Annotated in this window: 50 protein-coding genes and 1 tRNA gene; 27 read left to right on the forward strand and 24 right to left on the reverse strand. The window is 65.3% G+C overall.

Features of this window, described 5'->3' with window-relative positions; all coding sequences use genetic code 11:
• The coding region (locus tag V6M87_RS06515; RefSeq protein ID WP_332875788.1) for a M4 family metallopeptidase at positions 1-2,286 on the reverse strand (2,286 nt) is incomplete at its 3' end.
• Between the two features lie 214 nt (positions 2,287-2,500).
• Here V6M87_RS06515 and V6M87_RS06520 point away from each other — a divergent pair.
• A complete protein-coding gene (locus V6M87_RS06520) occupies positions 2,501-2,746 on the forward strand; it encodes a hypothetical protein (protein WP_332875789.1) in 246 nt (81 codons plus the stop codon).
• Positions 2,747-2,782: 36 nt separating this feature from the next.
• Here V6M87_RS06520 and V6M87_RS06525 read toward each other — a convergent pair whose 3' ends face one another.
• The 7 genes from V6M87_RS06525 to V6M87_RS06555 form a co-directional block, all read right to left on the reverse strand.
• Positions 2,783-3,289, reverse strand: a complete 507-nt coding sequence (locus V6M87_RS06525; protein WP_332875790.1) for a hypothetical protein — start codon at positions 3,287-3,289, stop codon at positions 2,783-2,785.
• 47 nt (positions 3,290-3,336) lie between these two features.
• Positions 3,337-3,948, reverse strand: a complete 612-nt coding sequence (locus V6M87_RS06530; protein WP_332875791.1) for a hypothetical protein — start codon at positions 3,946-3,948, stop codon at positions 3,337-3,339.
• Between the two features lie 94 nt (positions 3,949-4,042).
• Complete coding sequence (locus V6M87_RS06535; RefSeq protein WP_332875792.1) at positions 4,043-4,777, reverse strand: AAA family ATPase; 735 nt, start codon at positions 4,775-4,777, stop codon at positions 4,043-4,045.
• 2 nt (positions 4,778-4,779) lie between these two features.
• Positions 4,780-6,327, reverse strand: coding sequence for an aspartyl protease family protein (locus V6M87_RS06540; protein ID WP_332875793.1), 1,548 nt, complete (start codon positions 6,325-6,327; stop codon positions 4,780-4,782).
• A 67-nt stretch (positions 6,328-6,394) separates the two neighbouring features.
• Complete coding sequence (locus tag V6M87_RS06545; RefSeq protein ID WP_332875794.1) at positions 6,395-7,405, reverse strand: S66 peptidase family protein; 1,011 nt, start codon at positions 7,403-7,405, stop codon at positions 6,395-6,397.
• A gap of 103 nt (positions 7,406-7,508) precedes the next feature.
• Positions 7,509-10,274, reverse strand: coding sequence for a TonB-dependent receptor (locus V6M87_RS06550; RefSeq protein ID WP_332875795.1), 2,766 nt, complete (start codon positions 10,272-10,274; stop codon positions 7,509-7,511).
• Between the two features lie 176 nt (positions 10,275-10,450).
• A complete protein-coding gene (locus V6M87_RS06555) occupies positions 10,451-12,232 on the reverse strand; it encodes an ABC transporter substrate-binding protein (protein ID WP_442920557.1) in 1,782 nt (593 codons plus the stop codon).
• Between the two features lie 194 nt (positions 12,233-12,426).
• Here V6M87_RS06555 and V6M87_RS06560 point away from each other — a divergent pair, with 194 nt between their 5' ends.
• Together V6M87_RS06560 and dacB are read left to right on the forward strand one after the other, a co-directional pair.
• Positions 12,427-13,665 (forward strand): nucleoside recognition domain-containing protein, encoded by a 1,239-nt coding sequence (locus V6M87_RS06560; RefSeq protein WP_332875796.1) that lies wholly within the window; start codon positions 12,427-12,429, stop codon positions 13,663-13,665.
• Between the two features lie 12 nt (positions 13,666-13,677).
• Positions 13,678-15,129, forward strand: coding sequence for a D-alanyl-D-alanine carboxypeptidase/D-alanyl-D-alanine endopeptidase (gene dacB / locus V6M87_RS06565; protein WP_332875797.1), 1,452 nt, complete (start codon positions 13,678-13,680; stop codon positions 15,127-15,129).
• Here the strand turns inward: dacB and V6M87_RS06570 are convergent.
• From V6M87_RS06570 to V6M87_RS06605, 8 genes are all read right to left on the reverse strand, one after another.
• Entirely contained in the window at positions 15,126-15,704 is a 579-nt protein-coding gene (locus V6M87_RS06570) for a M15 family metallopeptidase (protein WP_332875798.1), read from the reverse strand. The genes dacB and V6M87_RS06570 overlap by 4 nt on opposite strands.
• The gene (locus V6M87_RS06575; protein WP_332875799.1) at positions 15,701-16,606 is read right to left on the reverse strand and encodes a LysR family transcriptional regulator; all 906 of its coding nucleotides are present in this window, start codon (positions 16,604-16,606) and stop codon (positions 15,701-15,703) included. Before V6M87_RS06575 ends, V6M87_RS06570 begins: the two co-directional genes overlap by 4 nt.
• 9 nt (positions 16,607-16,615) lie before the next feature.
• A complete protein-coding gene (locus tag V6M87_RS06580) occupies positions 16,616-17,431 on the reverse strand; it encodes an N-acetylmuramoyl-L-alanine amidase (RefSeq protein WP_332875800.1) in 816 nt (271 codons plus the stop codon).
• A gap of 25 nt (positions 17,432-17,456) precedes the next feature.
• Entirely contained in the window at positions 17,457-18,359 is a 903-nt protein-coding gene (locus V6M87_RS06585) for an N-acetylglucosamine kinase (RefSeq protein ID WP_332875801.1), read from the reverse strand.
• 82 nt (positions 18,360-18,441) lie between these two features.
• Positions 18,442-20,043, reverse strand: a complete 1,602-nt coding sequence (locus V6M87_RS06590; RefSeq protein ID WP_332875802.1) for a glycoside hydrolase family 10 protein — start codon at positions 20,041-20,043, stop codon at positions 18,442-18,444.
• A gap of 60 nt (positions 20,044-20,103) precedes the next feature.
• Positions 20,104-21,375 (reverse strand): MFS transporter, encoded by a 1,272-nt coding sequence (locus V6M87_RS06595; RefSeq protein WP_332875803.1) that lies wholly within the window; start codon positions 21,373-21,375, stop codon positions 20,104-20,106.
• Between the two features lie 7 nt (positions 21,376-21,382).
• Positions 21,383-22,261: an N-acetylmuramic acid 6-phosphate etherase gene (locus V6M87_RS06600; RefSeq protein ID WP_332875804.1), complete on the reverse strand. Its 879-nt coding sequence runs from the start codon at positions 22,259-22,261 to the stop codon at positions 21,383-21,385.
• An 81-nt stretch (positions 22,262-22,342) separates the two neighbouring features.
• Positions 22,343-23,083 (reverse strand): GntR family transcriptional regulator, encoded by a 741-nt coding sequence (locus V6M87_RS06605; RefSeq protein WP_332875805.1) that lies wholly within the window; start codon positions 23,081-23,083, stop codon positions 22,343-22,345.
• A gap of 291 nt (positions 23,084-23,374) precedes the next feature.
• Between V6M87_RS06605 and V6M87_RS06610 the strand changes: the two genes are divergently transcribed.
• From V6M87_RS06610 to V6M87_RS06635, 6 genes are all read left to right on the forward strand, one after another.
• Positions 23,375-24,607, forward strand: coding sequence for a D-amino acid dehydrogenase (locus V6M87_RS06610; protein ID WP_332875806.1), 1,233 nt, complete (start codon positions 23,375-23,377; stop codon positions 24,605-24,607).
• A gap of 145 nt (positions 24,608-24,752) precedes the next feature.
• Positions 24,753-24,914 (forward strand): hypothetical protein, encoded by a 162-nt coding sequence (locus V6M87_RS06615; protein WP_332875807.1) that lies wholly within the window; start codon positions 24,753-24,755, stop codon positions 24,912-24,914.
• A gap of 9 nt (positions 24,915-24,923) precedes the next feature.
• Complete coding sequence (locus tag V6M87_RS06620; protein WP_332875808.1) at positions 24,924-25,292, forward strand: type II toxin-antitoxin system death-on-curing family toxin; 369 nt, start codon at positions 24,924-24,926, stop codon at positions 25,290-25,292.
• 17 nt (positions 25,293-25,309) lie between these two features.
• Positions 25,310-25,600 carry a cyclic-phosphate processing receiver domain-containing protein gene (locus V6M87_RS06625; protein WP_332875809.1) on the forward strand — a complete coding sequence of 97 codons (291 nt, stop codon included), beginning with the start codon at positions 25,310-25,312 and terminating at the stop codon, positions 25,598-25,600.
• A 223-nt stretch (positions 25,601-25,823) separates the two neighbouring features.
• Positions 25,824-26,288 carry a carboxymuconolactone decarboxylase family protein gene (locus tag V6M87_RS06630; RefSeq protein ID WP_442920561.1) on the forward strand — a complete coding sequence of 155 codons (465 nt, stop codon included), beginning with the start codon at positions 25,824-25,826 and terminating at the stop codon, positions 26,286-26,288.
• A complete protein-coding gene (locus V6M87_RS06635; RefSeq protein WP_332875811.1) occupies positions 26,285-26,674 on the forward strand; it encodes a MerR family transcriptional regulator in 390 nt (129 codons plus the stop codon). The genes V6M87_RS06630 and V6M87_RS06635 overlap by 4 nt, the downstream gene beginning before the upstream one ends.
• A gap of 8 nt (positions 26,675-26,682) precedes the next feature.
• On the opposite strand, the gene V6M87_RS06640 is transcribed toward V6M87_RS06635, so the two are convergent.
• The 3 genes from V6M87_RS06640 to soxC form a co-directional block, all read right to left on the reverse strand.
• Positions 26,683-28,008: a cytochrome P450 gene (locus tag V6M87_RS06640; RefSeq protein WP_442920558.1), complete on the reverse strand. Its 1,326-nt coding sequence runs from the start codon at positions 28,006-28,008 to the stop codon at positions 26,683-26,685.
• A 181-nt stretch (positions 28,009-28,189) separates the two neighbouring features.
• Positions 28,190-28,711 (reverse strand): c-type cytochrome, encoded by a 522-nt coding sequence (locus V6M87_RS06645; protein ID WP_332875813.1) that lies wholly within the window; start codon positions 28,709-28,711, stop codon positions 28,190-28,192.
• Positions 28,704-29,981 carry a sulfite dehydrogenase gene (gene soxC, locus V6M87_RS06650; protein WP_332875814.1) on the reverse strand — a complete coding sequence of 426 codons (1,278 nt, stop codon included), beginning with the start codon at positions 29,979-29,981 and terminating at the stop codon, positions 28,704-28,706. Before soxC ends, V6M87_RS06645 begins: the two co-directional genes overlap by 8 nt.
• A 182-nt stretch (positions 29,982-30,163) precedes the next feature.
• Between soxC and V6M87_RS06655 the strand changes: the two genes are divergently transcribed.
• Positions 30,164-30,400 carry a type II toxin-antitoxin system Phd/YefM family antitoxin gene (locus tag V6M87_RS06655; protein WP_332875815.1) on the forward strand — a complete coding sequence of 79 codons (237 nt, stop codon included), beginning with the start codon at positions 30,164-30,166 and terminating at the stop codon, positions 30,398-30,400.
• A complete protein-coding gene (locus V6M87_RS06660; protein WP_332875816.1) occupies positions 30,400-30,777 on the forward strand; it encodes a type II toxin-antitoxin system VapC family toxin in 378 nt (125 codons plus the stop codon). The genes V6M87_RS06655 and V6M87_RS06660 overlap by 1 nt, the downstream gene beginning before the upstream one ends.
• Here V6M87_RS06660 and V6M87_RS06665 read toward each other — a convergent pair.
• Genes V6M87_RS06665 through V6M87_RS06675 form a run of 3 tightly spaced genes read right to left on the reverse strand, consistent with a single transcriptional unit; the run spans position 30,774 to position 39,882 of the window.
• Positions 30,774-30,983, reverse strand: a complete 210-nt coding sequence (locus V6M87_RS06665) for an MbtH family protein (RefSeq protein WP_332875817.1) — start codon at positions 30,981-30,983, stop codon at positions 30,774-30,776. The two genes, V6M87_RS06660 and V6M87_RS06665, sit on opposite strands and share 4 nt — an antisense overlap.
• Entirely contained in the window at positions 30,980-32,353 is a 1,374-nt protein-coding gene (locus V6M87_RS06670; protein ID WP_332875818.1) for a glycosyltransferase, read from the reverse strand. Before V6M87_RS06670 ends, V6M87_RS06665 begins: the two co-directional genes overlap by 4 nt.
• Before the next feature lie 2 nt (positions 32,354-32,355).
• The gene (locus V6M87_RS06675) at positions 32,356-39,882 is read right to left on the reverse strand and encodes a non-ribosomal peptide synthetase (protein ID WP_332875819.1); all 7,527 of its coding nucleotides are present in this window, start codon (positions 39,880-39,882) and stop codon (positions 32,356-32,358) included.
• Positions 39,883-40,378: 496 nt separating this feature from the next.
• On the opposite strand from V6M87_RS06675, the gene V6M87_RS06680 reads away from it, so the two are divergent.
• The 10 genes from V6M87_RS06680 to V6M87_RS06725 all read left to right on the forward strand — a co-directional run bounded on the left by V6M87_RS06680 (position 40,379) and on the right by V6M87_RS06725 (position 51,549).
• Complete coding sequence (locus V6M87_RS06680; protein ID WP_332875820.1) at positions 40,379-40,831, forward strand: YchJ family protein; 453 nt, start codon at positions 40,379-40,381, stop codon at positions 40,829-40,831.
• A 14-nt stretch (positions 40,832-40,845) separates the two neighbouring features.
• Complete coding sequence (locus V6M87_RS06685) at positions 40,846-42,453, forward strand: carboxyl transferase domain-containing protein (RefSeq protein ID WP_332875821.1); 1,608 nt, start codon at positions 40,846-40,848, stop codon at positions 42,451-42,453.
• 11 nt (positions 42,454-42,464) lie between these two features.
• A complete protein-coding gene (locus V6M87_RS06690) occupies positions 42,465-43,250 on the forward strand; it encodes an enoyl-CoA hydratase/isomerase family protein (RefSeq protein WP_332875822.1) in 786 nt (261 codons plus the stop codon).
• Entirely contained in the window at positions 43,247-44,587 is a 1,341-nt protein-coding gene (gene bioA / locus V6M87_RS06695) for an adenosylmethionine--8-amino-7-oxononanoate transaminase (protein ID WP_332875823.1), read from the forward strand. The genes V6M87_RS06690 and bioA overlap by 4 nt, the downstream gene beginning before the upstream one ends.
• On the forward strand, positions 44,578-45,765 hold the full coding sequence (gene bioF / locus V6M87_RS06700; protein ID WP_332875824.1) for an 8-amino-7-oxononanoate synthase: 1,188 nt from the start codon (positions 44,578-44,580) through the stop codon (positions 45,763-45,765). Before bioA ends, bioF begins: the two co-directional genes overlap by 10 nt.
• Positions 45,766-45,827: 62 nt before the next feature.
• Positions 45,828-46,589: a dethiobiotin synthase gene (gene bioD, locus V6M87_RS06705; protein ID WP_332876067.1), complete on the forward strand. Its 762-nt coding sequence runs from the start codon at positions 45,828-45,830 to the stop codon at positions 46,587-46,589.
• Positions 46,590-46,614: 25 nt separating this feature from the next.
• Positions 46,615-47,643, forward strand: coding sequence for a biotin synthase BioB (gene bioB, locus V6M87_RS06710; protein ID WP_332875825.1), 1,029 nt, complete (start codon positions 46,615-46,617; stop codon positions 47,641-47,643).
• 39 nt (positions 47,644-47,682) lie between these two features.
• A complete protein-coding gene (locus V6M87_RS06715) occupies positions 47,683-49,695 on the forward strand; it encodes an acetyl/propionyl/methylcrotonyl-CoA carboxylase subunit alpha (protein WP_332875826.1) in 2,013 nt (670 codons plus the stop codon).
• Positions 49,695-50,609 (forward strand): 2-hydroxyacid dehydrogenase, encoded by a 915-nt coding sequence (locus V6M87_RS06720; RefSeq protein ID WP_332875827.1) that lies wholly within the window; start codon positions 49,695-49,697, stop codon positions 50,607-50,609. The genes V6M87_RS06715 and V6M87_RS06720 overlap by 1 nt, the downstream gene beginning before the upstream one ends.
• Position 50,610: 1 nt before the next feature.
• Positions 50,611-51,549 carry a hydroxymethylglutaryl-CoA lyase gene (locus V6M87_RS06725; RefSeq protein WP_332875828.1) on the forward strand — a complete coding sequence of 313 codons (939 nt, stop codon included), beginning with the start codon at positions 50,611-50,613 and terminating at the stop codon, positions 51,547-51,549.
• A gap of 46 nt (positions 51,550-51,595) precedes the next feature.
• Here the strand turns inward: V6M87_RS06725 and V6M87_RS06730 are convergent.
• Positions 51,596-51,672, reverse strand: a tRNA-Pro gene (locus V6M87_RS06730).
• Positions 51,673-51,761: 89 nt separating this feature from the next.
• Here V6M87_RS06730 and V6M87_RS06735 point away from each other — a divergent pair.
• Positions 51,762-52,352 carry a hypothetical protein gene (locus tag V6M87_RS06735; protein ID WP_332875829.1) on the forward strand — a complete coding sequence of 197 codons (591 nt, stop codon included), beginning with the start codon at positions 51,762-51,764 and terminating at the stop codon, positions 52,350-52,352.
• 128 nt (positions 52,353-52,480) lie between these two features.
• Here the strand turns inward: V6M87_RS06735 and rsmI are convergent, their stop codons facing one another.
• A complete protein-coding gene (rsmI, locus tag V6M87_RS06740; protein ID WP_332875830.1) occupies positions 52,481-53,404 on the reverse strand; it encodes a 16S rRNA (cytidine(1402)-2'-O)-methyltransferase in 924 nt (307 codons plus the stop codon).
• Between the two features lie 12 nt (positions 53,405-53,416).
• On the opposite strand from rsmI, the gene V6M87_RS06745 reads away from it, so the two are divergent.
• The 5 genes from V6M87_RS06745 (at position 53,417) to V6M87_RS06765 (ending at position 56,825) form a co-directional block, all read left to right on the forward strand.
• Positions 53,417-54,652 carry a penicillin-binding protein activator gene (locus V6M87_RS06745; RefSeq protein WP_332875831.1) on the forward strand — a complete coding sequence of 412 codons (1,236 nt, stop codon included), beginning with the start codon at positions 53,417-53,419 and terminating at the stop codon, positions 54,650-54,652.
• Between the two features lie 2 nt (positions 54,653-54,654).
• Positions 54,655-55,020: a YraN family protein gene (locus V6M87_RS06750; RefSeq protein ID WP_332875832.1), complete on the forward strand. Its 366-nt coding sequence runs from the start codon at positions 54,655-54,657 to the stop codon at positions 55,018-55,020.
• A gap of 63 nt (positions 55,021-55,083) precedes the next feature.
• Positions 55,084-55,680, forward strand: a complete 597-nt coding sequence (locus V6M87_RS06755; RefSeq protein ID WP_332875833.1) for a phosphoheptose isomerase — start codon at positions 55,084-55,086, stop codon at positions 55,678-55,680.
• A complete protein-coding gene (locus tag V6M87_RS06760; protein ID WP_332875834.1) occupies positions 55,673-56,308 on the forward strand; it encodes a BON domain-containing protein in 636 nt (211 codons plus the stop codon). The genes V6M87_RS06755 and V6M87_RS06760 overlap by 8 nt, the downstream gene beginning before the upstream one ends.
• Positions 56,309-56,315: 7 nt before the next feature.
• Positions 56,316-56,825, forward strand: coding sequence for a TlpA disulfide reductase family protein (locus V6M87_RS06765; RefSeq protein ID WP_332875835.1), 510 nt, complete (start codon positions 56,316-56,318; stop codon positions 56,823-56,825).
• The last annotated feature ends 45 nt before the right edge of the window (positions 56,826-56,870 follow it).

Genomic DNA, 56,870 nt, shown 5'->3' on the forward strand with positions numbered 1-56,870 from the left:
GGCGCTGGTGGGCGTGGCGGCCGAGTCGGTCACCTTGACGCTGAACACGGCGCCGGTATCGGCTGCCTTGGTGACCAAGCTGTAGCTGGCCGCGGTGGCGCTGGCAATGGCCGCGCCATTCCTCAACCATTGGTACTTGTAGGGCGCGGTGCCGCCGCTGGCGCTCACGGCAAACGAGGCAGTGGCGCCAGCGAGCACGCTCACGCTGGCCGGCTGCGACGCAATCGCCACGCTCGGCAGGGTGACCGTCAGGGTGGCGTTGGCGCTGGTGGCGCTGGCTGGCGTGGCGGCCGAGTCGGTAACCTTGACGCTGAATACGGCGCCGCTGTCAGCCGTCTTGGTGACCAGGCTGTAGCTGGCGGCCGTGGCGCCGGCGATGATGGCGCCATTCCTCAGCCACTGGTATTTGTAGGGTGCCGTACCGCCGCTTGCCGTGACCGCAAACGAGGCGGTCGCGCCGGCCAGCACGCTTACGCCGGCCGGGTTCGACGCGATGGCCAAGCCCGTGGCCTCGGCCACATCGGCACCGACGTTGATGGCGGCGTAGGCCCGCTGTACTGCCGTTGCCTCCTTCGAGCCGACGCCGTACAGTTCTTGCGCAGCCAGCAGCACCTTGGCGCGTGCGTCGGCGTAGTTGGTCGACGCGGTGAACTTGGTGGTCAGCGCGCGAAACCAGATGCGGTAGGCCTTGTCGCTGCCGATCCCGGTCATCGCTTTAGGAAGCTGGGTCAGGTAAGCGCTGTAGAAATTCGAGGTGGTAGTGGCGTTCGAGCCTTGCGCCAGAAAATAGAACATGCGGTTGTTCGGGCCGCTGCTGTAATGGACATCGAGGTTGCCCAGCGTGCTGCTCCAGGCATCCGGGCTGCCACCGTCGAGGCTGGGTTTGTACATGTAGCGCAGCGGCGATCCGGTTTTCGAGATGTCGGTGCCCATCACCCAGTCGTTGCCGGTGGCCGGGATCGTGCTGCCGGTGCCGCCCGCGCGCGCGTACGCTTCCACCATTTCGCCGTTGATGTCCGACGCCGATTCGTTCAGGCCGCCCGATTCGCCCCAGTAGGTCAGGTTCGAGGTGGCGGCGGTGATGCCGTGGCCCATTTCGTGGCCGATCACGTCGAGCGCGCCCAGGCTTTTGAAGTAGTTGCCATCGCCAATGTACATGCAGCGGCAAGCGTCGCTGTAATAGGCATTGTCATAGGCCGTGTTGACGTGGGCGGCAATGTAGGTGGCCGTATTGTTGCCGTCGAGCGACTGCCAGCCCAGCACGTTTTTCAGCATGTCGTAGGTGTTCGTCAATCCCCACATGGCGTTCACGGCCGCGGTCTGGCCGTTGGCATTGGTGGTGACGCCGCCCGCCACGTATTGCAAGCCGTCGCCCCAGGTATTCGTGGTGTTGGCGAAGATCGCGCCGGCGGTGGTGCCGTGGTTGGCGTTGGTGACCGCCATCCCGCCGTACGCGCCACCGACGCCGCGCGTCGTATCGAGCATGGTGTAGGTGGCGCCGGTCAGCGTCGTGTTTAGGGGCACCGTGCCGTTGTACTGGCTTTTGCCGGTGCCGGCCACGGTTTTCAAGGTGCGCCACTGGGCCAGGATGCGGCCGTCGTTGGCGCTGATGATGGTGTCGTGGAAAATCGGCTTGTTGCCGCTGGCCATGCGCGTCTGCACCAGATAGGCCAACTCGTAGCTGGTGACCTGGTCGACCAGGTCGAGCGCGTTGAGCTGGGCGTCGGTCTTGCCCGCGGCCGCGGCCGTGCGCACGCTGGTCACGACAGGATAGATGATCAGTTCCACAACCGGGCTCTGGACATGGCTGGCACCCGGCGCGGTGGCTTTTACCGCGAGGCTGATGGCGTCCTCGCCGGAGATGACGGGCGTGACGCTGAAATTGGCAAAGCGGCCGCGCGTGGCTGGGGCAGACGCCGCATTGTCCGCGCCACGGCCGAGGCCATCGCCGCGGTTGGAGCGCACTTCGCTCAGCAGCCTGCCAGTGCGACTGCTCACCACCAACGATTCCCCGTGAAAGATGCGCACGCCCTTGTAGGTATGCGCAGCGCGCGTAATCGCCGTGCCGGCCACGCCAGGGTGATGCGATTTCACCCGAAAACCGTGTTCCTGATCGATGCCGTTGTAGGCGCGCCGGTTATCCAGCTGGATCACGACGGCCTGCTCAGCTTGCTGGGTCCGGGCCACAGGTTCGCCCATCATTTGCGCGGCCGAGGCGCTGGCGCACAGCATCAACGGCAATGCAGCACCGATCGACGAGGCCAGCCAAATTTTATGTATGTCCATTTTTTGTCCACGAGGTTGTCATATCGCGCCCCCATGGCGTACGAGCACGGGCCGCATTCAGTCTGTCCAGATAGCGCAGCAAAGAATTGTTGTAAAAATAATCTGCTGTATGTACAGAATGTAACGTACCATTTCCGCACGGCAACTGCACGCGTTTTTTGCAGAATTCTATGAAAACGGCGTCGAAATGCGGGATGTATGACGTGGTTTGTCCATGACAAATTCTGGCAGCCTGCGCGAAGAATTTTGTGCAAAAACGAAACAGAGTGTGTCTTTTCCCGCAGTGACTTGTTCACCTTTTACAAAGCATCGGGGTCTACACGCGTTTCACGCCAGGCAGATATTGCCGCCACGGCGCCAGATCGTTCTTTGCGATCGTCAATTGGAAATGAGCATCCTGCTGGAGCAAGCGCAGACGGGTGCGGCGTTCGCGGCGCTGTCGCACATCGTCGGGCACTGAGGTTCGGACGCTGAAGTTCGGATGCTGAGGTCAGCGCTACTCGGCAGCGCGGTGCAGAAACACCTTGTCGACCAGCTTCCAGTTGCCGGTGCCGTCGAGGCGCAGGATGAACCGGACCGGCACCGAGGGCGTACTCTGCGGATCCTCCGGGCCATATTCCCGGCCTTCCAACACCAGATTTCTGGCGTTGTGGCTGATGATGCGGGTGACCACGCGTACCGGACTTTCGAACGCCACCACCGGAGACGACAGTTCCGGCTGCACCACGTACTGGCCGGTATTGAAGGTGGCAATTGCCAGCTGCGTCTGCTCGGTGCCAGAACCGCCGAAACAGCGCATGTCGCCCACCCACAGCACCGCATACCGGGCGGCAAATGCGCCCTCGTAGCCGGCCGAGAGCATCATGACGTCGGCCGGCATGACTTTCACGCCGCTGCACGCAATCGCATTGGCATAGCGCTGCACCGCACTGGCCACACCGGCCCTGGCCGCGTCAGGCACGACCGGCTCGGCGCACACGGTGACCGGGGTGGCAAGGCACACCAAAGCTGCAGCACAAATTTTCACGACGGGTTTCATCACAAAGGCGCTCACATCGGCGGCGCGACGCCGTCCTTCTCCACCACCACGCGCGACGACTTGTAGCTGGCGCTCGACCCGGTGGCGACCACGAACACTTTTTTGCCAACGATCAGGTCAGCCCGCATGGCGGGCGTCAACGTCACGACCGGCGTTGCTTCCGGCACGATGACTTCCTTGCTGCCACCTTGATAGGACAGCGTCAGCACGCGGCCCTGGACGCCGCTGGCGACCATGTCGACATTCGCATTCGTCATCATGCTGCCTGGCAGCAGGTCCCAGGCGTAATGGCCTTCGCCGGTGCCGCGCGCCGCTTCCGGGAATACCAGCACTTCCAGCGCAGTCAGCTTGCCGTCGGCGCCAGTCTCGGTGGCGGCGCCGATGAAGGCATCTTTTTTGATGTCGGCCAGCTTGACGTTCTTCACCGCACCCACGTTCACATCGGACGCCAGCGCGATCTTGACGATGTCGCCGCTGCCGCGCCGCTTGACGGTGAGCGTGGCGGCGTCGACCGACACGATGTCGCCACGGATGCGCGTCGGCGCTTCCTGGGCGAAGGCGGTCGCGCTGGCCAGCAGGGCGCTGCCTGCGATCAGGCGGAAGATGGTTTTAGCAAAGGTCATGGCGTTCCTGGAGTAGGTTGAACCGCGAGGTTTTTTACCAAGATAGCAGGTTTTGGATAGTGATGAGCGCCGTGCAGGCGCCCCTGAAGCTGGTTCAGTCATCGCTGAACAGCTGCTCCAGCCGGCGCGGGTAATGGTTCAAAAAATCGCGCGTGATGGCGTAATGTTCCGTGTCTTCATACGCCACTTCGGTAATCCCGCTGCCGTCGAATTGCAGGATTTTGGCGCCTGGATAGGCCAGTAAAATCGGCGAGTGGGTGGCGATGATGAACTGGGACGTATCGGCGACCAGTTCGCGGATCAGGCGCAGCGCGGACAGCTGGCGATTCGGCGACAGGGCCGCTTCCGGCTCGTCGAGCAGGTACAAACCCTTGCCGCGGAATTTATGGGTCAGCAGCGTCATGAACGCTTCCCCGTGCGAGCGCGCGTGCAGCGACTTGCCACCGTAGCCGTCGAGATAACCGGTCTGGTCCATGAACGTCGCGACATTGTAGAAACTCTCGGCACGCAAAAAATAGCCGTCCCGCGGCTGGCGAAAGCCGCGCACCAGCTTCAGCACTTCGTGCAGCGAGGACTCCGATTGCGCCGTCGACAGATTGAAGCCGCGCGTGCCACCCTCGCGGCTAAAGCCCAGCGCCAGCGCGATGGCTTCCAGCAGTGTCGATTTGCCGGCGCCATTTTCGCCGATCAGGAACGTCACATCCGGGTGGAATGCGATCGTGCCCAAATCGCGCACGGCGGGAATATTGTAGGGGTAGTGGGCCTCGTCGATGACCGCGTCCGGGCGTATTGACACGGTCTGCAAATACGGCTTGACCGCGAACTTCATGCTTATTGTGCCGCAGCGGCCAGGGCCAGCCGCGGCGCCAGCTTGCACTCCCCATGCGATGCCAGGACCGCGGTCGTCTCGGCCGCCTTGCCCTGCGCCGCGTACAGATCCGCCACCGCTGCTGCGCTGTCGCAGATGCGCCGTTTGGCCACGTCGGGCGCCTTGGCAGCGTCTTGGGCGGCCTGCGCGAACAGGGTGGCGGCGTCCTGCCGGCCAAGATAAAACTGCGCCACGGGCGCCGGCCAGCCCTTGCTGGTCTTGAAGGCGGCGTCGAGTTCCTGCTGGCCCAGCGCGGCCTGGTTGGCGCGCAGGCGCGCGATGTACAGCCACAGCGCAATCCGGCCATCGTCCGGCAGCTGGTCGAGCGCGGCGCGCAGGTGTGGCGCCGCTTCTGCATCGCGGCCAAGCGACATCAGCCTGCGGCCCACCGCCAGCTCGGCGCCCGGATGGCCGTGGCGCGCGGCCAGTTCGATCCAGTGGCTGGACTTGGCCAGGTCTTTCGGCACGACGGTGCCAATGCGGTATAAATTCGCCAGCTGGAATTCGGCATCCGGATTGCCTTCGTCGGCTTCACGCTGCAGCCACGGTTCGATCGACGAGGCGCGGCTGACAAACACGTCACCGGTGCCGGTATACGATATATACAGTTTCTTCTGGCTCTTCGCGAACAGCACCCGATGCTGGCGCAGGAAGTCGCGGCCCAGCAGGATGTCGACATCGCGCTCGCCCTGCGACTCCATCACGCTGATGCGCGCGTCGAGTATGTGTTCGTCGCCGATGGCCAGCCTGTCGAAGTGCGCGCTCCAGTGGGCGACCTTGCGTTCTCCGACGCCGGTGATATCGGCCAGCTTCCTGACGTCGGGTGCATCGAGCCGCAAGCCGGCACGCCGGGCGGCGGCCAGTTCGATGAAGGTGGCCGGGGCGCCGCTGTCGATCATGGCGTCGAGCGGGTGGCCGTTCAGCTCCACCGTGAAATGGGGATTCGGCCCTTTGGTCGTGCGCCAGTTGTAGGGAATCTCCGTCACCGGCACATCCTTCCAGTAGCCGAGGAAGGTGTCCTTGCAGTTTTGCGGGCGGAAGAACTTGATTTCCCGGTCGGCCAGGTTCATCTCCAGGTCGGCCTGCAGCAGGAACGGTGCGCCGACGATGACATCGAACGAAGGTTTGCTGCCCATGGCGCCGATCACGCGCATGGTGGACACGCCCGCGCGCGACGGCCCCACCGTCATTTCGTTGACGCGCACGCTGTACAGACGCGCTTCGCCCCCGATGCCAGATGCCCAGCGCCCGGTCCACTGCAGGTTCAGGTCGAGCTTTTCGGCATAGTCCTGGGTCAGGGCGCTGAGATCGGCGCCGGTGTCCATCAGCATGCGCGCCGGCTTGCCGTTCATGGTGCCGGGAATGGTCGGCTCCAGGCTGGCGCCCGCGTACTTGACGGGCAGCGTCGCCACTTCGACATACTGGCAACCGACCGGCTTGTCATCCGCCAAAGCAGGCGACGTGCACAGCAAGGCAACGAGGGGAAACGCGAGCAGAGGAAAGTTGAGCATGGGAGGTGATCGAATCGACAATCACTGTATCTTATGCGAACTTTGTGACCAGAAATAGGAATATTGCTTAGCTCACAGCCGTCTCATGCAAGGTGAATGTCTGGCGCAGCGTATCGAGCGTCGCCATGACACCGATCGGCAGCGTGCACTGATTGCGGATGTGGCCGATCGAGTAGCCGGTCACCGCCGGCACCGCGAGCCGGTCGAGGTGCAGCGCCAGCGTCTGGTCGAGCGTGAGCGATTGATCGCCGGCCTCCGGCCCGCAGTTTTCGCAGATGCCGATGACGACGGCGGCCGCGTTCTGCAAACCGCCGGCCAGGTCGAGCTGCGTCATCGACCGGTCGACACGGTAGGGCGCTTCGTTGACTTCTTCGAGGAATAACAGGGACCCGGCAATCCCGGCTGCATACGGCGTGCCGGCCAGCGCGCTGACCATGGAGAGATTGCCGCCCATCAGTACGCCGCTGGCGACGCCGGCGTGGACCGTGCGCACCGCATACAGCGGCTCGGTCAAGCCTTGAAACGCATTCGCCGACGACATCGGAATGGTGGTCATCGGCTGCGGGTCGCGCAGCACGGCCAGCAACTGCTCCGCCGCGTAGTCGGACAGGGTAGAGGAGGCTACCGGCCCGTGGAAGGTCACCAGAGCGGCTTGGCGGTGAATGGCCAGGTGCAGCGCCGTGATGTCGGAGTAGCCCAGCAGGATCTTGGGGTGGGAGCGAATCGAGGCGTAGTCCAGGCCGGCCAGCAGCGCGATGCAGCCGGAACCGCCGCGGATGGCCCAGATGGCGTTCACTTCCGGGTCGGCGAACATGGCGTGCAGGTCGTCCAGCCGTTGTTGCGCGGTGCCGCCGTAGTTGCCGAACACGGCGCGCAGGTTGGCGCCCTGCTTTGCGCGGCAGCCAAGGCTCTCGATATTGCGCACCGCTTTTGCAATCGCCGCTTCGGTGGTGTAGCCGCCCGGCGCGACCAGGCCGATCACGTCGCCGGTTTGCAAGCGCGGCGGCTTGATCAGTTTCAGCGCAGCCGGCTGCGCTGCCAGCGCCGGTGCCGCGACGCCGGCAGCCAGTGCGGCCATGAATCGTCTCCTGCCTGCCATGCGCGTTCCCATTCCATAAAAAAAACCCGCCGGGGCGGCAGGCGAACCTGCTGCGTCGACGGGCGGTTGGCTGTGCTGTTCGTCAGAAAGTGTACTTCGCCAGCAGCGAGTAGGCGCGTCCGCGTGGATCGGCCACCCGCGGGTCCCAGCCGGCGCCGACCACTTCGTCGACATTGTGGGCAGTGAACGGCGGGTTCTTGTCGAACAGGTTCAAGATACCGGCCGTCAGCGACAGGTGCGGGATGCCAGTGTACGTGACCGACAGGCCGAAGGTCAGGTAGTCGTCGACGATCGGGTTGAAGCCGGCCGGGTACAGCCTGCCGCCGTTCGGTACCTGGTCCTTGTAGCCGCTCGCGTAGCGCGCCGACAGCAAGCTGCCCCAATCGCCCTTGGTGACCGACAGGGATGCGTTCGACTTCCAGCGCAAGTACAGGTCGCGCGTATAGAAATTGCCGACATATTCCTTGTAGGCCTGGCCAGGAATCTCGGCAAATTTGAAGCTCTGGGTCCAGGTGCTTTCGATCTCGGCCGACCACTTGGTGCCGTCGAATACCATGCCCTGGGCGCGCAGGCCGATGTTGGCGCCGCGCGTCTTGCTACCGGCTGCATTGATCCAGCCGGCTTGCACGTACTGGATGGTGTCGTCAGCATTGCGGATGATGTTGTCCGCCAGTGCCACGGCATTGGCCAGCACGATTTGCGGCGTGCGGTTCAGGATGCGGTCCTTCGAGTTGATGGCGAAGTAATCGACCGACGCCGACCAGCCGCGCACCGGCTCGAACACCACGCCCAGGCTGCCCTGCTTCGAGGTTTCCGGCTTCAGGTTCGGGTTGCCGCCGGTTTTGTAATCGAGCCGCTCAATGGCGCAAAAGCGCGGGTCGCCCGGATGCGTCACGCAGCCCACCGGGTCGCTCACACCACTTGGCAACTCCTGGTCCAGCGACTGCGTGTACAGCTGGGTGAAGCTCGGCGCCAGGAAGCCCTTGTTGGCCGAGCCACGGAACAGCAGCGCCTCGAACGGCTGGTAGCGGAACGCGATTTTCGGGTTGGTGGTCGCGCCAATCAGGCTGTACTGGTCACGCCGCACGGCCAGTTGCACTTCCAGGTTTTTGAGGACCGGGACGATCAATTCGGCATACAACGCCTTGATGTCGCGCGATGCTTTGGGCAGGCCCGCATTGCCCGGCGCCAGCAGAATCTGGGTCGCATCGGCATCCTGCGCGTAGCTGTACTCTTCGCGGCGCAAATCGAAGCCCATTGCGCCGGCCACTGCGCCCGCAGGCAGGTTGAACAGCTCGCCGGACAGGTTGCCGTCGACCTGGTTCAGGCTGGTTTTTCCATGGTTCAGCTGGCCGCGAAACTTGGTCGATTCGACCAGCGCCATGGCGGCCGCAGTTTGCTCCTGGCCGGCGACGATGAACGGGTTGATGACGCCGCTGCCGAGGGCCGCGTTGAACTTGCTGGTGTAGGCGTAACCGTCGAGCAGCGAGACCTTGCTTTCGCTCTCGGCGTGCGAGGCGCCGAGGCGGTAATCGTACTTGCCGGCCAGCGTGCCTTCGATACCGGCCAGCACGCGCAGGTTGTCGGTGACTTGTTCCTGGGTGCGGTTGCCGAACGGCGTGGCGCGCCATTTGTAGATGATCGGCTTGGTCTTGTCATACGTGGAAATATACGGCGAGAGGTCCTGGTAATAGGCGCCGCCCACCGGATAGGCGTTGCCGGCCGCCAGCGTCGTCGAGATCTGGGCCGGCGTCAAAATGGCGGTGGCCTTGCTGCGCGAGGCCAGCACTTCGACGAAGCCGCTGTGGTCCGGGTTAAACTGGTAGGTTCCGCGCAACAGGCCGTTGGCGCGCTCGGCCGGGAGTTGAATGACATAGTCGCCGCCATAATCGTAGGCGCACGAATAGGTCGAGCGCAGCGGTGAGGTCACGTCTTTCCACAGTGCGGTGTTGTACTGCGACATGCCGGGAATTGTGTCGCACTTGCCTTGCAGGCTGAGCAGGCCAGCCTGCAGGTATTTATTGGCGTCGCCAGGCCGGGTGAAATTGGCGCCCAGCGCGGTGCCGGCGCCGGACAGCTGGTTGGCCGACGGCGTGCCGGTGGTGTCCGGCGACAGGCCGCGCGCTGGCTGGTAGCCATTCGCGAATCCACGCTGGCTGGAGTCGAGCCGTTCGTTCTTGTCGAGGGTCAGGCTACCCATGATGTTGAATTTGTCTTCGTCCAGGTTGCCCGTACCACCCAACAGGGACAGGCGATGGATGGCGCCGCCGCCCGCTTCGGTCTGGTTGGTCGACGCCGCTACTTCCAGCCCCGTGTAATTGGTCTTCAAAATGAAGTTGATCACGCCGCCGACCGCGTCGGTACCGTAAATGGCCGAGGCGCCATCCTTCAGGATTTCCACGCGCGCAATGGCGCCGAGCGGAATCGAATTCAGATCGACGGCCTTGCCGCTGCCGCCATGGGTGGCGACGCGGCGGCCGTTCAACAAGATCAGCGTGCTGTTCGGACCGAGGCCGCGCAGGGACGCAAACGACCCGCCGCCACTGGTACGGTCGGCGTCGGCGCCGAACACGTTGTTGCCGGACACCTGGTTGTCCGAGCCGGTGCCATTCGATGAAATTTGTTGCAGTAGTTGCTCGGCGTTGGTGATGCCCTTCTTTTCCATCTGGTCGAAGGTGATCACCTGGACCGGCAAGGCGCCTTCCTTGGCGATGCGCTTGATGCTCGAGCCGGTCACTTCGACGCGTGCCATGGGTGGGGTACCAGCGGGCGCCGCGACTTGCTGCGCAAGCGCAGGGCTGACTGCGCCGATCAGGGCGATCAGGTGTGTCAATTTCTTCAACTTCACGGGTTTCTCCTAGGGTGTGCTGGTCGCATTTCGCACCGTTGTCAGTGCGGAAGGGTTGGCGTAATGTCTTTGCATTACGTTATCTGTTATTTGAGATTAAGCGGCGAAGGCCAGCGCCAGCCAATGAAATTTCCGGCTAGCACTATAACTTTGTGGAATATGCCGACAGGATAAGACTAATGCGCCATGTTATTGACGCGCTTGCGCTCGGCAAGGTCAACGTCCAGATAACGCCAAGGCGTGAGCTCGACCGGGTGGCGCTTGTAGTTTTTAAGCCACGGCTGGCGTAAATCCGCCGAAATGACGTGGGTCAGCGGGACCCACGGGTTGTATGCCTGGATCAGCTGGTTCATTTCGATATACAACTTTTGCCGGGCGGGGCCGTCCGCTAGCACGCGTGCCTGCTCGTAGCGTTCGTTGTAGGCGGGCAAATTAAAACGGGCGTAGTTGGCGCGCCCGGCGTTCGGGCCGTACAGCAACTGGTAGAAATTGTCGCCGTCCGGGAAGTCGGCCACCCAGTTGGTTTCAAACATCTGCACCTTGCCCAGGCGCGAGGCCTTGATGATCTCGGTTTTTTTGTCGGAGCGAAAAACCACGCGCAGACCGACCGTGGTGAGGCATTTTCGCCACATCTCATCGCGCAGGCGTCCGCCGACCGTCGCTTCGCTGGACATTGCCAGCGTCAAGACGCTGCCGTCGGGCGCGCGCCGGAAACCGTCCGGGTCGCGCTTTTGGTAGCCAAAGCGGTCGAGCAGCGCATTGGCCAGCGCCGGATCGTAGGGCACGGGGCTGCGGTAGGCGGGGTCGTAGCCGAGCACATTCGGTGGCAGCGGCGACTCGGCCTTGATGGCCAGCCCCTTCTTCAGCAGCGCGATGTCTTCCAGGTTGTTGTAGCTGAGCGAGATGGCGCGGCGCAGGGCCACTTTCTCCTTGCTGTAGCCGCCCACCACCGGGTCTTCCATATTGATCCAGAGGTAATAGGTTTGCAGCACCGGGAAGCGGTACAGCTGCATGCCGCGCGCGGCCAGCGCCGGTTTTAGTTTGCCGTCCTGCAGCACCATGTCCGTCATCGCTTCCGGCACCTGCTCCAGGTAATCGTATTCGCCGCCCAGGAAGCCCAGCATGCGGCCCTGGAACTCTTCGGCGATCTTGATGTCGATGCGGTCGACCAGAGGCAGGCGCTGCCCTTCCAGTGCGGCGGCCAGCGCCTGGTCGGCCGGATCGACCTTGCCGCTGGCGTGGAATACGGCAGTGGAGTACGGGTTCTTTTCGAGCACGATGCGATCGCTTCTCTTCCACTCGGCCAGCATGAAGGGGCCGGTGCCGACCGGGTGGTTGCCGGCCTGGCCCGGATAGGCAGCAATCACTTCCCTGGCCACCACGCTGGCCGCCGGGGTGGCCAGATAAAACGGAAAATTGAAATCGGGGGCGGCAAGGCGAATGCGCAGCGTGTAGCGGTCGAGCGCCTGCAGGCCGGGAATCGGCGTGTCGTAGCTAAAGTGTTCCTTCAAGGCTGCGTCGCCCAAGATTTTGCCTTCGAAGAAAAATGCGAAAGGCGACTTGATCTGCGGGTCGTACAGCCGGGTCAGGCTGTAGACATAGTCGGCCGCCGTTACTTCGCGCTTTTTGCCGTTGAAGGCCGGGTCGGGGGTGAAATAAATGCCGGGGCGGATGTGGAAGGTGTAGGTTTTGCCGCCGTCGCTCACCTCAGGCATTGCTGTTGCCGTGTTGCCAATCAATTTTACGGGGCGGGCCAGGTAATCGTAGCGCAGCAGCGGGTCGAACAGGTTTTCCAGCAGGCTCAACGTCGCCAGGTCGGACGCCACGGCGGGGTCGAGGCCGGTTTCGCTGGTCGACAGGAACATGTGCAGGGTTTTCATGGGCGCGGACATGGCGGGGGTGGCGGCCATCACGGTGGCGATGAACAAAGCGGTGATGGTCTGGCGAAATGGCGTCATGGCGGGTCCGGGTGCAATTGCACGATGATAGGCGCTGGCACAGGCTGCGGGCAAGGGATGGACTCGTCCCGCGCCACCGCCATCCGGTCCCACCAATAAGCTTTTTGCATACGGCCACTATATTCTTTCATCAATGCATCAAGCGCACCGCCTATACTCTTGCTGCACAATCAAGCGCATCTGCGGACTCACTCATGGCATTAAATTACATCTGGTCGGGCTTTTTTATCGTTGGTTTTGTGGCGGCGCTGCTGCAATGGCTGTTCCTGGGCGATAACGAGATCTTCAAAAAAATCATCGACGGCACCTTTGAATCGGCCCGGGCCGGCGTGATGGACATCGCCCTGCCCCTGGCCGGCGTCATGACACTCTGGCTCGGCATCATGAACATCGGCGAAAAGGCCGGCGCGGTCGGCTGGCTGGCGCGCGTGATCGCGCCGTTTTTCTCGCGCATCTTCCCCGACGTGCCGAAAGACCACCCCGCCACCGGCCACATGGTGATGAATTTTTCCGCCAACCTGCTCGGCCTGGACAATGCCGCCACGCCGTTCGGCCTGAAAGCGATGGAGAGCCTGCAAACGCTCAATCCCCAGAAAGACACGGCCAGCAACGCGCAGATCATGTTCCTGGTGCTGCACACCTCCGGCCTGACCCTGATCCCGCTGGCCATCATGGCCCAGCGCGCCATCCTCGGCGCCGCCAACCCGGCCGACATTTTTATCCCGTGCATGATCGCGACCTATGTCGCCACGGTGACCGGCATCATCGCCGTGTCGCTGCGCCAGGGCATCAACCTGCTCAACCGCGTCGTGCTGGGCTGGCTCGGTGGCATCACGGCCGCAATTGTCGCGCTGGTCTGCTACTTCACGATCTTTTTGACCAAGCAGGAGATCGAGCTGGTCTCGAAAGTAGCGAGCAATCTGATCCTGTTTTCGATCATCATCATCTTCATCGTCGGCGCCATGCGCAAGGGCGAGAACGTCTACGAAGCCTTTATCGAGGGTGCAAAAGGCGGCATCACAACTTCATTGACCGTCATCCCGTATCTGGTCGGGATGCTGGTGGCGATCTCCGTCATCCGCAACTCGGGCGTGCTGGGGTTCATCGTGGCAGGTCTCGACTGGGTGTTCGTCCAACTCGGCATGCACACCGAATTCACGCCGGCGCTGCCGACCGCGCTGATGAAACCCTTGTCGGGCAGCGGCTCGAAGGCGATGATGATCGACGCCATGCAAACTTACGGCGTCGATTCCTTCGTCGGACGGCTGGCCTGCATCTTCCAGGGTTCGGCCGATACCACCTTCTATATCGTCGCCCTGTATTTCGGGTCGGTCGGCATCCGCAAAACGAGATACGCCATTTCGTGCGGGCTGATTGCCGATTTCGCCGGCATCGTCGCCGCCATCCTGGTCGCTTACATGTTCTTCGGATAAGGAGTTCACTGCATGATTCGCCATCTCGTCAGCCTAGCCTTGCTTGCCTGGATGCCTGCGGCGTATGCCCAGTCGACCTTGCCCGAACCGGTCGCGCGCCAGATGGCGGCGGGCCAGTTACCGGACGATTCACTCAGCGTGCTGGTGCTGCGCGGCGACACCGTCGTGTTGTCCCACCGCGCGGAACGGCCGATGCAGCCGGCATCGACGATGAAACTGGTGACGACGCTGGTGGCGCTCGAACAACTCGGCCCGGTGTTCCGCGGCCGCACCGAACTGCGTACCAATGCGCCGCTGGTGAACGGCGTCTTGAAAGGCGACCTGGTGCTGCGTGGCGGCGCCGACGTCGATCTCACCGACGCCGTGCTGGAAAACATGCTGCGCGCGCTGCGCAACCAGGGTATCCGGAAAATCGAGGGCCGCCTGGTGCTGGATCGCCAGCTGTTTGCGCCGGCCAGAGACGACCTTGCCAGGCAGCCGTTCGACGAAGCGCCGGAAGCGTATTACAACGTGATTCCCGATGCGCTGATGGTCAACCGGAACATGCTGCAGCTAGACCTGCGCGCGACCGATCAAGGACTGCAGGTGACCAGCCAGCCGGCGCTGGAGAACGTCAGCGTGGCGTCGAACATGACGCTGGTGACAGCCGCCTGCAAGCAGTGGGACGATGGCTGGAAGCCGCCCCAGGCCGAGCAGCGCGAGAACGGCACCATCCGCGTCACCCTGCACGGCACCTTCCCGAAAAATTGCGCGCGCACGTACAGCATCAACGTTGTCGATCGCCAGGATTACGTCGACCGCCTGTTCCGCCTGCTTTGGCGCCAATTGGGCGGCGCGCTGCGTGGCGCCACCGTCGAAGGCGCCATGCCGGCGGATGCGCGTCTGCTGGCTGAACACGCGGCGCGTGCGTTGCCAGAGGTGATCCGCGATACCAATAAACCGTCGGACAATGCGTTGGCGCGCATCTTGTTTTTATCGCTGGGCAGCCTGGAAGCCGATCCGGCGCTGGGCAGCCATGCCTTGCCGGCGTCTGGCGAGGCGACCAGCGTACGGGCTGATCGCGTGGTGCGCACGTGGCTGCGCAACCACGCCATCGACGACACCGGCGCTGTGTTCGAGAACGGTTCCGGTCTGTCGCGCATCGAGCGCTTCACGGCGCTGCAAATGGGCGGCTTGCTGCAGGCCGGGTTGAAAAGCCAGTGGGCGCCAGAGTTCCTGTCCAGCTTCCCGATTGCCGGCGTCGATGGCACCATGCGCCAGCGACTGCGTGACAGCCCGGCAGCGGGGCACGCGCGCCTGAAAACGGGTTCGCTGAAAAATGGCGTCGCGCTGGCCGGTTATGTGACCGATGCGGCCGGGCGCCAGAGCGTGGTGGTGGCCATGATCAATGACGAGCATGCGGGTGACGGCAAGGGCCGCGCCGTGCTCGATGCGCTGGTCGACTGGGTGGCGCGCACGCCTTAGAGAATCCGCTGAAACGTCGCGCGCACCAGATTGCGGTCGCCGCAATCGAAGTGCCACCATTCGGTGCGGATGCCGACAAAGCCGGCCTGGAACATGGCGTCGCGCAGCAGCTGGCGGTTGGCTACCTGTTCCGCCGTCAAATCCCCGCACGCCAGAAAACCCTCTTCCAGCGCCGGGTGCGACAGTTCGGTCATGTCGTCGAAACCGGTCCCCATGTCCAGCTCCACGCCCGCCTCATCGAGGATGGTCACGTCGAGCGCCATGCCGAACGAGTGGATCGAGCCGCGCGTGGGTTCGGCCAGGTACATCTGCAAATCGGTGCCGGCCAGCGCATCCCAGAGTTCCTGCTGCACCCGTTGCGGGCGCAGGGCGTCGAGCACCAGTACCCGTACCCCGGGACGTTTCAATGCCAGCCACGCGACCACGCGCTCCAGTGCGCTGGCCGCCTGCACATGCAGCCACGCGCAGTCGTGCGATCCGTACAAATCGCGCCCCAAAAAATTATGCGGGCCCGCATAGCGCAGGTCGACGGCAATACCCGGGATCGTCGACAGGTGCCGGAAGTCGGGGTTCACGCGGCACCTCGCTCCAGGCAGGCGCGCGCCGCCGCGCCTATCGTGTTGGCCAGTGCCCGCGCCCCGTGCGACAGCGGCGCGTGGCTGGCGGTGAGCAGATACAACTGCACGGAAATGGCCGGCGCCCAGCTGCGGCACTGCACCTTGCCGGCCACCGCCGACGCGGCCGTGAAGGGATCGAGCACCGCCACGCCGGCGCCAGCTTCCACCAGCGAGCGCGCAATCTGGTAGGTCTGCACCACGGTATGGAACACCGGCTGCACGTCCTGCGCTTCGCAGGCCGCCAGCACCAGCTCACCCAGCGGATCGTCGCCGGCCATGCCGATCAATTCACCCTGTAAATTGCGCGGGCCAAATGGCTGCGCGCATTGCGCCGCCGTCCAGGTGCCGGCCGGCGCCACCGCCGTCAAAAAACCCTGCGCAATCGGTTCCGCCACGATGCCGGGATGGCGCGGATCCTGCAGCGACACCGCCAGATCAGCTTCGCCCAGGCGCAGGGCATTGACGATTTCGCTGGTGTGGTGGGTGCCCAGTTCGCAGCGCGTCTGCGCAAAGTCGCGCCGCCACGCCTTCATCGCAGCCGGCAGCACGCTGATTGCGATGGTCGGTGTGGCCACCAGCCGCACCGTCTCCACCGCGCGGCCCTTCAAGCTGGCGGCGAGGCGACGGATGCTTTGCAAATCGCGGTTGAGTTTTTCGGTCTCGATGAAGAGCCGATGTGCTTCCGGCTTCGGATACAGTTTGCCGCGCACGCGCTCGAACAGCGGCATGCCCAGTTGCAGTTCGGCGTGCTGCAGCACCTTGGTCACGGCTGGCTGCGAAATGTGCAGCACCTGGGCGGCGCCGCTGATAGTGCCGACCTGCATGATCGCGTGGAAGACTTCAATGTGACGCAGGCGCATCGGCGTTCCCTATTTGACGGCCGCGACCGCCGGAAGCGGCGCGCTTGCCGGCGCGGTCAGCACCTCCAGCAGCGCGGCGCTTTCGGCATCGGGCTGGCCGTCGTATTTCGCCGGGCGGTATTTCATCTGGAAGGCGCCCAGCACGGTGCGCGTCTGTTCATCGAGCTCGCCGCTTGGCACGATGGCGTAACCGTGGGCCGCCAGTTTTTGCTGGAACCAGGCCACGTCCGGCAGCATCGCTTCGAAGGCCGGCTGCAGGGCCGCCACGCGGGTGGCGTCGGGCCAGACGATCAGGCCGGCCTTGGCCAGCTGGATCCACGGGAACATCGGTCCTGGATCCTGCTTGCGCAAAGGCGCGACGTCGCTGTGGCCGAGGATATTCTCCGGCGCCACCTTGTTGCGCGTGGCGATGTCCTTGATCAGCGGGATCAGCGTGTCCATCTGCGCCTGCGTGAACGGCGCATACACGCGGCCCTGCGGCGTATCGGTCCAGCCCTTGTTGACGATCTCGATGCCGACCGAAATACCGTTCAACTGCGTGAACGACTTCCAGTTCGACAGGCCCGCGTGCCAGGACGCCTGGGTTTCGTCCACCAGCCCGTAGATCACCGGTTGCGGGTCGTCGGTGAGCAGGTAATGGGCGCTGACCTGCTGCTGCGTCAGGATCTTGATGGAACTGGCCTTGTCGGACACCGTGTAGTGCAGCACGATGAAGCGCACGCGCGGAGCCTGGCCGACGGCGTTGTAGGTGTGGTCGATGCGCGGGCCGGTGGCGCAGCCGGTCAGCGTGAGCAGGGCCAGCAGGATGGGAGCGAACAGTTTCATGGGCGTTTTGGTCGAGGATAAGGAATCAATATACGGCAGCGGCGCGCGCTGCGGCAAGATGGGCTTCGCTGCCGGCCAGCGCAAGCGGCAAGTCGGGCGGCAGCGCGGCGCGCATGGCGTCGAAAATCATCGGATGCAGCGTTGCGGCGCGGCCGGACAAAGCCACCGGGCGCGCACCGAAGCGGCCGCGCAGGGCGATGGCCAGGCGCGCCAGTTCGCGCCCCGCGTGGCGCAGGATGCCGGCCGCTACCGGGTCGGCGTCGGCACTGGCGGCCACCGCCATGGCCAGCTGGCCGACCGCGCCGCGTTCCTGGCCGTAGATGAACTGGCGCGAATGGTCCCAGTCGCTGCCGCCGATCTGGTCGAACACGGCGCGCGCCATGATGGAATCCTGCCAGGCGCCGGGCTGCTCGTCTTCGCGGCGCCAGATGTGGCGCAGCGCTTCGCGCGCGATCCAGAAGCCGCCGCCGCCATCGTCGAGCACCACGCCACGGCCACCGGCGCGGTGCAACACGCCGTCGGCCGCGATCCAGGCCCCGATCGAGCCGGTGCCCGCGTAGACCAGGTAACCGGCTCCCGGCTGAAAGCAGGCGGCGTAGGCAATTTCGATGTCATTGCACAGCGTGACGGCGCTGGCGGGCATGTCGAACAGCGTCGCCAGCCATCGCTGCAACTGCGCGCCGTCGCCGCCAAAGCCGGTGAGGCCGGCGCGGATGGCGCCTGGCTTGCCATGGGCCAGCACCGTGTCGGCCAGCTGCGTCAGGCGTGCATGCAGGGCGGTGCGGCCCGTGTTGCTACCCATCTGCAGCGCCGACAGGCCCGCCACTTCCCCCTCGGCGACGATGGCGCCAGCGCGGTCGGCCAGCGCCCAGCGTGTGCGGGTGCCGCCGGCGTCGATGCCCAAGCCAGGTGCGTGATCATTTTTCATGATGCGAGTGTAGGTTCAGACAAGATGGGGCGCGCATGAATGCTGACCGTATGCGCATAGCCAAATGTTATACCTGAACGGCTCAGAGCACTTTCAGGCGCGCACTTTCGTTACCGAGGCGGTCGACGGCGCTGACCACCACCGCATTCGCCGCCCCCAGGCGGGCATCGTCCGGCAGAGCCCAGTCCACGCGCGCGGCCGGCACCACCGTGAAGCGCCACTCGTCGCCATAACGGGCCCAGATCGCATACAGGGCATTGTTGCTGCCCGCCGTCAGTTGCAGTTTGGTGACATTGGCCTGGTGGCCTGCCTGCACCACCGGCACGCCCGGCACCGTGCTGCCCAGCCAGGAGGACGCCGGCACCAGCGCCTGGCCCGGGTAGGACGCCACGCGCAGGCGGTCATAGACGCCTTTGCGGTTTTCCATCAACGCCGCCATGCTGAAGTGGACGTGGCCACCGGCAGCGGGCCGCGTGCGCGTCACGTCGATCTGGTCGACGATTTCCTGCGGCTGGTATTCCCTGGTTGGCGCGCCGATGCGGCTGGTGAACAGGCCCGGCCAGACGTGTCGCGCCTTGCGGTTCTGCGCCAGCCAGTAGTCGAGCAGCACATCGTAGGCTTGCGGCTTTTGTGCGATGGGCCAGTACAGCTGGGGCGTGAGGTAATCGAGCCAGCCGTTTTCCAGCCACAGTTCCACGTCCGCATACAGTTTGTCGTACTGCGAAAAGCCAACGATGCCGGGCGGGCGGCGGTCGGGCCGGCCCACGCCGAACGGGCTGACGCCGAAGCGCACCCAGCTCTTTTCGCGGTGGATGCCGGTGTACATCGCTTCGATCAGTTTATTCACGTTCTGGCGTCGCCAGGAGGCGCGATCGAGCTTGCCGCCGCTGTTCACGTAGCGCTGCCACGAGGCCCAGTCGGGGAAATCCAGTTCCTGCTTGCCGCCCTTGCCGTCCAACGCGCCATTGTCTGCGCCGGCCGCGTCGATCGGATACGGATAAAAATAATCGTCGACGTGGACCCCGTCGATGTCATACCGGCGCACCACGTCCAGCACCACGGCCAGGGTCTGGCTGGACGCAGCTTCTTCGCCCGGGTCCATCCATTCGAGCTTGCCGTAATTTTTCACCGCGGCCGGATAGGTCCGCGAAATGTGGTTCGCCGCGGTCGGCTTGCCCACCGTCTGGCGCGCCCGGTAGGGGTTGAACCAGGCGTGCAATTCCATCCCGCGCGCGTGCGCTTCCTTGATCCAGAACGCCAGCGGATCGTAAAACGGCCTGGGAGGCTGCCCCTGCTGACCGGTCAGGTATTCCGACCACGGCTCAATGTTGGACGCGTAAATGGCGTCGGCCGCAGGGCGTACCTGCAGCACGATGGCGTTCAGGTTCAGGGCGCGGGCACGCTCGAGGATGGCGATGGCCTCCGCTTGCTGCTTGTCGGCGGTCAGGTTCGAACGGCTCGGCCAGTCGATATTGGCCACCGTCGAGACCCAGGCGGCGCGGAATTCGCGCGGCGCGGCGGGCGGCATGGCGCCGCCGCGCACGACTGCCGCGTTCGGACGCGTGGTCGCGGCCGGTGCGACAGGCGCGACCGGCTTCGGCTTATTGGTGCTGCAGCTGGCAAGCAGGGCGCCGAGCGACAGGGCGCCGGCGAGCGCGAAGGCGCGCTTTTTTAAATTGGGCACGCGGCAATTCTTTCAAATACAGGGGCGAAAGGAAGAGCATAAAGCATCACAGGCGCGACCTTACGCACTCTTCTTGCCAAATTCCGGATCGATTTTCACCAGCGCCGCCATGACAAACGCGGGGATCGTCGCCAGGCAGACCCAGACGAAGAAATGCTGGTAGCCCAAAAACTCCTGCACGCGCCCACTGAACATGCCCGGCACCATCATCCCAAGCGCCATCAGGCCGGTGCAGATGGCATAGTGCGCCGTCTTGTGCTCGCCGTCGGACACCATGATCATGTACAGCATCATGGCCGTGAAACCGAAGCCGTAGCCGAACTGCTCGACGGCCAGGAATGCGCTGATCAAATAAAAATTGCCGGGCTGCGCGGCCGACAGGTAGACGAACACCAGGTCCGGCAAGTGTACGGCGAACACCATCAGCCACAGGCAGCGCTTCAGACCGAAGCGCGAAATCAGATAGCCGCCGGCCAGGCCGCCGATGGTCAGCGCGATCACGCCGACGGTGCCGTAGGCAAAACCGACCTGCTCGGTCGACAGGCCCAGGCCGCCTTTGACAATCGGGTCGCGCAGGAATGGCAGCACGAGTTTCAGGAGCTGCGACTCGCCCAGGCGGAAGGTCAGAATGAAGCCGAGGATCAGCCAGATGTCGCGCCTGGCGAAAAACGCGCGGAAGGTGGCAATGAAGTCGGCGAACGGGTTGTCGCTGTGCTTGACGGCGTGGTCGTCGGCCGGGCGCGGCAGCACAAATTGATGCCACAGCACGAACAGGCCGAAGATGGCGGCCACGATGCCCAGTGCGATCGACCACGCCTGCGCCGGGTTGCCGAGCGTCTTGATCAGGTGGCCGGCAAAAATCACGACCGGGCCCTGCATCGCCAGCGACGCCAGCCTGTAAAACGTGCTGCGTACGCCCACATACGCCGCTTGCCCCTTTTGCGGCAGGCCGAGCATATAAAAGCCGTCGGCGGCGATGTCGTGCGTGGCCGAGGCCAGCGCAATCACCCACATGATGGCCAGGCTGATCATGAAAAAGCCTGGCATTTGCAGCACGCCGGCGGTGGCGCCGATGCCGAGCGCAACGATCAGCTGCATCAGGATGGTCCAGCGGCGCTTGGTGCCGAACATGTCGACCACGGGCGACCACAGCGGCTTGATCACCCACGGCAAATACAGCAGACTCGTAAAAAACGTGGCGTCGGCGTTGGACACGCCCAGGTCCTTGTAGATCAGCGTGGACAGGACCACGACGATCACATACGGAATGGCCTGGGCAAAATAAAGCGGCGGGACCCACAGCCACGGATTTTTCGCTTGCGTCGTTTGCATAGCTCTTTCAGGTGAGCGCTTGCCTGACGCTCCCGTGGGAGGTGTCGAGCAAGGCGCGTGCCGCGTCGACACTAATCTGATTTTTCAAGGCGACAATGGCCACCTTGACGTGGAAATCGCACTGTTCCAGTACGGCTCTTGCCGCCGCTTCATCGGCGCCGGTGGCAAACCGGGTCAGGCTGACGGCGCGCAGCACCAGCTTGGCGTTGCTTGCCTTCAAGTCTACCATCAGGTTGCCATACACCTTGTTCAAACGCACCATCAGCGCACTGGAGAAGGTGTTCAGGGCGATCTTCTGCGAGGTGCCGGCTTTTAAGCGCGTGCTGCCGGAAATGAGCTCCGCGCCGGTGTCGAGCGTGACGCCGATCTCGGCTTCCAGCACCACCGGCGCCTGCGGGTTGTTGGCAAAGCCCACCGTCAGCGCCCCGGCCGCGCGCGCCGCGTGCAGCGCGCCCAGCACGTACGGCGTGGCGCCGGACGCGGCCAGCAGCAGCACCACGTCGTTGCGGCCGACCTCGACCGCAACCAGGTCGCGCGCGCCCTGCGCGCGGTCGTCTTCGGCGCCTTCCACGGCGACGAACATGGCACCGTGGCCACCGGCCAGCAGCGCAATGGCGCGCTCTTTTGGCCAGGAGAAGGTGGGATACAGCTCCACGCTGTCGAGCACGCCCAGGCGGCCGGAGGTGCCGGCACCGACGTAGACGATGCGGCCACCGGCTTGAATGCGCGGCAGCGCGGCTGCAACGGCAGCGGCAAGCAGGGGAGCGGCAGCACGGACCGCCTCGACGGCGGCAAACTGGTCGTCGACCAGGGCATTGACCAGTTCGGCAGTGGGGTACTGGTCCAGTTCGGTATGGATCGCCGCGGGCGTTTCAGTTTTCAGCATGAGACCAGTGTAATACCAACAATGCCGTGTTCGTCATGAAAGGTGGAGCCGGGCGCATGCCAAAAAGTTATGCGGCGCGGCCTACGCGGCCCGTTGCATTTCCGCGACGAAGTCGTAGTGATCACTGCGACAATACGAATGCGTCAACTCCACCGCCACACCGGAAGCGAGATAACCGGTACGGGTAATGTACAGCACAGCGCGCCCTTCCGGCACCCCCAATCGCTCGGCCAGCAGCGCCGGCGCGTTCATCGCCCGGATGTGCTGGACGGCGCGCACCGGCAAGTTGCCGCCGCGGTCGAGGTGGGCGTACAACGACGCCGTCAGGTCCTGCGGGCGCGGCAGCAACGCGACCGGGATCACGCTCACTTCATAGGCCATGGCCACGTCGTCGGCCAGGCGCAAGCGTTCCAGGCGCGCCACGCGGCTGTTGTGCGGCAAGCCCAGCGCCAGCTGTTCGTCGGTGCTGGCCAGCACGACTTCCCGTTTCAGCCAGGTCGACGATGGCCGGTAACCGCGCTGCTCGAGCTGCTCGGAAAAGCTCGACAGCGTCGAGAGCGGCTGCTCGATGCGCGGCGCCACGTAGTTGCCCGAGCCGCGCCGGCGCACCACCAGGCCCTGGTCGACGAGCTGATCGATGGCCTTGCGCGCCGTCACGCGCGAAATGTCGAGCTGTTCCGAGAGCAGACGTTCGCTCGGCAAGGCCTGGTCGACCCGGTAGCGGCCGGCGCGCACATCCTGGACCAGCTTGCGGGCGACCTGCAAATAGAGGGGAGAATTGTCGTTGCTGTCGCGCTGGAAGGCGGAGGGTGCGGCGCTCATGGTGTGCTTGCGGGGAATCGGAAAACGATCATACGATACGCCCTGAGGCTTGCCTACATTTTTTATCCGCACCGGAGAAGGCCATGTTGCGAGGCCATCTGGCTGGACTGCGCGACGACATGGTGGTGCTGATCGGCGGGCACAGCGTCGACCCCGCCACACAAGCGGGTCAAACCGCGGCGCTGCAGTGCGACACATGACTGGGGGTTATGCCCTGGCGCTGTGAATTCATTAGCGGCGTGGCGAACCAGCCCCTAAGCTCGTCCATATGATGCAGAGCAAAATAGCCGTATGAAACAAGTGATCGTGATTGGCGGCGGCGTGGTGGGGCTGACCTCGGCCTGGTGGCTGCTCGAAGCCGGCTTCGGCGTGACGCTGCTCGAGCGGGCGCCCCAGGTGGCCAGCGCGGCCAGCGCGCGCAATGGCGGCCAGTTGAGTTACCGTTACGTCGCGCCCCTGGCCGACGCCGGCGTGCCCCTGAAAGCCTTGCAATGGCTGTTCGATAAAAACGGCCCGCTGCGCTTTCGGCCCGAGGCCGACCTGCGCCAGTGGCGCTGGCTGGCCAGTTTTTTAAAACACTGCAGTGCCGCCGTCAACCGCACGACCACTGGCCAGTTGCTGCAGCTGGGCGAACTGTCGCGCCACGCGATGGCGCAGCTGGAAACACACGTGCGCCTGGACGATTTCGCTTGGCGCGACGCCGGCAAACTGGTCGTCTACCGCAGCGCCCACACCTTCGCCGCCGCGGCCAGCCGTCCGGATGCGGGCCTGGTGCTCAGTGCCGCCGAATGCGTCGCCCGCGAACCGGCCCTGGCCGCTGCCGAACCGGTACTGGCCGGCGGCATCTACAACAGCGGCGAAGCGGTGGCCGACTGCCATGCTTTTTGCCAGGCGCTGGCGGCGCGTTTGCAGGCGCACCCTGGTTTTCGCGCCATCGTGCACGCCGACGCGCACAGCCTGATCAACGACAGCCGCCGCATCGTCGGCGTGCGCACGAATCGTGGCGTGCTGCAGGCGGATGCCTACGTGCTGGCCGCCGGCATCCAGAGCCGCACGCTGGCGCAGACGGCGGGCATTTATTTGCCGCTGTACCCACTAAAAGGTTATAGCCTGAGCGCGCCGATCCGCGCCATCGACACGGCGCCCGAGATCAGCGTCACCGATTTCGAGCGCAAGGTGCTGTACGCGCGCATCGGCAGCCAGTTACGCGTGGCCGCCATGGTCGACATGGTGGGCGAAGACACCCGCCTCGACGCGCACCGCCTGGCCACGCTCACGCGCCAGGTACGCGCAACGATGCCGCATGCGGCCGACTACGACCACATCGTGCCGTGGGCGGGCCTGCGGCCGGCCACGCCTGGCAGCGCGCCCATCATCGGCGCCACCGGCTACGACAACCTGTGGCTGAACGTGGGGCACGGCCCGCTCGGGTTCACGTTTGCCTGCGGCAGCGCGACCGTGCTGGCGGACCTGATGCAGGGGAAGGCGGCGCCGATGCCGTTGGATGGCTTAAGCCTGCGATAGTTCTATGGAACTGGACTACACAAGGTTTGCGGGCTGCGTTACGACGCCGGATAGCAGCAAAGTAGCGGCAAAAAGAACCTTAGACAGAAATTTTGCAATGTTTTAAGATACTTGATTCCTTTTATATGCTTCAAAGGATAAGAGTATGAAAAAGACGTATGGCGTGACGTTGAAATCTCGCCCAGATAAGCAGCGCCCGGTATCGATGCAACTCGAGGGCAAGGATGGATCGCGCGTTGTACTCAACGCAGCGAAGCGCGTCATGGCGACGCATGCGAAAGTGATCAAAGCACTAGCCGATCGCTAAGAAACAGCGATGATAGATGCGGCCAAAGTCGTCGAAATCCACGATCTGATTTTAAGCAGAGAACAAGGCCTGCATGGCGATCACGGTGACGGCCCTCTTGAGGGCGCGCTGGCCCGGATCGATAGCCGTATCCCCTACGAGGGGCTGGACGACGTTTTTGAAATTGCGGCCATGTATGCCGTCGCGTTGGCACGCGGGCACGTTTTCAATGACGCAAACAAGCGCACTGCGTTGGTCACTGCGCTCACCTATTTGTCCCTGCAAGGCATCGATATCCCCCGCGATGACCTGCTCGAAGAAATGATGGTGGACGTGGCGGAAGGCAACCTGGAGCAAGCAGACCTGGCTGAATTGCTCTACTCTCTGGCGCCTGACTAAAGCGAGGAATTGCGACAATGAAAGTATATCTCGATGATGAGCGGGCAACACCGACGGGTTGGATTCGCGTTTATTGGCCGCAAGAAGCGATTGATTTGCTGAGAACAGGAAATGTGAGTGAAATTAGTCTCGATCACGACTTGGGAAACGATGCGCGCGGTACCGGCTACGACGTCGTGCTATGGGTGGAGGAGCAAGTCATGATCCACGGCTTTTCTCCACCAAAAATGTCTGTGCACTCTGCCAACCCGTCGGCACGCATGAAGATGGAATCTGGTATCCGGAGCATTGAAGCCCGTGCGAATTGAAGCCACAAGCATTAACGAAAATTTCTTGTGCCTCGCGCGGCATGCATAACGTCGCCGACAGCAGCCCAAGCCGCAACGCGGTGACTTTCACTTGACTTGGAGTCCGCTCTAACAACTAGCCTGTGTTGGGAACGACAGCAGCGATCCGCGCTGCTGATGCGTTCCCTGACGGCGAAGGAAGTGGACGATGAAACTGAAAACCGCATTGGTGCTAACGGGATGCATGGCTGCAGGGCCGGCCTGCGCAGATACCGCCCTGCAGGGCCAGAATGCGCGCCAGGAACGGGGAGAAAAAACCCTCGCGAACATCACTGGCGGCGCGGGCAAGCAGGTCGTCGATTCGCTACGCGATATTGCGCCGGACCTGGGCGACTGGATCATCAATTTCGCTTACGGCGAAGTGTTCTCCCGCCCGGGCCTGTCGCTTTGCACAAGAGAACTGACGACCATTTCCGCCTTGACCGCACTGGGCAACGCCCAGCCCCAACTGAAGGTGCATATTGACGGCGCGCTCAATGTCGGATGCAAGCCGGAAGAAATCGTCGAGGTCATTCTGCAAATGGCTGTCTATGCGGGTTTTCCCAGCGCGCTGAACGGCATCGGCGCGGCAAGGGAGGTGTTTGCGAAAAGGGGGATTAAAATCGCTGCCAGGACTGATCCCGCCGTGCCGCCCCAGGAGACCCGATGAAAACCCATCTCACCATCGAAGAAGTTGCCAAACACACTGGCCTGACCGCCTACACACTGCGCTACTACGAACGCATCAGCCTGATCGCGCCAGTGGGCCGTGGCGCCAGCGGTCATCGCCGTTACGCGGCATCGGACATGGCCTGGATTGCCTTTTTGTTGCGCTTGCGAACGACGCAAATGCCAATTGGCATGATGCAGACGTTCGCCAGACTGCGCGGCATGGGCGATGCCACCATCCCGGCACGGCGGCGCTTGCTGGAGGACCATTTGCGGACGACGCTGGCGGAGATCGACGCCATGCGTCACGCCGCGCAAGCGCTGGCAGAGAAGATTGCACACTACCAAGCCATCGAGCAATCCGCAGACCATCACTGCGACGCCTGAACTGCCTGCTATGCGCGCACCCGCAGCCGCATCTGCAAGGCCTCGGGCTCCATCACGAAGCCCATTTTCTCGCGCGGTGCGCCGCCGTGCTGCGTTGCCACCGACACGATGTCGAAACGCGCCAGCAGCATCGCCAGCGCCACCTTGATTTCCAGCATCGCCAGATAGCGCGCGGGACAGGTGCGCGCACCCGCGCCGAAGGGCATCGATGCCTTCTTGTCGAGCGCGTCGTCGAACCAGCGCTGCGGGTCGAACTGGGCCGCGTTGGTGAACCAGGCATCGTCCAGGCTGCCGGCGCGCATCACGCACCAGACAATGGTGTCCTGCGCAATCTGCACATCGCCGACCACGGTGTCGGTCAGCGCCTGAAGCGGAATAAAGGCTGCGGGCGGTTTCAGGCGCAACGCTTCGTGCGCGCACGCGTCCAGGTAGTCGAGCCGGTCGACCTGTTCGATGTCCAGCGCGTCGAGGGCCGGCGCCACGGCCAGCACTTCAGCGCGCGCGCGTGCCAGAGTGGCCGGGTGGCTGTACAGCAGGTAGATCAGCCACGCGAGGCTGTTCGAGGTGGTGTCTTCGCCGGCCAGCAGCATGGTCAACACATTGCCCGCCACTTCGCGCTCGGTCACGCCGCTGCCCTCGCGGGCGGCTGCCGCCAGCATGGCTTCGAGCATATTGCCCGGTCGTGCGGCGCGGGCGGGATCGGCGCGCATGCGTTCGCGGGCTTGCGCGACGAGTTCATCCACGGCGTCGCGCGTGAAGGCCACGGAACGCTCCAGGCGGCGGTCACGCGGCAACTTGACGTAGCGCCAGTACGGAATCGCCGCCATGCTGCGGCGCGCGACGACGGGCAGGATTTCATCGAGGTTGCGCTGGATGGCGTTGTCGCCCGTCTCGACGGTGTTCACATCCGTGCCGAACGCCAGGCCGGCCACGATGTCGACCGTGTACAGGCGCAAGTCGGCGCCCAGGGCGATGCTCCGCGCGGCCGCTGTGGCAGCTTCCCACCTGCGCTGCAGGCGCTGCGCAACCTGGACCAGTGCCGGAAAATAGGCCTTGACCGCATGCGGCGCAAACGCCTGCATGACCATCTGGCGCTGGTTGCGCCAGCTGGCCCCCTCCGCATCGAAGACGCCAGGCAGCCCCCCCATCTCGGCCGCGACTTGCGCCGTGACGGCGGGACGGCGAAAGGTCGCCGGCCGTGCGCACAGCACCTGCTTGATCAGCTCGGGATCGGCCACCACCAGCATGGTCGTGCCGGGCACGACCACCCGGAACAGCGGACCATAGGCGCGGCTCCAGTTCTCCATGTCCTGGTGGAGGCGGGTGCGATGCATTTGATGCAGGTTGCCTAGCAGTGGCAGCGGCGGCGGGCCTGGCAGGTCGGCAAGGCCGCGGCTGGGTTGGCTTGTAGCGGAAGAGACAGTCATGTCGTGCATGGTGACCTCAATCGAAATGGTATGCCGTCAGTGTCCCATGACCGGATGCCGCTGTCGCGATTTTTTGTGACGCCCGGCTTTACTTCAGGACTGGCCGAAATCCATCCCGGTTCGGCATCTTGACTGCCGCCAGCGACGATGCATCGAGCACCGCATCGGCCTTCACGATGCCGTTCAGGTGCAAGGTGTACGCCGTCACCGCATACACCTCGCTCGGTGTCAGCGATTGCGGGCTGTCCAGCGGCATGGCGCGGTGGATGTAGTCGTACAGCGTGGTGGCATATGGCCAGTAACTGCCGACGCTGAGTAGCGGCGCTTTGGTCGCCAGTGTGCCCTGGCCGCCGGCCAGGCGCGGCGCGATGCCCTGTTCGCCTTGTTCGCCGTGGCACGCCAGGCAGCGCGCCTGGTAGATCGCCTGGCCCTGGGCCACCGAGCCGGCGCCGGCCGGCAACCCGGCACCGTCGGCGCGCACGTCGATATCCCAGCCGCGAATTTGTTCTGCGCTGGGCGTCTGTCCCAGGCCGAAGCGTGCTACCTGCGTCGTCGGTGCACAGGCGGTCAACCATGCGGCAAGGGTGAACAATGCGGTGCGTTTATACATGGACATTGCTGACCTCGCCATTCGGTGCAATCTGCCAGCTCTGGATGGCGTTGTAGTGATACACCGAGGCCTGGCCGTCGGTCTTGATGAGTGCTGCGCGGGTCGGCTGGACATTGCCGGCTTCGTCGATGGCCCGGCTTTGCAGGATCGCTTCCTCACCCGACCATATCCACGGCAAGCGAAAGCGCGTCAAGGCCTTCGGCTGCACCGGCCCGTCCAGCGTCGCCATCTGCCACGTGCGCCCACCGTTCACCGACACCTCGACGCGCGTGATGCGCCCCTGCCCGCTCCAGGCCAGCCCGCTGATTTCACGAAAACCGTGGCCATCGAGTACCTGTTTCGCCGAGGGCGCCGTGATCACCGATTTCACGCCCATCTGGAAGGTGAACTGGCGCGCCGTACCGTCCGGCATCAGGTCGGTGTATTTCGCCGTTTCCTCGCGCGTTTGAAACGGCGCATCGCCCACTTTCAGGCGGCGCAGCCACTTGATGTTCATATTGCCTTCAAAGCCGGGCAGCAGCAGGCGCAAGGGATAGCCTTGCTCGGGGCGCAGCATCTCGCCGTTCTGGCCATACACCAGCAGCGCATCGTCGAGGGCTTTCGCCAGCGGGATGGAGCGCGTCATCGCGGCTGCGTCGGCGCCTTCGGCCAGAATCCAGCTGGCCGACGGCAGCAAGCCCGCTTCGTTGAGCACGTCGGCCAGGCGCACGCCGGTCCATTCGGCGCCGCTGAGCAAACCGTGGATGTCCTGCACGCTGCCTTTGCCGGGCGCCTTGAACTCGGCCATGCTGTTGCCGGAGCACTCAATAAAATGGCTGCGCGAGACCGCGGGAAAGCGCATCAACGCCTTCATCGTCAACAACAAGGGACGCTCGACCAGGCCGTGCAGCATCAGCCGGTGCTGGGCCGGGTCGATGGCCGGCACACCGGCGTGGTGGCGCTCGAAAAACAGGCCGTTCGGCGTGTTCGTGCCGAACAGGTTTTGCAGGGGCGTGCGGGTGGCGGTGGGAAACGCCGAGGCCTGGTCCGGCAACTTGCGCAGCACGTGTTTTTCGAACGGCGACGGCAAGCCGTAGGGCGGCGTCAAAAAGCCGGCGCCGGGTTCGCGCATCCATTGCGGCACCTGGGGTGGCACATTCAGTGACGGCGTATCGGCGGCCGCAGCGCCACTGGCGGCGGCCAGCGACGCCACGGCGCCGCGCGCGAGAAACCGGCGCCGACGCGGTGATACGGGCGCTTGCGCCTTGGCCTCTGGTCGAACAATGTCCATGGGTGTTCCCGTCAGCGATTGCAGAGCAGACAACTTTACGCGCGGATGAAACGTCCCGTCAATTGGGCAACCAGAATGATTTCAAATAAGCAAATACGGTTTGCACACGCTTGAAAACCCCGGAAAACTTGCGTAAAGGATCGGCATGGACTAAGCTGGACTAAGTCCATCCGGGAGGTTCTATGCAAACCGTTAATATTCATGAAGCAAAGACACAGTTTTCGAAGCTGGTCGACGCCGTGGGGCTCGGCGCAGAGATCATGATCGCCAAGGCGGGCAAGCCCGCCGCGATGCTGGTACCGGTGCCGGCCAAAAGGCCTGCACGCACACCTGGCGCCATGAAAGGCAAGATTCGCATCGCCGACGATTTCGATGCGCCTCTGCCCGACGACGTACTGGCGGCGTTCGAGGGCCGCTAATGCGCATCCTGCTCGATACTCATGTCTATCTGTGGTGGTTGCAGGACCACCCGAATCTATCGAAAGCGGCGCGTGCGCGGATCGTCGCGTCGACGGATGTGTATGTCAGTAGTGCATCGATATGGGAAGCATCCATCAAGGTTGGCATTGGCAAACTGGACGCGGATATCGACCAGCTGGTGGCGGAAATAGAACATAGCGGCTTTCGCGAACTGCCCGTATCGGCCAGGCATGCGGCGATGGTGACGCGCTTGCCCGACCTGCATCGCGATCCATTTGATCGCATCCTGGTTGCGCAAGCGCTGTGTGAGCCGCTTCGTCTGCTTACCGCAGACAATATCCTGCGCGGCTATTCAGAGCTGGTGGAGACCATCTAGAAAAGCGACTGGCCGGCCAGCGACAGCGGCCGCATATCCTGCCAGTGGGCTTCGATGTAAGCGTTGCAATCGGCGCGCGCGCTCGCGGCCAGCGCCACGCGCCAGCCGGCCGGCACGGCGAGATGCTGCGGCCACAGCGAATGCTGGCCTTCGTCGTTGTGCAAGACCAGAAATTGCGCGTCCTGCTCGTCAAATGGATGGCTCATGCGGTAACTCCTTCGGTTTCGGTTTCGGTTTCGGTTTCGGTTTCGGTAATGGTTGTAGGACGATGGTCGGCGGCAGTCGCACGCGCCTGCAGCGCGCGCAGTTCGTCGGTGATGCTGGCCAGCGCGTTGCAGCGGGCAAAATGGCCGCGCAGTTCGGCCGCGTGCTGGCGGTAGCGCGGCTCGGCCAGCACGCTGTGCACGGCCTGCGCCAGCTGCCGCGTGCCCGGCTTGCCGGTACCGAGATTGATGCCGGCGCCGCTCCAGGCCACGCGCGCGGCGATCTCCGGCTTTTCTTCGCTGGCGCCGGCCACCACCAGCGGCACGCCCAGGCTGAGCGCGTGGTTGACGGCGCCGTAGCCGCCGTTGGTGACCATCACGGCCACCTTCGGCAGCAGCCGGTCGTAAGGAACGAAGGGCACGATGCGCGCATTGGGCGGCAGCGCCGCCAGCTGCCCCGGCACCGGGCCGCCAGTGGTGGCGATGACCTGCAAGTCGTCGCGACCCGCCAGCGCCTCGAGCGTCGGCAAGATCAGCTGGCCCGGGTCGTCGTTGGCCAGCGTGCCCTGGGTCACCAGCACCACCGGGCGGCCGTCGTCGAGCTCGGGCCACCAGGACGGCGCCTCGAACTGGCGCCCGGCAGGCGGCGCCAGCGGGCCGACGAAGCGCACCGAGGGCGGCAAGTCGCTGCGCGGATATTCGAATTCAGCCGCCGTCAGCTGCAGATAACGGTCGGGCAGCTTGATCAGCGCGTCGAGCACAAAATCGGGCAGGGCCGGCGCCCCCAGCTCGGCCAGGCGCTGGTCGAAATACTGCTGCAGCGGGCCGAACATGGCCCGTTTCAGGTTGCCGTTCATGGCCAGGTTGCGCACTCTCCCCTCAAGCGTGGCCGAAGGCGCCAGTGCGGTGCCAAAAAAGGCCGTGTCGCAGCTCGACAGCGACAGCGCCGTGATGCCCACCGCGAGCACCGGCGGGCGCGCCGCGCGTGGCCCCAGCAGCAGCGGCAGCGCGCCGCAAAACATGGTATCGACCAGGATCGCGTCGACCGGCTCGGCCGCCAGCAGCGCGCGCAGGCCAGCCAGCTGCGGCGCCATCGCATCGGCAAAAAAATGGCGCAGGCCGTAGCACAGGCGCGCGTGCCCGCCGGGCATCTGGCGCCATGCCGGATGGCGGCTTTCAAGGGTGCGGTAGTCGTGGTCAATGGCCGGGTCGAACGGCGCCAGCGTGGCGCCGACCGCCTCGACCTGAGAGCGGAACTGGCTGGCCGTGTGCACCAGCACCCGGTGCCCGAGCCCGGCCAGGTGACGGCCGATGGCCAGCATCGGCAGTACGTGGCCGGGCATGGCAGTGGCGGCGATCAGATAAGTGGCCATGGTCAGGCTCCCGCCACGATGGTGTCCGTCACCGGGTCGGTGCCGCGGATGCCGAGGTTGACAAAATAACGCTCGAGCAGGTCGCGGTCGACCGGCCGGATCGGCACCCCCAGCGCTTCGAGCCGGGTCTGGGTGGCGTGGCCGGACACGTCCGGTGGCGTGGCGGTCGTATCGTACTGATCGAGAATGGCCAGCACGGCCGCCAGCTCGCGCTGACCGGTGGCGACCAGGCGCGCGCGCGCACGCTCCATCCATGGCTCGAGCGCCAGCGATTCAAGCTGCACCCCGAGGCGGGCAAATACCGGCGCGATGTCGCCCACCCGCAAGCGCTGCTGGCCCATCAGGTGATACACCTGGCCGCGCGCGTCGGCATGGCCGGCCAGGCCCAGGATGGCGCGCGCCACATCGTCGACCGGGGTCAGGTTCAGCGGCAAGTCCATCGCCGGAATGGCGCCCAGCTCGGCGTACAGCTGCGCTACCCGCCAGATCAGGTCGGCCGCATTGCACAGCGCATGGGTGTGGTCGCCCGTCACCGCGCCGAGCCGGTAGATATTTACCGGCAGGCCGCGCGCCTGGGCCTCGCGCGCCAGCGCGTCGCCGACCCACTTGCTCTGACTGTAGCCGTCCACCAGGCCGCTCGACACGGCCAGCGGCGAGCGCTCGGTCAGCAGCGCGCCGTTGCCGGGGTCGATCACCGCCAGCGTCGAGACGTAGTGCAGGCTTTTCGGGCGCCCGCGCGCGGTCCAGTCGAGCAAGGTGATGACGCTGTCGACGTTGGCCGGTTTCAGGCTGGCGTAGGGGTGCAAAAAGTCGACCTGGGCGGCGCAATGGTAAATCGCGTCGCAGCCGTCGCGAATTGCCGCCGCATCGGCCTCGTCCAGCCCCAGCCCGGGCGCGCCGAGGTCGCCGCGTACCACCTCGATGCGCGTTTCGTCCCACAGCGCCGTGAGCTGGCGCGTGGCCATGGCGTCCCGCAGGCGCTGGCGCGCCGCCTGCGGGCTGTCGCCGCGCACATGGCACACCACGGTGGCGTCGGTATCGCGCAGCAGTGCGGCCAGCAGGTGGCTGCCGACAAACCCGCTGGCGCCGGTAAGAAAGACGCGCTGCGGGCGCAGCGGTGCGCTGGCCGCCTGCGGCTGGATGTGCGCCGGCAGCAGCACCTCGCGTGCCAGGTCCGGGCGCGCCGCGCTGGCCGCGCCGTTGCGCAGGTCGTCCACCAGCGCAGCCAGTTCGGACAGGGCCGGGTGGCTGTAAATGCCGGCGTGCGGGAAGTCCGGGTGCAGCTGCGCCCGGATGCCCATGCCAAGCTGAATTGCCAGCAGCGAGTGCCCGCCCAGTTCAAAGAAATTGTCGTGCCGGCCAACCTGGTCGAGCTGCAGCGCCTCGCACCAGATCGCCGCCAGCGCTTCCTCGGTGGCGCCCTGCGGCGCCACATACACGGCGCCGGCCTGGCGCTGCTGCGGCGGCAGCGGCAATGCGCGCCGATCCAGCTTGCCGCTCTGGTTGAGCGGCAGCGCAGCGAGCGTGACGAAGGTGGACGGCACCATGTAGTCGGGCAGCGTGCGCGCCAGGCTGTCGCGCAGCAGTGCCGGCGCCAGCTCGGCGCCGGCAGTGGTCGGCACCACGTAGGCGACCAGGCGCGCTTCTCCCGGCGTGTCTTCGCGCAGCAACACGGCGGCCTGCACCACGCCATCCTGGCGCAGCAGCAGCGCCTCGATCTCGCCCGGCTCGATGCGGAAGCCGCGCAGCTTGACCTGCTGGTCGGCGCGGCCGAGGAAATCCAGGCTGCCATCGGCGGCCCAGCGCGCCAGGTCGCCGCTGCGGTACATGCGGCTGCCGGCCGCGCCGTGCGGATTGGCGATAAAGCGCTCCGCAGTCAGCCCCGGCTGGCCCAGGTAACCGCGCGCCAGGCCGGCGCCGGCGATATACAGCTCGCCAGGCACGCCGGGTGGCAGCAACTGCAACTGCGCGTCCAGCACATACAGCTCGGCGCCATACACCGGGCGGCCGATCGAGGCCGGGCCGGCCTCCTGCATCGGTGCGCTCAGGCTGGCGCAGATGGTGATCTCGGTCGGGCCGTAGGCGTTGATCATGCGCCGCCCCGGCGCCCAGCGCGCCACCAGCGCCGGCGGGCAGGCGTCGCCGCCCACCACCAGCGTGCGCAGCAGCGGCAGCGGCGCCGGTGGCAGCGTTGCCAGCGCCGCTGGTGGAATCAGCGCGTGACTCACGCCGAGCCGCTCAAGCAGCTCGGCCAGTTCCTGGCCCAGCGGCTGGACGCTGCCGGCGGCCGCCAGCACCAGCGCGGCGCCGGCCTGGAACGCCATCAACTGGTCCATGATCGAGGCGTCGAAACCGCACGAGGAAAACTGCAACACGCGGGCGTCGGCGCCGAGCGCAAAGGCGGCGCCCATGCTCGCGCCCAGGTTGTGCAGGCCGGCGTGCGGTACCAGCACGCCCTTGGGCGCACCGCTCGAGCCTGAGGTGTAGATCAGGTAAGCAGCGTCCTGCGCGTGCACCGGCAGACCGGGGTTGTCCTCGCTCTGGAGCGCCAGGTTGGCCACGCAGAGGTCGTCGTCGAGCCGCAGCGCTGGTACGGACGGGCTGGCCAGGCTGTGCTGCGCGGCCAGCGCCAGCGTCGACAGCACCAGGTGCGGGCGCGCCTGTTCCAGCACGTAGGGAATGCGCGCCGCCATGTGGTGCGGGTCGATCGGCAGGTACGTTGCGCCGGCCTTGACGATGGCCAGGTGGGCCAGCACCAGCTCGGGCGAGCGTGGCAGCGCGGTGGCCACCACGGTGCCGGGCAGCACACCCTGGCGCCGCAACAGGTGCGCCAGCCGGTTGGCCTTGCGGTTCAGTTCGGCGTAACTGAGTTCGCCGTGCTCGCTCACCAGTGCGGTTGCCGCCGGCGTCATGGCGGCGTGGCGTTCGACCATCTGCGCCAGGCTTTGCACGGCGAGCGCCGGCGTCGCTCCGTGCCCGTCGGCCAGCACGCGTGCGCGCTCGTGCGGCTGCAGCAGCGCGAGCGTGGCCAGCGGCGTGTCCGGCGCGGCGCAAGCCTCCTCGAGCAGGCGCACCAGGCGCGCCGCGATGGCCTCGACGGTGCCTGCTTCGAACAGGTCGCTGCTGTACTGGATGCCGCCGCCGATGCCTGCCGGCAGGCCGTCAGCATCGCGCTGTTCGGCCAGGATGAAGGACAGGTCGAACTTGGCCGTGTCGATGGTGACCGGCTGCGGCGTGACAGCCACGCCGGCCATATTGAAACTGGCCCGGCTGCTGTTCTGGAAACCCAGCATGACCTGGAACAGCGGGTGACTGGCGCGCGAGCGCTGCGGCTGCAGCAGCTCGACCAGGCGGTCGAACGGCAGCTCCTGCTGGCCGTACGCCGCCATATTCCCGACCCGTACCCGGGCCAGCAGATCGCGCAGGCTCGGTCGCCCGGAGGTGTCAGTGCGCAGCACCAGGGTGTTCACAAAACAGCCGATCAGGCCGTCGAGCACGTGATCGCCACGGCCGGCCACCGGCGTGCCGATGGCGATGTCGTCGCCGCCGCCGAGGCGGCTGAGCAAGGCCGCCAGCAGCGCCTGCAGCACCATGAACAGGCTGGCCTGGCCCTCGCCGGCCAGTTGCAACAGCTGGGCGTGCAGCTGGCGGTCGATCTGCAGCGGCACCACGCCGCCGCGGTGGCTCGGCGTGGCAGGACGGGCGTGATCAAGCGGCAGGGCCAGCTGTTCGGGCAGGCCGCGCAGCGCGTCGCGCCAGAAAGCGGCCTGGCGCGATGCCAGGCTGGCCGGATCGTCCTCGCTGCCAAGCAGTGCGTTCTGCCACAGCGTGTAATCGGCGTATTGCACCGGCAGCGGCAGCCAGTCCGGCGCGGCGCCAGCGCAACGGGCGCCGTAGGCCACGCTCAGGTCGCGCGCCAGCGGCAGCAGAGAGGCGCCGTCGCCGGCGATGTGGTGGGTCAAGAGCAGCAGTACGTGTTCGTCCTCTTCGAGGCGGAACAGGGTGGCGCGCAGCGGCGTCTCGCAATCGAGACGGAAGCGGTAGGCCGCGGCCTGGCGCAGTTGTGCCTCGATGCCCTCCTCGCTGCTGGCGCTGGCCAGCAGTTGCGGGCGCGCGGCGGCGCCGGCCAGCACCTGCTGGTGCGGCAGGCCGGACGCGCTCGGATAGATAGTACGCAGGATCTCGTGGCGGTCGACCAGGTCGGCCAGCGCGGCCTGCAGCGCGCTGTGCTCGAGAGGTCCGGTCAGGCGCAGCGCCAGCGGCATGTTGTAGGCCGGGTTGCCATCCTCGAGCTGGTTCATCAGCCAGAGCCGGTTCTGGGCGTACGACAGCGGCACCTGCGCTGGGCGCGCCATCGCCATCACGCTCGGGCGCAGCGCGGCGCCCTGGTCGAGCCGCTCGGCCAGGCCGGCAATGGTCGACACCTGGAACAGGGTGTCGACCGGCAGTTCGATCATGAAGTGCTGGCGGATCATCGACATCAGCTGAACGATCATCAGCGAGTGGCCGCCCAGTTCAAAGAAATTGTCATCCACGCCGATGCGCTCGACATGCAGCGCCTCGCTCCACATGGTGGCCAGGGTGCGCTCGGTGGGCGTGCGCGGCGCGGTATAGGCGTTGGCGGCCTGGCGCTCCGGCGCCGGCAAGGCCTTGCGGTCGAGCTTTCCGCTAGGGCCGAGCGGCAGCGCCGCGATCTGGACGAAGGCGGACGGCACCATGTACTCGGGCAGTGCCGCGGCCAGCAGCGCGCGCAGCGGGGCCGGATCGGCGCCGGCGGCACCCACCACGTAGGCGACCAGGCGCTGCTCGCCCGGGTGGTCCTCGCGCGCCACCACCGCCGCCTGGGCCACGCCCGGGTGGCCCAGCAGCACCGCTTCGATCTCGCCCGGCTCGATGCGAAAGCCGCGCAGTTTGACCTGCTGGTCGGCACGGCCGAGGTAATCGAGGCTGCCATCGGCGCGCCAGCGCGCCAGGTCGCCGCTGCGGTACATGCGGCTGCCAGGCGCACCGTGTGGATTGGCGACGAAGCGTTCGGCCGTCAGTAGCGCACGGCCCAGGTAACCCTGCGCCAGCCCGGTACCGGCCAGATACAGCTCACCGCCCACGCCCACCGGCACCGGTTGCAGCGCATCGTCGAGCACATACAGCTGGGTGTTCCAGATCGGATAGCCAATTGGCACCCGTTCTTCTCCCAGCGCCGCGCCGCACTGCCAGTGGGTGACGTCGACCGCGGCCTCGGTCGGGCCGTACAGATTGTGCAGCTCGCAGCCCAGGCGCTGCTGGAACTGGGTTTGCAGCGCCGGCGCCAGCGCCTCGCCGCTGCAGATCACGCGCCGCAGCGAGGTGCAGGCTGGGGTGGCCGGTTCGAGCAGGAACAGCGCGAGCATCGAGGGCACGAAATGGATGGTGGTGATGGCCTCGGCCGCCACCAGGGCGGCCAGGTAGTGCGCGTCCCTGTGCCCGCCCGGACGCGCCATGACCAGCGTGGCGCCCTCGATCAGCGGCCAGAAGAATTCCCACACCGAGACGTCGAAGCTGGACGGGGTTTTTTGCAGCACGCGGTCGTCCGCGCCCAGGCCATAGCGGTCCTGCATCCACAGCAGGCGGTTGACGATGGCCTGGTGCGACACCAGCACGCCCTTCGGCCTGCCGGTCGAGCCGGAGGTGTAGATCAGGTAGGCCGTATGCAACGGCTGCAGCGGCGCGCTGCGCTCGGCATCGGTGAGCGCGTGCTCCGCGCAGGCGTCGAGCAGGGTGATGGTGGCGGCGCGGTCGAGCGCCAGCAGCGGCGCCGCGTTGCTTGCCAACTGCGCGTCAAGTTGCGCCGCTGCGGCGCCAGCCGTCAGCACGCACACCGGCCGGGCGTCGTCCAGCATGAAGGCGAGCCGGTCGGCCGGATAATCAGGGTCGAGCGGCAGGTAAGCGGCGCCCGTTTTGAGGGTGGCCAGCAGCGCCACCATCAATTCCAGCGAGCGCGGTACCGCGATGGCGACCACGGTGCCAGGGCCGGCGCCGCGCGCCAGCAGCAGGCGCGCCAGCTGGTTGGCGCGGCGGTGCAGCTGCGCATAGGTGGTGGGTTCACCCTCGCACCGCAGGGCGATGGCGTCGGCGCTCGCCGCAGCGCGCTGCTCGAGCAGCGCGGTCAGGGTGGTGTCCGGCACAGTGACGGCGCTGCCGTTCCAGACGTGCAGCAGCCGCGCGCGCTCATCCTCGCGCAGCAGCGCGACCTGGCCCACATTCTGGGTCGGGTCGGCCAGCAGCGCGCCAATAAAACCGAGCAGCCGTTCCTGGTGGCCGGCCAGCGTGGCGGCACTGTACAGGGCCGGGTTGGCGTCGAAGTCGATCTGCAGATCCTTGCCGTTGCCCCGTTCGTACAGGAAGATGCCGAGGTCCTCGGCGGTGCCGTTGGAGAGGTTGCGCGGGGTCGCCGCAACGCCGTTGAAGTGAAAGTCGTAGTCGAAGGCCTCGATGTTGATCACGCTGGTAAATAGCTGGCGATGGCTGCCCAGCAGGTTCAGGTCGGCACGCAGGTGTTCATAGCGGTAAGCCTGGTGGCGCAGGACCTGGCGCATCTGCGCGCCGACCTGGCCGATCAACTCGGCCAGTGGCAGCGCGGCGGCCAGCGCCAGGCGCAGCGGCATGGCGTTGGCGACCATCGCCGGCACCCGGCGCATTCTCTCGTTGTGGCGCGCCGTGAGCGGCATGCCCAACACCATGTCGGCGTTGCCGCTGACCCGGTACAGATACGCGGCGATGACGGCGGTCAGCACCTGCGGCAGGGTAGCGCCCAGGCTGCGCCCGAGGATGCGCAGTGCCTCGACCCTGGCCGCCGGCAGGTAGCTGGTTTGACGCAGCATGCCGCCGCGGTTGGGCGCGCGCCCGCTGGCCAGGCTGAAGGGATCGGGCTTGTCGGCGAAGCGCGCCATCCAGTACTGGCGGTCGCGCGCATGGCGGCCGGAGGCCTGGTAGGCCGCGTCGTCTTGCGCCAGGTCGGCAATGCTTGCCAGCGTGCTGTCGGCCACCGGCCGCGCCTCGCACAGCGCCGTGTAGTGCTCGGCCACGCGGCGCGCCAGCAGGCTGCCGCCGTAACCGTCGAGCGCGATGTGGTGGCAGCGGTGATACCAGGTATACGCGTGCGGCCCGGTGCGTAGCAAGGCCGAGAGCCACAGCTGGCCAGCGCCGAGATCCTGGTTGCGCAGGTAATCGGCTTGCATCCAGGCCAGCGCGGCGCCGGCCGGATCGGCTTCGGCGCAAAAGTCGAGGTAGGGAATCTGGCCAGTATAAGTCGGCGCCAGCCACTGGCGCGGACCGGCGCCGCTGTCGGCAAAATGCAGGCGCGGCGCTTCGGCTTCGTTGGCCACCAGGCGCAGCGCGGCCAGGAAGCGCTCGGGTTCGATGTCGCCGTCGAGGTCGAGTGCTTCGGCCAGGTTGAAGTTGGTATCGGGCGACGCGAAGCGGGCCCCCAGCCACATGGACATTTGGCCCGAAGTGAGGGGCATCGAAGGTGTCGTCTCGTTGGTAGTCGTCATGCATCACTCCTGATGAAGCCGATGGTCGTGGCAAGGCAGCGACCACGCGGGTCGGGCGGGGCGCGGCGCGCCCCAATGGTTGGATGTAGCTCAGTTGTACAAGCAGGCTTGCCTTGCTAGCGCAAGCAACGGAACGCGCAACAGCGCGGCACGGCTGAAACGATGCAACCGACGGTGTCGGCCTGGTGCAGACTGCGCCGCCGACGACCGGTGAGTCGTCGTTGGCCAATCGGTCGCCGTGCGCTGGAGCGGCACGGGACGGGCACTTGCTACTTGCCCCGGTCAGGGCAATGTGATGAGAATTACTCGTGAGATTGCCTTGCGGCAAAATCTGTAACCAACTGTATTGCAAATTTTGCCTTGTGGCAAGTTTACTTTTTCGAAAATGTTTCCGCTTTGTTGCACTTTAGAACAACACGCTTTATTGCCATCGAAGGCCACGAAAATGCGCAGCGCCAAGGCAAGCGCACGCCGCCCCACCGATATGGCGGATAATATGCCCATGCCAATATCCCCCTCCCTGTGCCCCTGCGGCGGCGGTCCCTACGCGCAATGCTGTGCCCCCTACCTTGGCGGCGCCAGCGTGCCGCAAACGGCCGAACAACTGATGCGCTCGCGCTACAGCGCCTACACGCTGCGCGATGAAGCCTACCTGCGCGCAACCTGGCATGCCAGCACCCTGCCGCCGGGCGCCATCGTCGACCCCGACGAAAAGCTCCAGTGGCTGGGACTTGAGGTAAAATCTGCTTTACGTTTACGTCAACGTAAAGCAGACTTGCCTGAAGAACAACAGGCGGGTGAGGCGCGCGATACCGTCGAATTCGTCGCCCGCTTCAAGGTCGGCGGCCGGGCGCATCGGCTGCACGAAGTGAGCCGCTTCGTGCGCGCGCCCGACAGCTTGGGCGCGCTGCGCTGGTTTTACGTGGACGGCAGTTTCCCCGAGAAATAAAGGATCAGCCCGCCATGCCCCACATCGAGAGCAAACTCAACCCGCGTAGCGCGGACTTCCAGGCCAACGTGACTGCCATGCAAGCCGTGGTGGACGACCTGCGCGCCAGGGTAGCGACCATCGCCGCTGGCGGCGGAGAAGCCGCCAGTGCAAAACACGTCGCGCGCGGCAAACTGCTGCCGCGCGAGCGCGTGCAGATGCTGCTCGACCCAGGCACGCCCTTCCTCGAATTCTCGCAACTGGCGGCCTACGCCATGTACGACGGCGCGGCGCCGGCGGCCGGCATCATCACCGGGATCGGGCGCGTGGCGGGCCAGGAGTGCGTGATCGTCTGTAACGACGCCACCGTCAAGGGCGGCACCTATTACCCGATGACGGTCAAAAAACACCTGCGCGCCCAGGAAATCGCCGACCAGAACCACCTCCCCTGCATCTATCTGGTCGACTCGGGCGGCGCCAACCTGCCGAACCAGGACGACGTGTTTCCTGACCGCGACCACTTCGGCCGCATCTTTTTTAATCAGGCGAATTTATCGGCCAAGGGCATTCCGCAAATCGCCGTGGTCATGGGCTCCTGCACGGCCGGCGGCGCCTACGTGCCGGCAATGAGCGACGAATCGATCATCGTCAAGGAGCAGGGCACCATTTTCCTGGGCGGCCCGCCGCTGGTGAAAGCGGCCACCGGGGAAGTCGTCACTGCGGAAGATCTGGGCGGCGGCGACGTGCACACGCGCCTGTCCGGCGTGGTCGACCACCTGGCGCAAAACGATTTACACGCTTTGTCGCTGGCGCGCACCATTGTCGGCAATCTGAATCGCGTGAAACCGGTGCAGGGCGCGCCGCGCGCGCCGGTGGAACCGCACTATCCGGCCCAGGACCTGTACGGCGTGATCCCGGTCGATACGCGCAAACCGTTCGACGTGCGCGAAGTGATCGCACGCGTGGTCGACGGCAGCGAATTCGACGAATTCAAGGCACGCTACGGCACCACCCTGGTCTGCGGTTTCGCCCACATTTATGGCGTCAAGGTGGGCATCATCGCCAACAACGGCATCCTGTTTTCCGAGTCGGCGTTAAAAGGCACGCATTTTATTGAACTGTGCTGCCAGCGTAAAATTCCGCTCGTGTTCCTGCAAAATATCACCGGCTTCATGGTGGGCCGCAAATACGAAAACGAGGGCATCGCCCGCAACGGCGCCAAGATGGTGACCGCTGTCGCCACCGCGGCCGTCCCCAAATTCACTGTCATCATCGGCGGCAGTTTCGGCGCCGGCAATTACGGCATGTGCGGGCGCGCTTTTTCTCCGCGCTTTCTCTGGATGTGGCCGAATGCGCGCATCTCCGTCATGGGCGGCGACCAGGCCGCGTCGGTGCTGGCCACCGTCAAGCGCGACGGCATCGAGGGCAAGGGCGGCCAATGGACGGCGGACGAAGAAGCCGCGTTCAAGCAACCCATCAAGGACCAGTACGAACACCAGGGCCACCCATACTATGCATCCGCGCGCCTGTGGGACGACGGCGTGATCGACCCGGCCGACACGCGCATGGTGCTGGGCCTGGGACTCTCGGCGGCATTGAATGCGCCTATCGAAGACACCAAGTTCGGCGTCTTCCGCATGTAAAGGAAGCAAAAATGGATTTTCAGGCGATCGACATCACCATGCATGCCTACGTCGCCACCGTGACGCTCAATCGTCCCGAGGTACGCAACGCGTTCAACAGCGCCACCATCGCCGAACTGGCGCTGGCCTTCGATGAACTGGGCCAGGACGAAGACATCCGCGCCATCGTGCTGGCCGCAAACGGCCCGGCCTTCTGCGCCGGCGCCGATCTGCACTGGATGAAGGAAATGGCGGGCTACTCGGACAGCGAAAACCTGGCTGACGCCACGCGCCTGGCCGACATGCTGCGCACGATTTATTTGTGCCCGAAACCGGTCGTGGCAAAAATCCAGGGTGACTGCTACGCGGGCGGCATGGGGCTGGCGGCCGCCTGCGACATCGTCGTCGCTGCCGATACCGCCCATTTCTGCCTGAGCGAAGTCAAACTCGGCCTGATTCCCGCCACCATCGCGCCGTACGTCATCAAGGCGATGGGAGAACAGGCCGCGCGCCGCTACGTGCTGACCGCCGAACGCATCACGGCTAACGAGGCGCACCGGATCGGTTTCGTCCACGAACTGGCCACGTCCGACGCCCTCGACGCCGCCGTTGCGACCATCATCAAAGCGCTGGTCTCGAACAGCCCGCATGCAGTGCGACAAGCCAAAGTGCTGGTGCGCGACATCGCCGCAAAAACCATCGACCAGGCGCTGGTGGCCGACACCGCAGGACGCATCGCCGCCATCCGCTCCTCCCTGGAAGGCCGCGAAGGCGTGGCCTCCTTTTTAGAAAAACGTAAACCATCGTGGCTGTCTTGAATCACTCAACTTCGAACGACTGGGTCGCGCGCAGCCTGCGCAGCGTGTGGCACCCATGTACCCAAATGCAGCACCACGAACAAATGCCGCTGGTCGCCATCAAAAATGCGCGCGGCGTGTACCTGTACGACCATGACGGCAAACGCTACCTCGACGCCATCAGCTCCTGGTGGGTCAACCTGTTCGGCCACGCCAACCCGAGAATCAACGCGGCATTGAAAGAGCAGCTCGATACGCTCGAACACGCCATGCTGGCCGGTTTTACCCACGAGCCGGTGGTGGAATTGTCGGAGCAGTTATCCAGCCTGACGAACCACGTTCTCGGCCATGCGTTTTACGCCTCCGACGGCGCCTCCGCCGTTGAGATTGCACTCAAGATGAGTTTTCACGCGTGGAGGAATGCCGGCCGCCCGGACAAGCAGGAATTCGTCTGCGTCCAGGGCAGTTACCACGGCGAAACGATCGGCGCGCTGGCCGTCACCGACGTGGCCCTGTTCAAGGATGCCTACGGCCCGCTGCTGCGCGCCGCACGCGTGGTGACCTCGCCCGATGCCCGTAACGCCCTGCCCGGCGAGACGGCCCAGGACGTGGCGCGCCGCGCCGCCGCCGACGTCGAAACGCTGTTCGAGGAGCGCGCCGACAAGATCGCCGCCTTCATCGTCGAGCCGCTGGTGCAATGCGCCACCGGCATGGCGATGCACGACCCGCTGTATCTGACGCTGGTACGCGAACTGTGCGACCGCTTCGACGTGCACCTGATCGCCGATGAAATCGCCGTCGGCTGCGGGCGCACAGGCACGTTTTTCGCGTGCGAGCAGGCCGGCATCTGGCCCGATTTCCTGTGCCTGTCGAAAGGCATCAGCGGCGGCTATTTGCCCTTGTCGCTGGTACTCACGAGGGACAGCATTTACCAGGCGTTCTACAGCGAAGACATCCGGCGCGGCTTCCTGCACTCGCACTCGTACACCGGCAATCCGCTGGCCTGCCGCGCCGCGCTGGCCACGCTGCAGATTTTCAGGGACGACGACGTGCTGGCGCAAAACCGCGTCAAGTCGGCTGCCATGATGGCGGCATTGGCGCCGCTGGCGCAGCACGCGCGCGTGGCCAACCTGCGCCAGCGCGGCACCATCTTCGCGTTCGACGCCATCGAGCCGGACGCGAACAGGGTGTCGACGTTCTCGCGCCGCTTCTTTGCCACCGCGCTGGAGCACGAACTGATGCTGCGCCCGATCGGCCGCACGGTATACTTGATGCCGCCGTATATTCTCGACCCCGAACAAATCGCCGACCTGGCGGCGCGTACCCGCGCGGTGTTTGAAACGACCCTATGGAACTGATCGCCGCCATCGAGCGCCAGCTCGCCGCCATCGGTGCGCAAGGTTTGACGCGCCGGCGCCGCACGGCCGAGACAAGCTGCGCACCGCACCAGACGGTCGACGGCCGTGCCATGCTGGCGTTCTGCGCCAACGATTACCTGGGCCTGGCCGCCCATCCCGCCATCATCGCCGCGCTGCAGGAAGGCGCCGCGTTGTACGGCGCCGGCAGCGGCGCCTCGCACCTCGTCAGCGGCCATGGGCGCGCGCACGCGCAATTCGAGGAGCACGTCGCCGCCTTCATGGCGCCGCACATCCCCGACGTGCGCGCGCTGTACCTGTGCACCGGCTACATGGCCAACCTTGCCGTATTGTCCGCGCTGGGGGCGGACCAGAATGCGATGATTTTTTCGGAGGCGTTGAACCACGCCTCGCTGATCGACGGCGCCCGCCTCGCCCGCGCAGGCGTGAGCGTGTACGCGCACGGCGACGTGGCCATGCTGGAAGGCCAGCTGGCGGCCAGCACGGCATCAACCAACATCGTCGTCACCGACAGCGTGTTCAGCATGGATGGCGACCTGGCGCCGTTGCCAGGCCTGCTGGCCCTGTGCGAGCGCTATGGCGCCTGGCTGGTGGTCGATGACGCCCATGGCTTCGGCGTGCTCGGTGAAAACGGCCGCGGCGCGCTCGAACATTTTAATTTGTCGTCGCCACACCTGGTGTATGTCGGCACGCTCGGCAAAGCGGCCGGCGTCGGTGGCGCTTTTATTGCGGCCCACGCCAGCGTGATCGAACTGCTGGTGCAGCGCGCGCGCCCGTATATTTATACGACGGCGGCGCCGCCGGCGCTGGCGCATGCGCTGCTCACGAGCCTGGACATCATCGGTGGCACTGAGGGAAAAGCGCGCCGCCGCCACCTGGCACAGCTGATCCACCATCTCGATACGGCGCTGTCCTTAAAACGCTGGCAGCGTCCCGCGTCGACGACACCGATTCAACCGATTATCATCGGGGGCAACGACGAGGCCATGCAGGCCGCCGCCAGCCTGCACGCGCAGGGGCTGTGGGTGCCTGCGATTCGCCCGCCGACCGTCCCCGCCAACACGGCACGCCTGCGCGTGACCCTGTCGGCGTCGCATACACAAGCCGATGTCGCGCAGCTCGCCGCCGCCATCAATACCCTGGAAGGGAACGTCCCATGACCACCAGCCTGAACGAACCGGAACTGCCGGTCATGCCGGATACCGAGCTTGCGCCGGTCACCATGCCCGACATCGAACCCGTCAACGAGCCCGAACTGCAAGGTGCCCTGGAAGGCATCGTGCCGCGCTTCAGCTGTTTCGTCACCGGCACCGACACGGAAATCGGCAAGACGCTCATTTCCAGCGCGATCCTGCACCTGCTGGTGGCCAGCGGCCAGCGCGCCTGCGGCATGAAACCGATCGCAGCCGGCGCCAGCGTCGGCGCCGACGGCCTGCTCCACAATGAAGACGCCGACATGCTGGCCGCAGCCGGCAATGTGCGCCTGCCGCAGCACATTACGACTCCCTACATGCTCAAGGAGCCGGCGGCGCCGCATATCGCCGCCGCGCTGGAAGGCGTGACCATCGAGGCGGTGCCGATCATCGCGGCCTTTGCCGAAATTCTCGGCGCATCGGATGCCGTCGTGGTCGAAGGCGTGGGCGGCTTCCACGTGCCGCTGTCCGACGATTTCGACACGGCCGACCTGGCCGCGCAGCTGAACTTACCGGTCATCCTCGTCGTCGGCCTGCGCCTGGGCTGCATCAGCCACGCGCTGCTGACGTTTGAGGCGGTGGTGCGGCGCGGCCTGGTGATTGCCGGCTGGGTCGCCAATGAAGTCGACCCGGACATGGCTTTTATGGACGAGAATGTCGCCGCGCTCGAACAACGCATACCCGCACCGCTGCTGGGCCGCGTACCGCGCCTCGATGCGCCGACCGCCGCCGCGGCAGCGCACTATTTACATTTGCACGGTCTGCCAGGCTGGCCCACCGTCCGCAATTAATTCACTCTAGATACAAGGAAATACCATGAACGCACCCGTCTCTTTCCACCCGCCTGCCGCGGCCATCACCGTCGCCGATGACGCAACCTGGCCCGTGGCCGACGTGCTGGCGCTGTTCGAGCTGCCCTTCAACGACCTGATGTTCCGCGCCCAGACCACGCACCGCGCCAATTTCCCCGATGGCGACGTCGAACTGGCCACGCTGCTGTCAATTAAAACCGGCGGCTGCGAAGAAGACTGCAGCTACTGCCCGCAGGCGGCGCGTTACGACACCGGTGTGGAAGCGAAAAAAATCCTCGGCATCGAGACGGTGCTGGACGCCGCCCGCCAGGCCAAGGCGAATGGCGCCACGCGTTTCTGCATGGGTGCCGCCTGGCGCAGCCCGAAAGAGCGCGACATGGAAAAGGTCGAAGAGATGGTGCGTGAAGTCAAAGCGCTGGGCCTGGAAACCTGCGCGACCCTCGGCATGCTCGAAGAGGGACAAGCGCAGCAATTGAAAGCCGCCGGCCTCGATTACTACAACCACAACCTCGACACCGCACCCGAGTTCTACAGCAACGTGATCTCCACGCGCGAATACCAGGACCGCCTCGACACCCTGGGTCGCGTGCGCAACGCCGGCCTGAAGGTCTGCTGCGGCGGCATCGTCGGCATGGGCGAATCGCGCCGGCAGCGCGCCGGCCTGATTGCGCAACTGGCGAATTTGAATCCTTACCCGGAATCGGTGCCGGTGAATCACCTGGTGCAGGTGGAAGGCACGCCGCTGCACGGTATCGACCCGCTCGACCCGCTCGAATTCGTGCGCACCATTGCCGTGGCCCGCATCACGATGCCGCAAGCGCGCGTGCGCTTGTCGGCCGGGCGCCGCCAGATGGGCGAAGCGGTGCAGGCGATGTGCTTCCTGGCCGGCGCCAATTCGATTTTCTACGGCGACAAGCTGCTCACCACCGACAACCCGGAAGCGAACGACGACCGCGCGTTGCTGGAAAAGCTCGGCCTGCATACCCGCGCCGCCATGCTCGATTCGGCGCCCAAAGCCAGCTGCGGCGGCTGACCCCATTCACCCTCAACGCTTCACCTCCGAAGGCTGCGCATGTTCACTAAAATCCTGATCGCCAACCGCGGCGAAATCGCCTGCCGCGTCGCCGCTACCGCGCGCCGCATGGGCATCCGCACGGTTGCCGTGTACTCGGAAGCCGACGCCGGTGCGAAACACGTGGCGGTCTGCGACGAGGCCGTGCTGATCGGCCCGGCCGCGGCCAAGGAGAGCTATCTGAAGGGGGATGTGATCATCGCCGTGGCGCTGGCCGCGGGCGCGCAGGCGATTCACCCGGGCTACGGCTTCCTGTCGGAGAACGCCGATTTCGCCGATGCGTGTGCGGCGGCAGGCCTGGTATTCATTGGCCCGCCGGCATCGTCGATGCGCGCGATGGGTTCCAAGTCGGCCGCCAAGACGCTGATGGAAAAAGCCAACGTACCGCTGGTGCCCGGCTACCACGGCGAGTCGCAGGACCCGGACTTGCTGCAGCGAGAAGCGGACCGCATCGGCTATCCGGTGCTATTGAAAGCTAGCGCCGGTGGCGGTGGCAAGGGCATGCGCGTGGTCGACCGGTCGGAAGATTTAGCGGCGGCACTGGCATCCTGCAAGCGCGAAGCGATCAGCTCCTTCGGTGACGACAAAGTGCTGCTTGAGAAATACCTGCAACGCCCGCGCCACATCGAAATCCAGGTGTTTGCCGATACCCAGGGCAACTGCGTCTACCTGCACGAGCGCGATTGCTCCGTGCAGCGGCGCCATCAGAAGGTGCTGGAAGAAGCACCGGCGCCGAACATGCCGCCCGAACGCCGCGCGGCGATGGGCGAAGCGGCGGTCGCTGCGGCCAAAGCCGTGGGCTATGTCGGCGCCGGTACCGTTGAATTCATCGCCAACCAGGACGGCTCGTTCTACTTCATGGAGATGAACACGCGCTTGCAGGTCGAGCATCCTGTGACCGAAATGATCACGGGGACCGACCTGGTCGAATGGCAGCTGCGCGTGGCTGCCGGCCAGCCGCTGCCGCTGCGCCAGGACCAGTTAACAATGCACGGCCATGCGATCGAAGCCCGTATCTATGCGGAGAACCCGGAGAAGGGTTTTTTACCGTCGATCGGTACGCTGCGCCATATGGATACGCCGGATGCAGTACATTTCGAGCTGGGCGGCATGGCGGGAAGTACTGCAGGCGGCGTGCCCGCATCGGTGCGCATCGATTCGGGCGTGCGCGAAGGCGACGCGATCTCGCCGTTTTACGATCCGATGATCGCCAAACTGATCGTCTGGGGCGCGGACCGCACGCAGGCGCTCGCGCGCATGGGTCAGGCCCTGGCCGAGTTTCAGATCGTCGGCCTGGCCACCAATATCGCGTTTTTGAAACGCCTGGTCGAGGGCCAGGCCTTCTCCAGCGCGGACCTCGACACGGGCCTCATCGAGCGCAATGGCGACACCTTGTTCCCGCCCGTGACGCCGACACCCGTCGGTGCGCTGGCGCTGGCAGCGATGGCGCTGGTAGGCGGTGAACACACGGGTGCGAGCGACCCGTGGGCGAATGCGTCGGGCTGGCGCCTGAACGGCAACTACCAGCGCACGCTGGCTTTCAGCGACGAGCATGCCTACGACGTGGCGCTGACCTATCGCGCCGGCGGTTGGCGCATGGAAGTTGACGGTGTGGCGAGCGACCTGACGCTGGCTGCGCGCGATGGCGCCACGCTGTCGATCCGGCTGGGCGCCAGCGCCATGCACGGCACCGTGCGGCGCGATGGCGACCTGTTTCACGTCTTCACCGGCGGACGCCATTACACTCTGACTTACCACGACCCGATGGCGCATGCCGGCGAAGTCGAAGCGGTGGGCGGACGCTTGACCGCGCCGATGCCGGGCAAGGTCGTGGCCATCCTGGCGCAAGCCGGGCAGGACGTCAGGAAGGGCGAGCCGCTGGTGATCATGGAGGCGATGAAGATGGAGCACACTATCGGCGCGCCGTCCGACGGCGTGGTCGAAGAACTGCTGTATGCGGTGGGCGACCAGGTCGCCGACGGCGCGCCGCTGCTGGCGTTCAAGGCTGCGTAGTGAACATCCTGCTGTACCGCAGCGATGGCCAGACGTCCGACTGGGAAGCGGCGTTCCGGGCCGCGCTGCCGGATGCGCAGGTGCGCACCTGGATAGCCGGCGACGCCGCGTGCGACTACGCGGTGATCTGGGCGCCGCCAGCCGAACTGGTAGCCCGGCTACAGAATGTCAAAGCCATCTTCCTGATGGGCGCCGGGGTCGACGCCATCCTCAAATTCGGCGCGGCGCTGCCCCCTGCCCCGATCATCCGCCTGGGTGACGCCGGCATGGGCATGCAAATGGCGGAGTACGTCACGCACGCGGTACTGCGTTATTTCCGCCGGTTCGACGACTACGAGCGCCAGGCGCGCCAGGGCGCCTGGCAGCCACTGCCGGCACATGACAAACAGGATTTTACGGTCGGTGTGCTGGGCCTCGGCCAGCTCGGTCGCAGCGTCATCGAGGCGCTGCGGCCATTCGGCTTTCCGCTGCGTGGCTGGAGCCGCAGCCCAAAAACCATCGCCGGAGTCGACTGCTTCGACGACCTCGACGCATTTTTATGCGGCACGCGCGTGCTGGTGTGCCTGCTGCCGCTGACGCCTGAGACCAATCAGCTGCTGGACCATGCGCGCCTGTCGCTGCTGGCACGAGGCGGCGTGGTCATCAACGTCGCCCGCGGCGCGCACATTGACGACGACGCCCTGCTCGCGCTGATCCGCGCCGGCCACCTGGCCGGCGCTACCCTGGACGTGTTCCGTGACGAGCCGCCGGCGCCGGACCACCCATACTGGGGCGAGCCGCGCGTGACCATCACACCGCACATTTCCGCACTGACCCTGGTGCCTGAAGCCGTACGCCAGATCGCCGCCAAGATGCAGGCGCTGGCACGCGGCGAAACCGTGGCCGACATGGTCGACCGCACGAAAGGTTACTGATATGAATACGCTGCCATCACACGTCAAAATAGTCGAAGTGGGCCCGCGCGACGGCCTGCAAAACGAAAAGGAAGCGGTCAGCGCCGCCGTCAAAATCGAACTGGTCGACCGTCTCACGCGCGCCGGGTTTGTAAACATTGAAGCGGCGTCGTTCGTGTCGCCCAAATGGGTGCCGCAGATGGCCACCAGCACCGAGGTGATGGCGCAGATCACGCGAAAGCCCGGCACCATCTACTCGGTGCTGACGCCAAATATGCAGGGCTTTGAGGCCGCACTGGCCGCCGGGGCCGATGAAGTGGTGATCTTCGGCTCGGCATCGGAGGCGTTCTCGCAAAAGAATATCAACTGCTCGATTGCGGAGTCGATCGCGCGCTTCGAACCGGTGGCGCAAGCGGCCAAAGAACACGGCCTGCGCCTGCGTGCGAGCATCAGCTGCGCGTTCGGCTGCCCCTACCAGGGCGACGTGCCGCTGGACGCCGTGGCCGACGTGGTGACCCGCATGGCGGCGCTGGGCGTTGATGAGATCGACATTGCCGACACCATCGGCGTGGCCACCGCGCGCCAGACCCAGGCGGTGATGCTGCGCGCGGCCCGTGAATTCCCGCTGTCCGGCCTGTCGGGCCACTTCCACGATACCTACGGCCAGGCCTTGGCGAACATTTATGCCAGCCTGGAAGTGGGCGTGGCGATTTTTCACGCGTCGGTGGCGGGACTGGGCGGCTGTCCGTATGCGAAGGGCGCCACCGGCAACGTGGCCACCGAAGATGTGCTGTATCTTTTGCAGGGACTGGGGATCGCCACGGGTGTGGATTTGGCGCAGGTGGTAGCGGCGGGCCAGTTCATTTCGCAGCAACTGGGACGCAAGGGCAACAGCCGCGCGGGCAATGCGCTGGCGGCGAAATACGGAACTGCGTGGGCAGGCGAAAAAAACACGGCCTAGAACGGAAAAAGCCCCACAGCGAACTGTGGGGCTTTCCGGAATACTTTGGTCGGAGTACAAGGATTCGAACCTTGGACCCCCTGGTCCCAAACCAGGTGCGCTACCGGACTGCGCCACACTCCGACGAGGAAACGCATTATGACAGGTTGGCGCTCAGCAGGTCAAGGGCACAAAGGAGAATGTTTGAAAATGACGATAATGAAGGCAGGCGCATGATTGCTGCGGCGACCCCAAGAATCTCGACCAGACGCGTCATCATTGGCGTGGGACTGTCGATGCTGGCGCACGTGGTGCTGCTGAGCGCGTGGCGACCGGCGCCGCAGCCGACCATGGCGGCGCCACCGGTGGCGGCGCCGATCGTGCTGCGCCTGCAGCCGCCAGCGGCTCCCGTGCAGGTCGTCGAAGCGCCAGCGCCGGCTTCGATCCCGGCCACACGCAGCAAGCCAGCTGCAGCGCCACGGGTGATTGCCGTGGCGCCGAAAGCGCCGGCGCTTGTGGCACCGGCACTGGTGCTCGAGGCGCAGCCGGTGGAAGAACCGGCGCCGGCGCCGAAAAAGTTCGACCTGGAGGCCGCGCGCTCGACGGCGCGCGTGGTGGGCGTGCAGGATGCGCCGAATGCGGACGATGCGCCGCTGGGGCGCTTGAAGAAGCAGCAGCTGGAGGACCAGTTTCAGCCGGAGTCGAAGGCGGCGCGGGCGATCTCGGCGGCCAAGCGCGGAGATTGCAAGGATGGGCTGCCAGGCGGCTTGCTGGCGCCGCTGATCATGTTGACGCAGAAGGCGGGGACGGGGTGCAAGTGGTAGGGAACGCTTGCACCGTTCTACGCAAAGCCGTCATACCGACGCAAGTCGGTACCCATGCTGCGTGCGCGGTGCTGCGACTTCGCTATGGGCCCCGGCGTTCGCCGGGGTGACGGTCTTTAAGCCAACAACTACTCCCCCTTGATCTCCAGCGCCCTGTCATACAAGGCATTTTTTTTGCGCCCCGTAATTTGCGCCGCCAGGTTCGCCGCCTGCTTCACCGAGCACTCCTTCAATAAAATCTGCAAAATCCGCTCGGCCTCCACATCGGCCGCATCGGTGGCCACGCTCGCGCCTTCGACCAGCACCACGAATTCCCCACGCTCGCGGTTCGCATCGGCCTTGACCCATGCCACGGCCTCGGCCAGCGTGCAGCGGTGGATCTCTTCAAATAACTTGGTCAGTTCGCGCGCGAACACGATTTGCCGGCTTGGCGCGAACGCCAGCGCCAGCGCCTCGACGCTCTCGAGGATGCGGTGCGGCGCCTCGTAAAACACCAGCGTGGCCGGCACGTTGGCCAGTGCCGCCAGCGCCGATTCGCGCTGCTTCGCCTTGGCTGGCAGGAAGCCGACAAAATAAAACTGGTCGTTCACCAGGCCCGACGCCGACAAGGCCGTCACTGCCGCCGAAGGACCCGGCAGCGGCAGCACGCGCAGGCCGGCCGCGCGCACCGCGTCGACGATACGCGCACCCGGGTCGGAGACGCCCGGCGTGCCGGCGTCCGACACCAGCGCCACCCGTTCGCCAGCGAGCAAACGGCTGATCAGTTTCTCCGCCACTTCGCGCTCGTTGTGCTGGTGCGCCGCCAGCATCGGCTTCGACAAGCCGAAACGGCCCAGCAGCGCGCCGGTCTTGCGCGTGTCTTCGCAGGCGACGACGTCGGCAATGGCCAGCAGGTGCAATGCGCGCAGGGTGATGTCGGTGACGTTCCCGATCGGCGTGGCCACGATATACAGCGTTGCGGTAGGATAGGACTGCTGCGCCGCTTCGCCGATGACGGGAAGCTGGGCAATGTGGCCAGGCAGGCTGGAAGGGGAATCTGTCGAATCTGTCATGAGGGGGGATCAATGCCGGTAAATAAACTCGCAAGCCTGGCCGCCGTGCTGGCGTCCGGCTTACTCGTGGGCTGCAGCACGCCGTGCAGCGCGCCGGGAGGATTGTGCGCGCCCATCGAGACAAATACAAGGTTGCCGCCACCCGCGCCACCCGTCCTCGCGCCCATTGCGCCGCCGCCGGAGGCCATCGTCACGACCTCCCCCATCGACGTCCCCGATGCCATTGACGCCCCCCAACCCGCCTTGGCCCCCACCGGCCAGACCCGCATCGCCCTGCTGCTGCCGCTCAACTCCGCCACCCTGGCTGCGGCCGCCGACGCGCTGCGCGCCGGCTTCATGGCCGCTTATGAACGCGACCGCGCCGGTGTCATCATCGACCTGGTCCCCAGCGATGACACGCTCGACGCCACCCTGCGCGCCTACCGCGACGCGGCTGCACGCAACGACATGGTGGTCGGCCCGCTGCTGCGCCCTGCCGTGGCCGCCGTGGCCGCCGGCCCCGTGACGAAACCGACGCTGGCGCTGAACCACCCGGGCGACAGCACACCGCTGCCGCCGAGCATGCTCACCATTGGCCTGACGATCGAAGATGAAGCGCGCCAGGTCGCCGCCTGGGCCCACGCCGACTTTCCCACCGGCCGGCCGCTGGTGCTGACCGGGACAGCGGCCTGGCAGCGGCGCCTGGCGAGCGCCTTCCACGATCACTGGAACAAGCTTGGCAGCACGGCCTACCAGGTCGAACTGGCGCTGGTCGACGGCCACATTGCCGACAACGCGCTGGCCGAACTCAAAGTGCGCGTCGACATCGACGCCCCCGACTTCATTTTTGCCGCGCTCGACCCGGAACAGCTGCGCCAGGTACGGGCGGCGCTGGGCACGTCGCTGCCGGCCTATGGCACGTCGTCGGTCAATCCCGGCCGCGGCGCCGGCACCAGCGTGGCCGAACTCGATGGCGTGCGCATGCTCGATCTGCCGTGGCAGGTGCAGCCCGACCACCCGGCCGCAATGGCCTATCCGCGCCGCGCCGGCGAAAACCGCAGCGCGCCTGACCTGGACCGCCTGTACGCGCTCGGGATCGACGCCTACCGCGTGGCGCGCGAAATGGCGCTGCATCCAGGACAAGCGATCACGCTCGACGGCGTCACCGGCCAGCTGAAAATCCAGGCGCAGGCGCCGCGCTTCGAGCGCAGCGAACTGCCGGTGATTTATCGCGGCGGTTTGTTTGAAGCGGCGACCAACACAAAATAGCCATGTGGCCCATCCTGCGCAAACGCTCGCCGAAGCAGGCGCAGGGCCAGGCCTGGGAACAGGTGGCGTGCAAGCATCTTGAACGGCATGGCCTGCAGCTGATTGAAGCGAACTTCACCTGCAAAGGCGGCGAAATCGACCTGGTCATGCGCGACGGCGACGCACTCGTGTTCGTCGAAGTGCGCCAGCGCGCCGACCGCAAGCATGGCGGCGCCGCCGCCAGCATCACGCCTGCCAAACAGGCCCGCCTGACCGTCGCGGCCCAGGTCTACCTGATGCGTTATCGTTCAGTTCCGCCGTGCCGCTTCGACGTCGTCGCCATCGACGGCGACCAGCTCGACTGGCTGCGCAACGCCATTGGCTTCTAAAATAATGTAAGGAAACACCGGCAGGTGTGACCCCTGCGGTAGGACTGCACTATAATCGGCACTATGAATACTCAACGCATCCTCGCCCACTTCCAGGAGAGCGCCGACCTCAAGATGAAGTCGGCAGCTGCCCTGACCCAGCCCATTTCCCAGGCCATCGAGCTGATGTTCGGCGCCCTGTCCAATGGCAATAAAATCCTCGCCTGCGGCAACGGCGGCTCGGCTGCCGATTGCCAGCACTTTGCTGCCGAGCTGGTCGGCCGCTTCGAGCGCGAACGCTTCCCGCTGCCGGCCATGGCGCTGACGACCGATACGTCCATCATCACGGCGGTTGGCAACGACTACAGCTACAAAGAAATCTTTTCGAAGCAGGTGCAGGCGTTCGGCCAGGCCGGCGACATCCTGCTGGCCATCTCCACCTCCGGCAACTCGGCCAATGTGCTGGCCGCGGTCGAAGCGGCGCTGGAGCGCGAAATGCGCGTGGTCGCGCTGACCGGTAAAGATGGCGGCGCCCTGGCGCGCCTGCTGACCGACGCCGACGTCCACATCAACGTGGCCCACGCGCGCACCTGCCGCGTGCAGGAAGTGCACTTGACGGCCATCCATGCGATTTGCGACGGTATCGACGTTGCCCTGTTCGGCGGAGACGACAATGAATAACAAACCCGTGGCGAAAGCCGTCCTGTGCGCAGCCCTGCTGGCATCGGCTTTGTCGGTGACCGGCTGCTTTCCGCTGGTCGTCGGCGGCGTCGCCATGGGCGCGGCTGCCACGGCCGACCGCCGCACGCTGGGCGCGCAGACCGAAGACAAGTCGATCACGGTGAAAGCCGAGATGCGGCTGGGCAAGCTCGGTGGCGACAATGGTCACATCAACATCGCCAGTTTCAATCGCAAGGTGCTGATCACCGGCGAAGTGCCGGATGCGGCCACCAAGGCCACAGCCGAGCGCGAAGTGCGCGCCATCGAAGGCGTGCAATCGGTGGAAAACGAACTCATCATCGCCGGCCCGGCCAGCTACACGTCACGCTCGTCGGACGCGCTGGTCACCACCAAGGTCAAGGCCAGCCTGGTCGAGATGACAACCATTTCGGCAGCATCGTTCAAGGTGGTCACCGAAAACGGCACCGTGTACCTGATGGGCCGTGTGACGCAACGCGAAGGCGATGTCGCCACCAACGTCACCAGGGGCGTCACCGGCGTGCAGAAAGTGGTGAAACTGTTCGAGTACATCACCGAAGAAGAGCTGCGCGCAATCACCCCGCAGGCGACGCAGTCCATCCAGCTGTAATACCACCATGGCCGCCCCGACCTGGATCAAGCCTGCCGTCATCGGCGCCGTGCTGCTGGCACTGGCCGGCGCCGGCTTCATGACGCTGAACCACCAGGCGGTGGCGCCCGCCTCGACGTTTACCAAACTCGACGGCCAGCCGCTCACCATGCAGAGCATGCGCGGCAAAGTCGTCATGGTCAATTTCTGGGCCACCTCGTGCACCACCTGCGTGGCCGAAATGCCGCAAATGGTCGACACCTACAACAAGTTCAAAGGCCAGGGGCTGGAATTTGTCGCGGTCGCCATGCGCTACGACCGGCCCGATTACGTCGTCAATTTCACGCAGACGCGCAAGCTGCCGTTCGTCGTGGCCTATGACGCGAGCGGCGCCCTGGCCAAATCCTGGGGCGACGTCTCCATGACGCCAACCACCTTCGTGATCGGCAAGGACGGCACCATCCTCAAGCGCTATCTGGGTCAGCCCGATTTCGCGGCCCTGCACACGCTGCTGCAAGGCGCGCTGTCGAAAAGTTAATTATTTAGTGCCTATCCCAGTAGGTAGGAGGAAGCGGGTGGCGAT

Source organism: Massilia sp. S19_KUP03_FR1 (assembly GCF_036688685.1).
Taxonomy (GTDB): domain Bacteria; phylum Pseudomonadota; class Gammaproteobacteria; order Burkholderiales; family Burkholderiaceae_D; genus JALYUM01.

Excerpts from the sequence above, each read along its gene's own strand:
- V6M87_RS06735 (WP_332875829.1), top strand. The coding sequence starts at position 51,762 with ATGATTGCTGCGGCGACCCCAAGAATCTCGACCAGACGCGTCATCATT.
- V6M87_RS06660 (WP_332875816.1), top strand. The coding sequence starts at position 30,400 with ATGCGCATCCTGCTCGATACTCATGTCTATCTGTGGTGGTTGCAGGAC.
- V6M87_RS06520 (WP_332875789.1), top strand. The coding sequence starts at position 2,501 with ATGACAAATTCTGGCAGCCTGCGCGAAGAATTTTGTGCAAAAACGAAA.
- V6M87_RS06685 (WP_332875821.1), top strand. The coding sequence starts at position 40,846 with ATGCCCCACATCGAGAGCAAACTCAACCCGCGTAGCGCGGACTTCCAG.
- V6M87_RS06585 (WP_332875801.1), bottom strand. The coding sequence starts at position 18,359 with ATGAAAAATGATCACGCACCTGGCTTGGGCATCGACGCCGGCGGCACC.
- V6M87_RS06620 (WP_332875808.1), top strand. The coding sequence starts at position 24,924 with ATGATAGATGCGGCCAAAGTCGTCGAAATCCACGATCTGATTTTAAGC.
- V6M87_RS06675 (WP_332875819.1), bottom strand. The coding sequence starts at position 39,882 with ATGACGACTACCAACGAGACGACACCTTCGATGCCCCTCACTTCGGGC.
- V6M87_RS06655 (WP_332875815.1), top strand. The coding sequence starts at position 30,164 with ATGCAAACCGTTAATATTCATGAAGCAAAGACACAGTTTTCGAAGCTG.
- bioF (WP_332875824.1), top strand. The coding sequence starts at position 44,578 with ATGGAACTGATCGCCGCCATCGAGCGCCAGCTCGCCGCCATCGGTGCG.
- V6M87_RS06640 (WP_442920558.1), bottom strand. The coding sequence starts at position 28,008 with ATGCATCGCACCCGCCTCCACCAGGACATGGAGAACTGGAGCCGCGCC.
- V6M87_RS06725 (WP_332875828.1), top strand. The coding sequence starts at position 50,611 with ATGAATACGCTGCCATCACACGTCAAAATAGTCGAAGTGGGCCCGCGC.
- V6M87_RS06535 (WP_332875792.1), bottom strand. The coding sequence starts at position 4,777 with ATGAAGTTCGCGGTCAAGCCGTATTTGCAGACCGTGTCAATACGCCCG.
- rsmI (WP_332875830.1), bottom strand. The coding sequence starts at position 53,404 with ATGACAGATTCGACAGATTCCCCTTCCAGCCTGCCTGGCCACATTGCC.
- V6M87_RS06545 (WP_332875794.1), bottom strand. The coding sequence starts at position 7,405 with ATGGCCGCACTGGCTGCCGGCGTCGCGGCACCGGCGCTGGCAGCGCAG.
- V6M87_RS06605 (WP_332875805.1), bottom strand. The coding sequence starts at position 23,083 with ATGAGCGCCGCACCCTCCGCCTTCCAGCGCGACAGCAACGACAATTCT.
- V6M87_RS06750 (WP_332875832.1), top strand. The coding sequence starts at position 54,655 with ATGTGGCCCATCCTGCGCAAACGCTCGCCGAAGCAGGCGCAGGGCCAG.
- V6M87_RS06625 (WP_332875809.1), top strand. The coding sequence starts at position 25,310 with ATGAAAGTATATCTCGATGATGAGCGGGCAACACCGACGGGTTGGATT.
- V6M87_RS06575 (WP_332875799.1), bottom strand. The coding sequence starts at position 16,606 with ATGCGCCTGCGTCACATTGAAGTCTTCCACGCGATCATGCAGGTCGGC.
- V6M87_RS06610 (WP_332875806.1), top strand. The coding sequence starts at position 23,375 with ATGAAACAAGTGATCGTGATTGGCGGCGGCGTGGTGGGGCTGACCTCG.
- V6M87_RS06645 (WP_332875813.1), bottom strand. The coding sequence starts at position 28,711 with ATGTATAAACGCACCGCATTGTTCACCCTTGCCGCATGGTTGACCGCC.
- V6M87_RS06760 (WP_332875834.1), top strand. The coding sequence starts at position 55,673 with ATGAATAACAAACCCGTGGCGAAAGCCGTCCTGTGCGCAGCCCTGCTG.
- V6M87_RS06690 (WP_332875822.1), top strand. The coding sequence starts at position 42,465 with ATGGATTTTCAGGCGATCGACATCACCATGCATGCCTACGTCGCCACC.
- V6M87_RS06765 (WP_332875835.1), top strand. The coding sequence starts at position 56,316 with ATGGCCGCCCCGACCTGGATCAAGCCTGCCGTCATCGGCGCCGTGCTG.
- soxC (WP_332875814.1), bottom strand. The coding sequence starts at position 29,981 with ATGGACATTGTTCGACCAGAGGCCAAGGCGCAAGCGCCCGTATCACCG.
- V6M87_RS06630 (WP_442920561.1), top strand. The coding sequence starts at position 25,824 with ATGGCTGCAGGGCCGGCCTGCGCAGATACCGCCCTGCAGGGCCAGAAT.
- V6M87_RS06715 (WP_332875826.1), top strand. The coding sequence starts at position 47,683 with ATGTTCACTAAAATCCTGATCGCCAACCGCGGCGAAATCGCCTGCCGC.
- V6M87_RS06600 (WP_332875804.1), bottom strand. The coding sequence starts at position 22,261 with ATGCTGAAAACTGAAACGCCCGCGGCGATCCATACCGAACTGGACCAG.
- V6M87_RS06665 (WP_332875817.1), bottom strand. The coding sequence starts at position 30,983 with ATGAGCCATCCATTTGACGAGCAGGACGCGCAATTTCTGGTCTTGCAC.
- V6M87_RS06540 (WP_332875793.1), bottom strand. The coding sequence starts at position 6,327 with ATGCTCAACTTTCCTCTGCTCGCGTTTCCCCTCGTTGCCTTGCTGTGC.
- V6M87_RS06615 (WP_332875807.1), top strand. The coding sequence starts at position 24,753 with ATGAAAAAGACGTATGGCGTGACGTTGAAATCTCGCCCAGATAAGCAG.
- bioD (WP_332876067.1), top strand. The coding sequence starts at position 45,828 with ATGCCCGACATCGAACCCGTCAACGAGCCCGAACTGCAAGGTGCCCTG.
- V6M87_RS06580 (WP_332875800.1), bottom strand. The coding sequence starts at position 17,431 with ATGAAACTGTTCGCTCCCATCCTGCTGGCCCTGCTCACGCTGACCGGC.
- V6M87_RS06560 (WP_332875796.1), top strand. The coding sequence starts at position 12,427 with ATGGCATTAAATTACATCTGGTCGGGCTTTTTTATCGTTGGTTTTGTG.
- V6M87_RS06745 (WP_332875831.1), top strand. The coding sequence starts at position 53,417 with ATGCCGGTAAATAAACTCGCAAGCCTGGCCGCCGTGCTGGCGTCCGGC.
- V6M87_RS06635 (WP_332875811.1), top strand. The coding sequence starts at position 26,285 with ATGAAAACCCATCTCACCATCGAAGAAGTTGCCAAACACACTGGCCTG.
- V6M87_RS06755 (WP_332875833.1), top strand. The coding sequence starts at position 55,084 with ATGAATACTCAACGCATCCTCGCCCACTTCCAGGAGAGCGCCGACCTC.
- V6M87_RS06595 (WP_332875803.1), bottom strand. The coding sequence starts at position 21,375 with ATGCAAACGACGCAAGCGAAAAATCCGTGGCTGTGGGTCCCGCCGCTT.
- V6M87_RS06670 (WP_332875818.1), bottom strand. The coding sequence starts at position 32,353 with ATGGCCACTTATCTGATCGCCGCCACTGCCATGCCCGGCCACGTACTG.
- bioB (WP_332875825.1), top strand. The coding sequence starts at position 46,615 with ATGAACGCACCCGTCTCTTTCCACCCGCCTGCCGCGGCCATCACCGTC.
- V6M87_RS06530 (WP_332875791.1), bottom strand. The coding sequence starts at position 3,948 with ATGACCTTTGCTAAAACCATCTTCCGCCTGATCGCAGGCAGCGCCCTG.
- V6M87_RS06680 (WP_332875820.1), top strand. The coding sequence starts at position 40,379 with ATGCCCATGCCAATATCCCCCTCCCTGTGCCCCTGCGGCGGCGGTCCC.
- dacB (WP_332875797.1), top strand. The coding sequence starts at position 13,678 with ATGATTCGCCATCTCGTCAGCCTAGCCTTGCTTGCCTGGATGCCTGCG.
- V6M87_RS06555 (WP_442920557.1), bottom strand. The coding sequence starts at position 12,232 with ATGACGCCATTTCGCCAGACCATCACCGCTTTGTTCATCGCCACCGTG.